This window comes from Bacillus sp. Marseille-Q3570, from assembly GCF_946151055.1.
In the GTDB taxonomy this organism is placed as follows: Bacteria; Bacillota; Bacilli; order Bacillales; family Fictibacillaceae; genus Pseudalkalibacillus.
This window is the reverse complement of sequence record NZ_CAMGYZ010000001.1, coordinates 173,015-230,120: the sequence shown is the minus strand read 5'-3', so window position 1 is coordinate 230,120 and position 57,106 is coordinate 173,015. Positions and strand designations below refer to the sequence as shown.

Here is a 57,106-nt window from a genome sequence, read left to right as displayed (position 1 = left end):
ATTATCTACGCTCCCTTATTCACTCTTCCGGGAAGACCCGAAATTATCAAAAGTTCTGAAGGATGGCGAAACAGTGATCGTTCAAGGCGATTTTCCAATACGGAACGGCAATCAGAAGGAACAAAACGAGTTGTTGATTGTCGGAAAGCCTGTCGAACTTTCTGAAAATGAACAGGGTGCGGTTTTCATCTACCAATCTCTTGAATTGATACAGGAAACCAATCAGCAAGCAAAGCAAATCATATTCTTATCTGCGGGAATCGCTATCATTCTTACCACGATTTTTGCCTTTTTCTTATCCACACGGATCACTTCCCCTCTCAGACGTATGAGGGAAGCGGCATTAGAAGTTGCACAAGGTAAGTTCGATACGAAGGTGCCGATCCTGACACATGATGAGATAGGTGAACTTGCCCTGTCATTCAATAGAATGGGCAGGAATTTGAAGAACAATATCAATGCATTAAGCCAAGAAAAAGAACAATTATCAAGCATTTTGAGCAGCATGGCTGATGGTGTCGTCACCTTTGATCGGAAAGGGAAGATTCTTGTTACCAATCCTCCTGCTGAACGCTTTATCCAGGCCTGGTACTATGAACAAGGTATGAAAGAGCGGAAGGGCGAGGAAGTACCTGAACAGATCAATGATTTATTCCGCAGTGTTGTCAATCTTGAACGCGAACAGATAACGGAAATCGAGCTTCAAGGAAGAAGTTGGGTCGTACTGATGACGCCGTTATACAATCAATCCAATGTTCGTGGTGCTGTTGCGGTCTTCCGGGACATGACAGAAGAACGTCAGCATGATAAATTGCGGAAAGACTTCATCGCTAACGTCTCACATGAGCTTAGAACACCGATTTCGATGCTTCAAGGATATAGTGAAGCGATCATTGATGATATTGCTGGTACTGAGCAAGAAAAGAAGGACATCGCACAAATCATCTATGATGAGTCGTTACGAATGGGGCGTTTGGTTAATGAGCTTCTCGATCTCGCACGAATGGAAGCTGGTCATGTTTCCCTTGAAGTGATGGAAATCGATAGCGGAGAATTCTTCAATAGGGTCGTGCATAAATTCCAGGGACTCGCAAGGGAAAGAGAGATCACCCTTGAGTTGAACCTGCCTGGTGAGAAGAGCATCATTGAGGCTGATGCAGATCGGTTGGAACAAGTGATGACGAATTTGATAGACAACGCCTTGAGGCATACGAAAGAAGGCGGGGAAGTATCTGTGGTTGTTACGGACCTTTCGGATGGAATTAATGTTGAGGTCAAAGATACTGGATCAGGAATTCCAAAAGAGGATCTGCCATTTGTGTTCGAACGATTTTATAAGGCAGATAAAGCTCGTACAAGAGGCCGTTCTGGGACAGGTCTAGGTCTTGCAATTGTAAAGAATATCGTTGATGCACATGGCGGAAAAATATCCGTTCACAGTAAGATGGGTGAAGGGACGGCATTTTCATTATTCATTCCTCGAAAATTCGAGAATGAGAGTGGAAACTGACGATAAATCTTGTTCCATGAGTAACAGGAATCAGGAAAGAGCCACTCCTGTGGTGATAGGAAGCAGAAAAGCTTCTGGATGTACCGGGAAAAAGATGCGGATTTCAAAAGGGTCAAACAATCGGATTAAATTGTTCCTGAATAGGTTATAAAAAACCACTTTCCTCCATACGATATTATCGTGCCTTGGCTTGTCCAACACTCAGGATAATAGACTGTGGAGGTTTTTTTATGAAAAAAGTACTATTATTGTCCGTGGGGGTATTTTTTGTTTGGTTTCTTATGCCGAATTCTGATAATGTATCAGCTAAGAGTTCCACGATTGAGGTGAAAATTGATGAAATTTGGGATTGGCCTGTCGATGGTGTTTTGACAGATCATTATGGTTCCCGACAAGGTACTCATTTCGGGATAGATATAGCTGCTGATGAAGGGACAGACATACGAGTTGTGGAAGATGGGACAATAGCGAAATCCTATTACTCAGATTCATATGGAAATGTCATTTTCGTAAAACACTCGAATGGTATGGAAACCGTTTATGCCCATATGAGTGAACGTTTTGTAGAAGATGATGAAAAGGTGAAAAAGGGTACTGTCATCGGCTTGATCGGCAATACTGGTAAATCTAGAGGCGATCATTTGCATTTTGAAGTGCATAAGGATGAATGGAATGTACATAAATCCAATGCAGTTGATCCACTTGCATTTCTTGATGATCGCCATTTGGCCATCAACGTTGATGCACCGCATCTCGATGATTCAGGGAAGCTCACGATTACCATTACTGAAGGTGACACTCTCTGGGCACTTTCACAAAAGTATGATATTCCGGTGATGGATTTGATGAAATGGAATAACCTTGATTCCGATTTGCTCGTCGCTGGACAAACAATCGTGATTAAGAAACAAACGAGTCAATAATTGCAACATACTAGCGGAGAGGGGAACGAAGAAAAAATGAGGACGGATTATCATAATCATCTGGAAAAAGGAACACTGACTCTTGATTATCTTTCTAAATTCACTGAAAAAGCGAAAAAGGAGGGGATCGATCATTTCGGCATCTCGGAACATGCCTATCACTTTTATCAGACTGCCGATATTTTATCTAATCCGTGGGTTGATGAGAGACGCTATTATGACATGGAGGATTATGTAGATCTGTTCCATCAGGCATGGAACAAGGATATAGACGTGAAAATGTCGATAGAAATGGATTATACCCCTGGTAAACACGAAGAAATGAAGCGATTCATCGATCAATATGATTTTGATTATGTCATTGGCTCGATTCACTGGATCGATGATTTCGGAATCGACCTCTCTGAGTATAAGGAAGAATGGGATCGAAGAGATTTATTCGATGTTTACAGACGATACTTTGACCAGGTTGTCACATTGGCTGAATCCAACATGTTCGATATCCTCGGACATATCGATCTCGTGAAGATCTTCAACTATGTACCTGAGGACAATAACTTCCTGCTAGAACAATATGAACGGGCAACGGACGCATTGAAAGAGTCAAAGACATGCATTGAGATCAGCACAGCCGGTCTACGGAAACCCGTAAAGCAAATGTATCCACATGAGGATCTTTTGATAATGTGTCAGCGTAAGGGGATTCAGATCGTTTTGTCTTCCGATGCCCATTACCCTGAACATGTCGGATTTGCCTACGAGCGTGCGGTCCAATTTGCAAAAGAAGCAGGTTATACACATTTGATGACATTTGAAAAAGGAAAGCGAAAAGAAGTTCCTTTGAAATAGGAGATATTTCGTCATATCATTTTTGCTGGATCTATAACTTACGGATTTCGGCCGATTTAACAAACTGATTCAACTTTCACATGCCTAAATTCGCTTATAGAAAAGGGGATGGCTCTATGGAAGAGTCACCCCTTTTTTATTTTTCACTTGAAGAAAGTATAAAATCTTTCTTCAGTATGAGTGCACAAGCTGGTGGCTTCGGAAGCAATACACCGCACGAAGGAAAAGCAATTGCTTTTTCGAGGAACTAATTGTTCAGCCTACGCCTAAGGCTTTTCTTAACCAAGTTTTCTTTATTCCAATGACATCGCCAGGAGAGTGGTGATGCCAGTATTTTCTTGAAGATCCTTTATCGTTTCATTGTTGAGTGGTTCATCAAAAGTCAGAACCATGGCCGCACCGCCGCTGACTTCTTTACGACCAACCTGCATCGTTGCGATATTCATCTGATGTCTTCCGAGTACTTCTCCGACTTTACCAATCACTCCGGGCTGATCATTATGCGTAATGAACAAAAGATGTCCTTTCGGAGTAAAATCGATATCGAATCCATTCAGATTGACAACTCTGCCACCGAGGCCTGGTAACAAGGTCCCTTGAATGGATACCATCTGATTTTCACCGACCACTTTTACATCGATCAAGCTGGAATAGCCGAAGGTTTCTGAAGCTTTCGTTTCTCCGTAACTAATTCCTCTTTGCTTTGCAATCAAGTTGGCATTGATAATATTGACAGGTTGATCGACTCTTGAATTGAGGAAACCTGACAACACGCTTCTTGTAATTGACAAGGTTTCATGGTCTGTAAGTTCCCCTGAATAGGTTAACTGTACTTCTTTAATCGGAGTTTTAATACATTGTGACAAAAAAGTTCCTAGCCGATTCCCCAATTCGATGAATGGGTGGATGAAATCATGGACATCACGGGATACGGCAGGATAATTCAATGCATTCCGAGCTGGATTTCCTTGTAATACATTGCATACATCCTCGCTGACTTGTTGAGCAACGTTGAACTGGGCTTCTGTGGTTGAAGCAGCAATATGAGGGGTTGCTACTACATTTGGATGTAAAAGCAAGGATTCATTGACACATGGCTCTTCTGAAAAAACATCGAGTGCCGCTCCAGCAATGTGTCCTTCTTCTAATCCATTGACAAGAGCTTCTTCATCGATGATTCCGCCACGTGCACAATTTAGGATATAAACACCTTTTTTCATTGTTTTAATCGACTCTTGGTTGATGAGGTTTTTCGTATCCTTATTTAATGGAGTATGGACTGTGATGATGTCAGCATTTTCAAGAAGCTGATCCAATGTAACAAGTTCGACCTGGAGTTTCTTTGCCCGGTCTTTTGTTAAGAAAGGATCGAATACATGAATATCCATACCGAAGGAAAGTGCTCTCTTAGCAAGTTCCGAACCGATTTTTCCCATACCGATGATTCCCAGGGTCTTACCATGTACTTCATGACCTGTAAAAGCAGAACGCTTCCACTCAAGATTTCTTAATGAACGGTTTGCCTGAGGGATGTTCCGCATTAAAGACAGCATCATCGCAAAGGTATGTTCAGCTGTCGAAATCGTGTTGCCATTTGGTGCGTTTACGACGACAATCCCTTGTTCTGTTGCTGCGTCTAGGTCGATGTTGTCAATACCAACTCCAGCTCGGGCAATGATTTTAAGATTGGGCATTTCGTTGATGAGTTCACGTGTGATTTTTGTAGCACTTCGTACAAGGATCGCGTCAATTTCCTTTTTCGAGGTAACTTCATTGATGTTCTTTTCAATAAGATTCATACCTGGCGTATTTACAAGCGGTTCCAACCCCGCTTTGCTTATTGGATCACTTATTACGATTTGAAACAAATTGTTCACCCCATCTACTATTATTAATTTCTGATTGTCCTATGGTTCACAATGTATGTCAACTGAAAGATTGTACAAACGTAAAGTCTATTAAATGAGGAACTAGGAGGAATAGAAGTTGGTTGCGCTTACACTGGAACAAAAATTATCTGTTAAATCGGGTATCCTCATGATGAATGGTATTCTCACAAGACATAAAAAAGACCCGTGGTAGACCACAAGTCTTTATAGTATAGTTATTATTTATTGTTCCTGATAACGCTTCAGGCATTCTTCAACTAATTCAGCAGCTTTTTCCGGTCCTTCCCATGATCCGATTTCTGTTTTCTTACCTTGAAGATCTTTATAACGTTCAAAGAAATGGGAGATTTCCTTCAGTGTGTGTTCAGATACATCTTCAAGTGATTGAACATGGTCAAAACGTGGATCCTCTACTGGCACTGCAAGAAGCTTTGAATCTTCTTCACCGCTGTCAATCATGTTCAGGTATCCGATTACACGGGATTCGATTACACAGCCTGGGAAAGTAGGGTTTGTCACTAATACGAGGATATCTAACGGATCTCCATCCAGAGCTAGCGTGTTTTCAAGATATCCGTATTCAGCCGGGTAAAACATCGGGGAGAAAAGGACACGATCCAGCTTGAATACACCTTTATCTTTATCGTATTCATATTTGTTTTGACTTCCAGTCGGAATTTCAATAAATGCGTCGACTACTTTTGCCATCCTATAGAACCTCCTTAGAATATGTACAACTTTACAATAACCTATTATAGCAATTAAGATTCCATTTGAAAACTGACGTATTTTAATTTCTTTCCGCGGGGCGTGTGGTGAGTTCACTCGTTCCTTGCGAAATGGAATAGCTCACCTGTCCTCAAGGTGGTTATTTTAAAATGACTCAAAAGCAACAATCATTTAGAAGAGAGCCATTCGTTTTTATGCCTCCTTTCCGGGAGCAATAAGCGAGCTTTTTTCACTCGCACGGGATGGATGGAAAGTCGTAATTGACAATGATTATCAATTATATTATGATGTTTATGGTATGAAAAAACGCCTTCCCTCTTGGAAGACGTTGTTTTATCCATTTATTATTCGAATTTTGTTGCATCTCCATCGAAAGGTTCATCCGCAATTTTGATTGAATCAGTCGGGCAACCTTCGAAGGCGTCCTGCATATCTTCATGAAGAATATCTGGAATTTCTACAATTCCCTCATTATCATCTAAGGTAACAAACGCAATACCTTCATCATCATAGTCATAAATGTCAGGTGCAGCAGCTCCACAAGCTCCGCAGGCGATACAAGTTTCTTTGTCAACAATCGTGTACTTTGGCATATCGAAATTACCCTCCTAGAAATTTATGAACCTGTTCTTCATTACCTATCTTATTATCAATTCAAAAAACAGTTCATATTCTCCAAATGAATCCATTTTTTCTATCCTTGTTACTATTGTAAAACTGTTAGGTAGAGATTTCAACAATTAAATTCATTGAGAATCCTTTTCAAACAAGGCTTTGTAAGTGTTTTGCAACTACATAAGCCAATTTTCCCAAAACGGCCAAAATTTAAACGCTCTTTGATACAATAGAGTATACAGGAATGGGAGGTGAGAGTGAACGTGAACTATAGGGATTCCATCATCCTATTGGGAATTGAACGATTGGACGGAGAAAGAACGACCTCTGGATTGTATCATTTACTCAATGGGAAAAAATCATCACAAACTGTACAAGATGGCAGGTTGTTCCGACTTTCTCACTTATTTGGAATTTTAAAAGGATACAGTTTCACAGATTTCGAAAGGAAATTGAACGATTTACATAATGACGGATTAATTGAAACTTATGATGGAAATCATGCACATATGACAAAATTTGGGCTGACACAACTTCGAAACCAATTGGAACAACATCGTATACCGGAATCATTAGATTGTTGGCGTTACGGAGATCTTAGTAGTGTTTTCTGGCGACGTATTACATTATTTATCCAAACCCTCTCACACATACTGAAAGGAGATCATCATTTCTATCCGATTCAGAATGATCCTGAAACGTTGCATTGGGTCAAGCGTTCATTTCCGAGGGATGAAGGGACACGATCAAAGCTTGCCTATCTGCTCTTTCAAGAACTCAAATCACTACTAAAACCGTTAGGTGATAGAAGCGCTGATAATGTCGTATTAAGACTGTCAAGAACAGGAAGGATCGGACAGACCACTGACCAGGTGGCAGAAAGATTGAATCTTGATCCGATGGAATGCCATGTCCATTTCCAAGCAACTTTACATCACATGATGAAAAGAATCGTTGAAGATCGAAAGGCATTTCCTGTTTTATCTTCATTCATAGCTGATATGGAACAGCGGTTTTCACTGACCGAATCTACACGTAGAACCTATCATCTGATCAAAAAGGGCCTAAGTTTAGAAGAAATAGCATCCGTCAGGAATTTGAAACCTAGTACGATTGAGGATCATATTGTCGAACTTGCAATTCATATTCCAGATATGGATATTGATGGATACATACCAGAAACGGATCAGATGCGGATCGTAGAGGCTTCTGGATTATTAGGAACGAAGAAACTGAAGGCTATCAAACAAGAACTGGGTGAAGACCTCAATTACTTTCAAATCCGATTGACACTCGCTAAAGAGTCATCTGCAAAAGTCGGAGACAGGGAGGGGGGATGATAAGTGTCGATTGATGACATTTTATATGAAAAATTCGGATATCGCTCCTTTCGCAATGGGCAAAGAGAAATAATTGAAGATGTACTGGATGGTAAAGATGTATTTGCAATGCTTCCTACAGGCTCGGGTAAGTCGATTTGTTATCAGCTCCCGGCTTATCTCTTGGACGGTACAGTCATCGTTGTATCCCCGCTAATTTCTTTGATGGAAGATCAAGTAGAACAATTAAGACGTAATGGCGAGAAAAGGGTATGTACGTTTCATAGTGGGATGCCATATGATCTCAGAAAAACGGTCCTTAGGAATCTATCAAGGTATAAGATCATTTATGTATCACCGGAGACACTGCAGTCAGATCTTTTTGCGAATGCCCTCTCTAAAAAGAAGGTATCCTTGTTTGTAGTTGATGAAGCTCATTGTATTTCCCAGTGGGGTCACGAATTCAGAACCGATTATCTGAAACTGGGTGATGCAGCTAAAAAGATGGGGCGCCCTCCTATTTTAGCTTTGACTGCAACAGCAACTATGAATGTCCGTGAAGATATCATCAAGTTGTTAACACTGGATGAACCGGAAATGCATATATACTCCGTTGATCGACCAAATATTGCTCTTCAAGCAGAAATCGTTGACAGTACAATCGAAAAAATGGACATCTTAATCCGGTATGCCCAAATGTTGAAAGGACCTGGCCTCATCTATACGTCAAGCCGAAATGCTGCTGAAACGATTACGGAGACTTTGAAGCGGAATGGAGTAGGACGGACAGCTTATTATCATGGGGGCATGGATAACGATGACAGACTGCTTATACAAAAACAATTCATTTATAACGAACTCGATGTGATATGCTGCACGAATGCATTTGGAATGGGGATCAATAAGTCTGATATCCGATTCGTCATCCATTTCCATTTTCCTTCTAACATAGAGTCCTATTTGCAAGAGATCGGAAGGGCAGGAAGAGACGGAGAACAAAGTTTGGCTTTGATACTTTACCATGAAGATGATGATTTCATTCCTGCACGCCTTATTACTTCAGAATTACCATCAGAACGTGATATCGATGACTTGATCAATTACGTAAACAAGGACGAACCAATACGAGGATCGTTCCAAGAGGGGATACGTCTCTTAGACCTTACGGAAACAGCTGAACGTTTTATCCAATATCATGTTGAATTGTTTTTTAGAGAAGACTATAAGGATCTTCTTGATTGGAGGAATAAATTAGTAGCTTTCATTGAGATGAGACTTAAAGAAAAGCAGGAGCGGATCCGATATATGAAGAAATGGATCCAGTCAAGGGATTGTAAAAGGGAATCCATTCTAAAGTCTTTTTCAGAGGAATTGACTGAAAGACCTTTGAATTGCTGTCATATTTGTGGAGTATCAATTGAACACTTCAAAGCCACAATTTCCAAAACGGCGCAAAGTGGTAAGTACAGTTGGGAAGAAGAATTGGCTCTAATCTTCCATCAGGAGAACATCCATGTTTAAACAATTGAATCAGAAAGAACTTATACAATCTTTATCCCAGCGTGAACTGTACTTGAATCTGTATTTCACACAGGGGATTTTTCTATTATTGACGGTGATCTTGTCCTTTTTCTTTAACCAGGGTTTTGCTGATTGGTTGGTTCTTTTCAGGATGGAATGGAGGACTATTTTCCTTTGGTCGGTTCCAGTTATCATCCTTGTTGTGCTGGTGGACGTTATGTTATGGAAAAAGGCACCGCGACGTTTGATCGATGATGGTGGAATCAATGAAAGAATATTTTCGACCATTACGTATTTCCATTTGTTCGTGATCACGCTTGTCATTGGAGTTTGTGAAGAATTGTTGTTCCGTGGCGTTTTACAGACGAATATCGGGTATGTACCGGCAAGTTTGTTGTTTACGCTCTTACACATCCGTTATATCACCAAACCAGTGTTATTGATATTTGCGTCAACGCTCAGTTTCTTGTTAGGTGGTATATTTATTATTACGGGGAATTTACTGATCCCTGTTTTTATCCATATTGCGATCGATTTCCTATTAGGACTGATTATCCGGAACAACCTTTTTTCGATACGTTCTAAGAATCAGGAATGGAACGATGAATCTTTCTGAAAGGGTAGCATGTTTGTGGTGGAATTAGTTTAATGCACGGAGCCTTTGAGAAAAGGAGGAGCATCTGCGTGGAGCCGCTAGATCAAGCATCGATTTTACGTAAAAAAGTCAATAATGATGAGATTGCTATGGATAAGGAAAAGGTAGATATTCTGAACCTTCCTCCAAGAAGCGAAAAACATTCACGGAGTAAAGGCCAAACGAAAGAGACGAAGTCACCAGAAAAAAGCTACTTATGGATTACCCGAGGGATCGCCATAGCCTTTATATGTATGATCGTTTTTATCGTGTATTACTTAACCTATGAAATGCCAATTCAAGAAATTAAAAAAGATGGTATTCATCCCGTCAATATCGTCAATTGAAAAACATATTGTGACGGATGTATACCTAATTCCCTCCTAGCATAGTTTTGAATAGGAGGGAATCTAAATGGATGGTTTACAGTATTGGAAGTTCAAACAGTATTCAGTTTCTGAAGTGACGTTAGAAGTAGTGAAAAACCTCATAGAACGCAGGACAAAAGAGAAACGATTTGAGCAATTGGTTTTGAAATGGTCTTTATCTTTGTTTGTCATGCTTTTTTTCAGCTTGATATACATCTATTTCTACAAGCTGCCTGCCTTTGGAACCATGTTTCTGATGAATCGAAATGTGATCGGATACCTTTCGCAGGATAAGCTGCTACTCACGCTCTTCATTATTGGAATTTTTAGTATTGTCCAAATGATCTATTACAAGAAAAAACATACCAAGGCTGAAAACGAGTACGAAGAATTAAGAATAGCAACCATTGAACGAGGAGAAGAACTGTGGGAAAAACCAGTTCCATGGAAACATAGACATGAGGTGTTTGATTGGCTGAAACAGGAACATGATGTCAACTTATACCACAAATAATACTACATGGGGCAAGGGCAGCCGAAAAAGGCATTCTCCCTTCTGCAAAATAGTTGGTCATTTATTTGCACATGATCTTTCGTAATCAATTGTATCCTGCCAAAAGCTACTGTTTCATACTCTTTCATACAAAATACTTCAACTGGGAGTCCGATCTTCTGGCTGTATTCCAAATCCTGATCTAGAACGAGAGATTTATTCGTAAACTTGGATATGGTCATGGTGTGTCCTCTCCTAACTTTAGATTTTATTTTTTTACTTGACTTTGTTTAATAATACTTAGGATTTCTATCTAAGTTTGATTTGAGACCTTCGTGACTAGACGGGTGCTTCCGCTTTTCACTTGCCCGCGGAAAAGGAGCGGATTCCGCAAAAATCAATAATTGAATTATTAGTTTAATCTTAATGGAAATTTACATATTTTTCAACCTATATTGTTGAAATATTCTGATAAAAAATAAAAATTTTGAACACTTAGTAGGAATTACCTATTATCTTAGCGAAAACAATAAGGTAGTCATTTTATTAGGGGGGATAATCATGTTTGTCAAAAGTATCATGATACCGAAAGCGAAAACATATGTCGTTCAAAATTCAGATACACTGGAAGATGTACTACATAAGTTGAATCAGTATCAAATCGATGGAATGCCTGTAGTCAATGGAAACCAATATGTTGGAATTGTCACATTGAACAAAATCTATAAGGCATACTTCGAATCCGGTTCAGATCGTCAGGATTTCCTCAAGTCCACTCTGGCTGGAGATGTAGCGGACCATAAAGATGATTTCATAGATGAAGAAGAAATATTTGAAAAAATCCTTTTGTCCGTCAAGGACCGCCCTTTGTTAGCAGTAGTAGACGAGGCTAAGGAATTGAAAGGAATCATTACACGATATGATGCACTCGAACAATTCCAAAGTGCTTTTGGAATGAACCGTAAAGGTGTCAGGATCTCATTTTCATCATCAGAAGCAGAGGGACGTATTGCCCGGCTTGCAGAAATTGCGAAACAATTCCATGAAAATATCATTTCACTTGCGACCTTTGACGAATCAGATAAGTTTGTAAGAAGAATCGTCATGAAAGTTGAAAAGCAGCAGAACATTGATAAATTCATAAAAAAGCTCGAGGCATCTGGATTCCGGATTCTTGATATCAAGGAAGATTGACAACATGAAATTCCTTCCCTTTTCATACGGTATAGGGGAGGGATTTTTGTGTTTAAACGGATAGTGGCATTATCTATCGGATATTTTTCTTTATATACCGTCGTGAATGACATACCGACTTCATCTTATGATCAATTCATGGGCTGGGTGGCGGAGTTGATTATGAACCCAATGCATTTCGTCTATTCAGCCTTTCTGATCCTCATTGGTGTTATAGCATATGGTATTGCCATTAAAACGGTCATCACCGATTTTAGAAACCGAGGTCTCCGTTCATTGATTGTTCCACTACTATACATTGTCCTTGTGATATGCAGTGTCTATCTCCTTTACCAGATGAATGAGCTTCTTATGTTGATATTCTTACCTTGTTCCGTTATTTATGGTATCATTTCGTTATCTCAATCTAATGTTCACGAACGGAGACAGGAAGGTGTAGAATGATCATTACTTTTTTTGTAGTGATGGGCATTGGTTTGCTGCTGCTTTTTTATATGTGGCACGAAGCCCATCAAATAGTTGTAAAAAAGCATGAGCTCTTTTTAGAAAATTTTCCTGAAAGCTTCAATGGCTTAAAGGTTTTTTTTATATCTGATATCCACACCCGAGTGATTGATGATAGACTGCTTGACCAAATAAAAGAGCCGATTGACATAGTAATCATTGGTGGAGATTTGATGGAAAAAGGGGTACCGTTCGAGCGTGTTTCCAAAAATTTGGACCAGCTTTCAAAGATTGCACCTAATTATTTCGTGTGGGGGAATAATGATTACGAGGTCGATTTTCGCAACTTGGATGTCCTCTTAAGGGAAAAAGGTGTGAAGATCCTTGATAATACATGTGCCAGGTTTGAATCTGGGGATGATACATTGACTCTTGTTGGAGTTGATGATCCGACCGTGGAAAGGGATGATCTGGATTTAGCAGTTTCCGATACAGATGATCGTAATCCAAACTTTAAAATCCTCATCAGCCATAATCCGTCGATCATCGAAAAGGTCAAAATCGAGCATAAAATCGGCTTCGTTTTAAGCGGACATACCCATGGGGGACAAATTCGCCTTTTCAAATGGGGTATAGCAGAAAGAGGAGGCTTTAAAGAATATCCACATACAAAACTTTTCACAAGCAATGGTTTTGGGTATACAAAACTTCCATTAAGACTTTGTGCACCATCAGAATCACATGTGTTCACTTTTTATAATGAAAACTTTGTTAAATGATACAGTGATTTTCTGAATTAGAGGCTAGCGGATCGCCAAGAACTAAAAAAGCAACAATTTATGTGAACGCAGCCATTGCTAAGAAGATTTTTGTTAATCACGGATACCGATCTTTTCAGAACTACCTGACCACGAAGAACCTTCTGTAAATCGCCATCATATAGTGTAGAGAAAGGGTGGAGTATTGCTGTTGAGGAGGACCATATATGCGACTGGAGCGTTTGACATATAACAAAATAAAAGTGTTTTTAACATTGGATGATTTAGATGAGCGCGGCATCTCAAAAGAAGAAATGTGGCAAGACTTACCAAAAGTGCATGAATTGTTCAGGGATATGATGTTAGAAGCAGATGATGAACTTGGATTTAAAGCAGATGGTCCGATAGCCGTCGAAGTTTTTTCGCTCCCTGCACAAGGGATGGTGGTCATTGTCACGAAAGGTCAACCTTCGAGTGAGGATGATGATTACGATGATGAATACCTGGAACTTCAAGTGACAATGGATATAAGTGATGACGTCATTTATGAATTCAAACATTTCGATGACATCATCGCACTATCTTCACGAGTGCACCAATTAGGAATCACTGGTGGGGAAATTACTTATTATAACGGACATTATTTCGTTTCGTTCGAGGAAGAGGAATATGACGTTTTGGATGTCGACATGTTCGTCGCACTTTTATCTGAATTCGGAAGTCCTTCCACCATTACAAAGTGGCGAGTGAGAGAGTATGGAAAGCTGATCATGGAAGAGAAAGCCATGGAACAAATCAATGAATTTTTTCTGAAAAACAATGGATGAAACCTTTGGGCTGGCCGATAGGAAATGTGCCTAGCCCTTTTGAATATATTTGCTATTCCTTCAAGTTAACTTGAAAATTGAGTTAAATTTTCATCTTTAAGGGTATTGATAATAAATAAGCAGAAAATATGGAAGAAAGCGGTTACAAAATATAAGCGGAAAACTTGCAGATATCACTTCTCAATACGACAAGTAGGGTGTATACTATGCATTGAGAAATTGAAATCATACTTATTTGGTATTATCACGGGAGGTAAACCATGTCTGCCAACAATACTTCAGATAATGAACAAGAAAAAAATGGACAAGACAATGTATTATTATCTACACAAACAGTAATTAATGATGCATTAGATAAGCTAGGTTATCCGGAAGAAGTATATGAGCTTCTAAAAGAACCAGTCCGCCTTATGACAGTCCGGATCCCAGTCCGGATGGATGATGGTTCTATAAAAATATTCACTGGATATCGTGCCCAGCACAATGATGCAGTCGGACCGACAAAAGGTGGAGTACGATTCCATCCAAATGTAACTGAAACGGAAGTTAAAGCTTTATCTATTTGGATGAGCTTGAAGGCAGGAATTGTCGACTTACCGTATGGTGGAGGGAAAGGCGGTATCATATGTGATCCACGCGATATGTCATTCCGCGAATTAGAACGTTTGAGCCGAGGATATGTGCGTGCAATCAGCCAGATCGTTGGTCCGACAAAGGATATACCAGCGCCAGATGTATTCACGAACTCTCAAATCATGGCATGGATGATGGATGAATACAGCCGTATCCGTGAATTCGATTCACCAGGGTTCATCACAGGAAAACCTTTGGTACTTGGTGGTTCTCACGGGCGCGAATCTGCAACCGCTAAAGGTGTTACAATTTGCATTCGGGAAGCCGCGAAGAAAAAAGGCATCAACCTTGAAGGTGCGAGAGTGGTCATTCAGGGATTCGGTAATGCGGGAAGTTTCCTGGCGAAGTTCATGTACGATGCCGGAGCGAAAGTGATCGGTATATCAGATGCTTATGGCGGATTGCATGATCCTGAAGGATTGGATATTGATTATCTGCTTGATCGTCGTGACAGTTTCGGGACTGTGACGAAATTGTTCAAAGATACAATCACAAATCAGGAATTACTCGAATTGGATTGTGATATCCTCGTTCCTGCAGCGATTGAGAACCAGATTACGAAACATAATGCACACGACATAAAAGCATCAATTGTTGTAGAAGCGGCAAATGGTCCGACGACTATTGAAGCGACAAACATCCTTACAGAACGTGACATCCTGCTCGTGCCGGATGTACTTGCAAGTGCAGGCGGTGTAACGGTATCCTATTTTGAATGGGTTCAAAATAACCAAGGGTACTACTGGACTGAAGAAGAAGTTGAAGAAAAGCTTGAGCAAGTGATGGTAAAAGCATTCAACAATATTTTAACGACAGCAACAAACCGTAAAGTCAACATGCGTCTCGCCGCTTATATGGTAGGTGTACGTAAAATGGCTGAAGCGTCTCGTTTCAGAGGATGGATCTAAAGCAATTCGGTTGAAACAAACGAAGAAATCCCCTATCATCATTATGTATGATATGGGGATTTTTGTTTGAGAAAACAACAATCTTTTTGCTTAACAGATCAAATAAGTTGAATAATATAGAATGTAGTAGCCATTAGGAGTGAAAGAAACCATGCAAGCTGACGCGATCATTGTCGGCGGTGGTCCCTGCGGTCTTTCTGCAGCGATTGCTTTAGAGGAAAAAGGTCTGAAACCAATCGTTATCGAAAAAGGGAACATTGTCAATTCAATTTATAATTATCCGACACATCAACAGTTTTTCAGCACGAGTGAAAAGCTTGAAATCGGAAATGTCCCATTTGTCATTGAACAAAGAAAACCTAAACGTAACCAGGCGCTTTCTTACTACCGTGAAGTCGTGAAAAGAAAAAAACTTATCGTTCATGCATTTGAAAAAGTTCTAGCTGTAGAGAAGCAAGAAGACGGCTTTTTTGTCGTCCGTTCAAAAAAACAGAATGATGAAGAACAAATATATGAAACACCTTACGTTATCATTGCCACCGGATATTATGACCATCCAAATTACATGGGTGTCCAAGGTGAAGAACTGGAGAAGGTATTTCACTATTTTAAAGAAGCACATCCATACTTTGATCGTGATATAGTCGTCATCGGAGGAAAAAACTCAGCAGTAGATGCAGCCCTTGAATTGGAAAAAGTAGGGGCGAGAGTTACTGTGTTATATAGAGGCTCTGAGTATTCAAGCAGCATAAAGCCATGGATCTTGCCGGAATTCGAAGCTTTAGTCCGCCATGAGAAGGTGAAGATGGAATTCAACGCAAAAGTAATCGAAATCAAAGAACAGACTTTGATTTATGAGGTGTATGGAGAACAGAAAGAAATCGCGAATGACTTTGTATTTGCTATGACTGGTTACCATCCTGACCATTCATTCTTGACAAAAATGGGTGTGGAAATCGAAGTTAAAACGGGAAGACCGTTGTTCAATCCTGAAACGATGGAAACGAACGTTGACGGTATCTTCATTTCAGGTGTGATTGCAGCCGGGAATAACGCTAATGAAATCTTCATCGAAAATGGCCGTTTTCATGGTGGTTTGATTGCAGATGAAATAATGAATAGGAATAAAAAGGGGGACTGACCAATTTGGTTCAGTCCCTTTCTGCACTTAAAGCAAGTATAAAATATTTTCTTCAGTATAAGAGCTGGTGGCTTCGGAAGCGATACACTGCATGAAGGAAAAGCAAATGCTTTTTCGAGGAACTCAGTTTCAGCCTCCTCCAAGCTTGGCTTTTCCAAGTTTACTTTATCAATTTGATGAAAAGGTTTGTGATAACTGTTCCATGCTAAAGCCCATTTCAAGAGTGACCATCAACTTCAGTCTGGCTTTTGGACCATTCAATCCGTTCGTCAAGATGACCCCAGATTCTTTAAGTTTACGACCTCCACCATCATAACTGTAAATGTCCTGGACAATTCCGTTGAAACAGCGTGAAACCATAACAATCGGAATTTGGTTTTGTATAAAATGATCGATTTCCTCCATTAAAGCAGGCGGTAGATTTCCTTGACCAAGTGCTTCAATGACAAGTCCATCCAACTTTATGGTACGGACAGCTTGAAGAAGATCTTTTTGCATCCCTGCATAAGCTTTTAAAAGAACAACGTTTTTTGAAAGCCCTCCTGTTTCATAGTGTTCCCGGTGTGCGAGATTGTGATGAAAAAAGACACCACGTTTTGTGACAATCCCGATAGGACCTGATTGTGGGCTTTGAAATGTTGCAATATTACTTGTGTGAGTTTTTGTCGCATTTCTTGCAGCATGGATCTCGTCATTGAATACGACTAACACACCTTTTCCTTTTGCTTCATCACTAGCTGCTGTTCTTACAGATGTTATGAGATTATGAGGTCCGTCTGAACCGAGCTCATTACTCGAACGCATTGCTCCTGTTACGATGATAGGTATTTCATCACCATGTAGAAGATCGAGCAAATAGGCGGTTTCCTCCAATGTATCTGTACCGTGAGTGATGACAACGCCATCAAAGGAATTCTCCTTGATTTTCCTGTGTACATAATTTGAAAGACGTATCATGTGTTCCGGGGTGATATGAGGTGAAGGAAGGTTCAGAAAATCATCCATCGTTACCTTGGCAATTTGCGAAAGCAGGGCATATGTTTCGTGAAGGGGATTGACATCACCCGGAATGACTTTACCTGTTTCTTTATCTTCACTCATTGCTATTGTTCCGCCAGTATGTATGACTAGAATTTCTTTCATTGGTCTACACCTCATTCCAAAAAGTTTATTCAAGATTTAAGATACCATGTTTTGCGCAAGTGAGTCTAAAATTGGCTTGCAATTTATTTAACAAAATCATCGTTGTTCGTGATACGATAGTAAAAAATGGATGGAAACGGGACGATGTAAATGTTTACGGTCATATCGGCAGGGATCGCTCCAGGTCTCGCCTTGCTGTCATTTTTCTATTTGAAAGAAAAATATAAACCTGAGCCGATTTTAATGGTGTTGCGAACCTTCATAATTGGAATTCTTCTTGTATTCCCTGTAATGGTTTTGCAGTTCGGCATTTATGAAGAAATGCAAGTTGCTGAATGGGCTGATGCTTTCATCGTTTCAGGCTTCCTTGAGGAGTTTTTCAAATGGTTCCTGCTTTATTTTACAGCGTATCAACATATTGAATTCAATGAGCCATATGATGGGATCATTTATGGTGTGTCGCTTTCATTGGGATTCGCAACAGCTGAAAATGTTCTCTATTTGTTTACCAATGGAGTTGAAACAGCGTTAATGAGAGCATTGTTACCAGTTCCAAGCCATGCGTTGTTCGGGGTGATCATGGGATATTATCTTTCCCGCGGTAAATCATCTGACACCAATCGTATAAAACAATTGTTCATATTAGCTTCATTAATAGTTCCGATATTCTTTCACGGTTTTTATGACTATATTATTTTATCCTTGATGCAAAAATGGATGATTTTCATGCTCCCTTTCATGATATTTTTATGGTGGTTAGGCCTTAGGAAAATCAAATACGCGCAAGTCATGTCACAGGAAAATTATCAACAACAAAAACATGCACCATAAATCAATATGTCTTTTATCGTAACTGGTTGTCCGTCGGATGATCAGTTTTTTTATGCATTCTTATCTTTTCATTAAGATTGTTGCTTTTGAGTCATTTTAAAAAAACACCTTATGAAAGTTGATTGGAGAGCAAGGTGCAAGACTCCAGCGGGATCAGCGTGCCTACTACCTGAAAAATCTCCTCGCAAAAGCGACAATGTTTGCGAAAACAGCCTTTCATTAAAGTATAACAAAGCCTTTGAATAAAATCCCTTCAATGACAGAAACTACGAACATTGAAAAGTTATACAGGATGCAACAGGAGGCTGTAATGATGAAAAGTGGAAAATTGTGCGTGAAAGTATGCTTATCATTGATACTATTGGTCATTCCGTTGTTAAGTGCTGTGAATGTTGATGATACCAACGCGTTTACCGCTCAAGTGATTCAGCATGGCGCAACGGGAGAAGATGTAATTGAACTCCAATCGAGACTACAATATTTGGGCTTTTATAATGGGAAAATCGATGGTGTTTTCGGTTGGGGGACCTATTGGGCTCTAAGAAACTTCCAGTATGAATTCGGGTTGAAGGTAGACGGACTTGCGGGTGCCACTACTAAGTTGAAATTGGCTAACGCTTCACAGTATCATGAAGGATTCGTCAAAAAGAATATTCAAAAAGGCAAGAAATTCACACATTACGGTGGAACGCCTCTTGAAAAACAGACTCAGAAAGGGAAGGCGCCTGCTAAGAAGCCATCTGGCCAAGGCGGAAAAGCACAACCGAAACAACAAAAGCCAAAACAAGGTAAGAATGTGCCAAGCGGTTATTCAGAGAACGATATTCAACTGATGGCGAATGCAGTCTATGGCGAAGCCCGTGGTGAGCCTTATGTTGGGCAGGTCGCTGTTGCAGCAGTCATTCTCAACCGTATTGAAAGCACTTCTTTCCCAAATACCATTTCAGGCGTCATTTTCGAACCAAGGGCGTTCACTGCGGTAGCAGACGGTCAGATTTGGCTTACACCAAATGAGCAAGCCAAAAAAGCTGTCCATGACGCAATCAATGGATGGGACCCTTCGGACGGATGTATTTATTATTTCAACCCTGATACTGCAACATCCGGATGGATTTGGTCGCGTCAACAAGTTACCCAAATCGGAAAACATATATTTGCTAAATAATGGAGGTGAAGAGACATGATCAGAACAATATTAATAACAATATTGGCCATTGCCGTAATTGGGACAGGGTATTGGGGATACAAGGAACATCAAGAAAAAAATGCGATCCTTATCAACGCTGAAAACAACTACCAACGAGCGTTCCATGATTTGAATTTTCATTTCGATGCGTTAGAAGAAAAGATCGGAACTACGTTAGCTATGAATTCACGACAACAGATCTCTCCTTCACTTGCAGAGGTATGGCGTTTGACTTCGGAAGCTCATAACGATGTGGGACAACTTCCGTTAGCACTGCTTCCATTTAATAAAACGGAAGAATTCTTGACGAAGATCGGTGAGTTCAGTTATCGGATCGCAATCAGGGATTTGGAAAAGAAACCCCTTTCGGATGAAGAGTATGCTACACTTCAAAGTTTGCATAAGAACGCTACAGAAATCAAAAATGAATTAAGAGATGTGCAAGGAACTGTCATGAAGGAAAATCTAAGATGGATGGATGTCGAATTGGCACTTGCAACTGAAAATGATCCGAATGACAACACCGTCATCAACGGGCTGAAGACTGTCGATAAATCTGTCGAAGGATATTCAGAAGTGAACTGGGGTCCGGAAATGACGAAGATCAGCGAATTTGAGGATAATAAATATAAGGCCTTGAGTGGAAAGCAGATCACAAAACAAGAAGCTAAAAATCTTGCTATCAAGTTCCTGAAGCTGGATAAGAACAGTAAAGTGATTGTGGAGGAAAACGGAAAAGGATCTCCATATGAAGCATACCGGGTATCTGTCAACGAGCCGAAGAGTGATTCCAATATCTATATGGAAATGACCAAAAAAGGTGGTCACCCTACTTGGATACTAGAAGATCGAAACGTTCAAAAGGCTAAGATCAGTTTATATCAGGGAAGTGAAAAAGCATTAGAGTTCTTGAACAAGCATGCAATGGATAAGATGGAGATGACCACAAGTAACCAATATGAAAACATCGGAATCTACACCTATGTGAAAATGCAGGACGATGTACGCATTTATCCACAGACAGTGACGATCAAAGTAGCCCTGGATAATGGTGATATCATCGGATACGAAGGCATGAACTATCTGATTGGTGAAAAAGATCGGAAAATCACATCTCCTGCTATTTCCCAAAAAGAAGCACAAGGAAAGTTGAATCCAAAGCTGAAAATCATGGAAACACACCAGGGAATCATCATTAATGATCTCGGAGAAGAGGTTCATTGCTATGAGTTCCTGGCAACAATGGAAAACGAGACATTCCGGATCTTCATCAACGCCAGCACAGGTGCAGAAGAAAAAGTGAAGAAACTCGATGACCCGAATACTCCGGTCAACAGTATGTAAAACTCAAGTAAAAGGAGAAGCAAAAATTGCTTTTCCTTTTCTTGTTAAAATGAGATAATAGACCTAAATAAAAGGCTCATAAATGAAAGGTTGAATTGTGTCCAGATCCATTGATTTTCACAAATCGACAATACAGTCTAACTGAGCCAATTAATATGGGTGAGGGGGATTTTTTATGATAAAAATTGGTGAAACCCTTTTTCTTGATATCCGGAAAGCTGGACAAGAACCACAAAAGTTTCAATGTAAAGTAGAAGATATAAGAGAAGATCATCTGCTTGTTACCTATCCATCCAATCTCCGTACGAATAAATCGGAATTTTTCATGGTAGGGACAAAGTTCTATGCACATTTCACGACAAAAGATAAAATTACATACAAGTTTCACACTGAAATGACCGATCGAAAAAAAGAACACATACCTTTACTGATTTTATCATTTCCTGGAGAAAACAATTTAGAAAAAATTCAAAGGCGTGAATTTGTCCGGGTCGATACAGCGATTGATATTGCGATTCATCCTGCAGATTATCAGTTCCAGCCATTTGCAGCGATAACATCAGATGTAAGTGCAGGTGGATGTGCAATTATTTTACCTGAGCAACACAGACTGAAGGAAGGCATGGAAGTGAACTGCTGGATGGTATTGCCCTTAAAAGACCAACACAGATATGTAAAGCAAAAGGCGAAAGTCATCCGTATCATTAAAGGTGAGAATGGTAAAAGGGATAAAGCACCTCTGCAGTTCATGAAAATCACAGAGAGGGACAAACAACATATGCTGCGGTTCTGTTTTGAAGAACAACTGATGCTTAAGAAGAGAGGGTTGTTATAATCAGGTGCTTTAAACGTTGGCTTTGTTAAATAATGTTGTTTATATTTGGCTATATGCGACAATCCTGTGGGAAAACCGAGCCACGTAGACCCCACAGTCTTTATAAGGTTCTTCGTGACCTTCGACTATAAAAAGGACCTTAATAACGAAAATGATTAGGTTAGAACCTGTCACCATTATTTTTTTATCTGTATAACAGCAGCCTTGTTTTGGTAACGATAGAGAAAAGACCATTATGAGGATGCGATTTGATTCATGAGATTATTGGAACGTATTTTGATCAAATTGATTGTGTGCCAGATCATTTTTCTCTTTGTCGCCCAATATCTTATATTTCATTGGGACATTGGTACCTATTTCAATCGATTGTATGAATATGAAGGTATTACAAATGGAAGCACTGGTGAGACAGTCGAAACGATAGACCGCTCAAATTTCCTATGGTATGATGAAAGGGTTAAAAATTGACCCGGTGTTAATGATTATGAGGAATAATGTCACCAATGAACTTGGCACTTGGAGCCTTCTGGTTTCCTCAAAAGGGCCAAGTTTCTCTATGAGTTGGGTAGAAAAATGCGTGATAGACTCGAATTAATAAGTAAAACAGATGTGTTGACAGAAGCAGGAGGAACTATGAGTAACTTGATGAGAATTGCAATTGATGGACCTGCAGGGGCAGGGAAGAGTACTGTCGCCAAGAGAGTGGCAGACATATTATCGTTTGTTTATATTGATACAGGTGCAATGTATCGATCCATAACTTTGAAAGCACTTCGAAACGACATCGATGTTCGAGACGAAAATGCGCTAAAAGACGTTTTAGAGAACACAAAAATCGATCTGCAAAAACAGTCAGATAAACAGTTCGTCGTTTTGGATGGAGTGGATGTAACCGAAGAGATCAGAACGTCTGAAGTGACAAACAATGTTTCTGAAGTTGCAAAACATCCTGCCGTACGTGTGGAAATGGTGAAACGTCAACAAGAATTAAGCCAAGAGCATTCTGTTGTCATGGATGGGCGTGATATCGGTACTCATGTCATACCAGATGCACAAGTCAAAATTTTTCTGATCGCCTCCGTGGACGAACGAGCGAAAAGGAGACACGAAGAAAACCTATTAAAAGGACTTCCCTCTGATTTAGAGCAAATAAAGCGGGAAATCGAACAACGAGATGAATTAGATTCTAAACGGGAAGCATCCCCGTTGATGAAAGCAGAAGATGCAATTGAACTTGATACGACGACCATGTCGATTGATGAGGTTGTTTCATCGATCCTTCAGATCGTTCGAGAAAGAGAAAGGGTTTGATGGCGGGTGGATCTCTATAATCTAGGGCGTAATTTATTTAGTGGAATCTTCGCAGCGGGATATAAATTGAAAGTGATCGGCCTTGAAAATGTTCCTAAAGAGGATGGAGTCCTGATTTGTTCGAATCACATCAGCTATTTAGATCCCCCGCTCGTAGGTAGTTCATCAGGCCGAACTGTTCACTTCATGGCAAAGGCTGAACTTTTTAACATGCCAGTATTGAAAGGCATACTTCCGAAAATTCACGCATTCCCTGTTCGAAGAGGTATGAGTGATAAACAAGCTTTAAGAAAAGGGTTGGAATTATTACGTAACGGGAAAGCCGTGGGACTGTTTCCTGAAGGAACAAGGAGCAAGACTGGATCGATCGCAGATGGGCTAGCAGGAGCAGGTTTCTTTGCATTGAAAACAGATGCGAAAGTCGTACCTTGTGCAATCATCGGTCCTTTCAAAATGTTCAAACCTGTGAAAATCGTATATGGAACACCGATTGATTTTTCTGAATTGAAAGAACAAAAGGCTTCAGCTAGAGAAGCAACAGTAAAAATCATGGAAGAAATCCGGGAATTATACGAAGCGAATAAGTAATAATATCGGAGTTTAGTTACTTGACAAAAACCGCTATTTATAAGAAGTTAGAGAAAAGGGAAATGAACCTTATACATACTCTTTCACATACGTGGAGGGTCTAATAAATGTTTTTCTCTTCGTTTAGACACTTAAGGAGGTAAAGCCAATGACTGATGAAATGAATCAAGAACTTTCAGAAATTAAACCTTTGGATGTCGGTGATATTGTAGAAGGCACCGTTACAAAGGTTGAGGAAAAACATGCATTGATCGATGCGGGATATAAGATGGATGGAATCTTGCCGATCAGTGAGCTTTCAAGCTTGCATGTCGAAAAAGTTAGTGATGTCTTATCTGATGGAGATACATTGACTCTAAAGGTGATCAAACTAACAGAAGAAGAGCTCGTTCTTTCAAAGCGTGCAATTTCTGCGGAAAAAGCATGGTCAGAATTGAAAGAAGCGAAGGATAAAAACGAGACCTTAGAGGTCGAAATCGCTGACGTCGTCAAAGGCGGACTTGTGGTCGATCTAGGCGTACGCGGGTTCATCCCAGCATCTCTGGTTGAAAAACACTTTGTAGAAGATTTTTCTTCATATAAAGGAAAGACATTAGATGTCAAAATTGTGGAACTTGAGGAAGAAAACAATAAACTTATCTTGTCTCATCGAGCTGTATTAGAAGAGCAAGAAGAATCCCAAAAACAGGATGTTCTCCAATCACTTGAGGCAGGGCAAGTTTTAGAAGGTACAGTACAACGCCTTACCGACTTCGGTGCATTCGTCGACATTGGTGGGATTGATGGGCTCGTCCATATTTCACAACTTGCACATCACCGAGTGGAAACACCATCTGAAGTCGTTAATGAAGGTGACACAGTGAAAGTCAAGGTACTTTCTGTCGATCGTGACAACGAACGTATCTCACTTTCCATCAAAGAAACACTGCCTGGACCATGGGACAATGTCAGAGAAGTCCTTGAAAAAGGTCAAGTCGTAGATGGAACAGTCAAACGTCTCGTTTCATTCGGTGCATTCGTTGAAGTAGCACCTGGTGTAGAAGGGCTTGTGCATATTTCAGAAATTGCCAACAAGCATATTGGAACACCTAGTGAAGTTCTTGATCAAGGGGATAAAGTCAAAGTGAAAGTATTGGACATCAACCCGGATGAGAAAAGAGTTTCTTTGAGTATCCGTGCTACATTGGAGGAAGAAAACCGCCCTTCAAAAATCGATCCGGAATACAATAAAGAAACCGATGGTAACACAGGTTTCTCACTTGGAGATATGATTGGTGACCAACTGAAAAAGTATAAATAAGTGAAATGAACTGGCTGATCCTCCTTCCTATGCGAAGCGGGATCAGCTTTTTGTTTTTACGGTTTTTCTAACGCGTCAATTTAATAACAAAGGTGCTTTATGAAAGGCACTTTTCTAAAAGATTGTTGCTTTTGAGCTATTTTTAAAAAATCACATTGTGCAAGTTGATTAGAGAGCAAGATGCGAGGCTCCTCGAAAATGAAAATCGCATTTTCTTCGTACGATGTAACGCTGCTGAAGCTTTCCTTGTCCTGCGGATAAGCGTGCCTACTACCTGAATAATCTCCTCTCAAGGCATGCGACGTGGAAGCCCGCTTCGAAAGGACTTTCTTGTAGACGCAGGAGCACAAATGCTTCCTTGAAAAGGAGACTTCTGAGGGTCGCAAGGCGACGTGTGGGCTCACCGAACGCCCCGCGGAAAGCGATCACCCTGGAGCGTTAATCAACGACTTTTAAAGAAAACTTGGCGAGACCAAGCCTTTTGTAGGTCGAGCCTTAGTTACCCTTATACTGAAGAAAGTATTTTATACTTTCTTTAAGTGCAAGTGCAACAACGTTTGCGAAAATAACCCAATGAAAAAACTCCCGTTTAGGAGTTTTTTTATCTTTAGTGTGTTCATCCTGCAACTTCCGTAACGTCATTCAAATATTTAGAGGACACCAGAAACCTTATATGCTCAAATATAGCTCCATCTAGAAAATTAGTGGACACCAGAGAATTTATTTACTGTAAATCCATCGAAATCAGTCGTATATTACCCAAATACCGGAACATTTGTCTTCTAATTTTTCAAAACAATCCAATTTGTCACAAATAACGGAACAGATGTCCTCTAATTTTTCTAATACCTGGTATGCCTTATCCAATCATTATCTCCTGTTATCTTCTCTTGCTTCTTCAGGTGTATCTAGTCTTGCTGCCCCATCATGGTGCAGTGCTTGATCTCGATCCGATTCAACACGTTTGCTTTGCTTCAACTTTCTCTCTTGTCGATCTTTTCCCACTTATATCACTCCTTTAGTGAAAGTTTTGCGGAAATTCCTTTATCCTATTCACGAAGAGGAAGGGTTTAGAAACACCAGCTTTTTTCCATACTTTGAATAGATATGAATTGAATGTCAGGTGGGGATCTTTGTATGGAAGGCACATTATTTTACTGGTTTGTGTGGATCGGCTGGACAATCAGCACATTTTTTCTCGCAAAAACGAAACAAAGGGTCGTGTCATCGGCATTGCTTTTAACCTTGATCTATTGCTCAGCTATTACGCTCAACCTTGACGGACATTTTGTCAATTTATCACTATTTTTCATTATCCTGATCAGCTATGCTTACATGGGATTGCAAAAGTTCCGTGACTTATGGTATTCCATTTTCATTAGTCTGATCATTTCTATATCTTATGTTGGAATGCACTTTATCGTCGTTTATGATCCAGTTTGGATTTTCATCGATTTGAACTTTTTCATTGCCATTCCGCTTTCATTGATCGTCTTAATAATGGCAAAAGACTTTCACGTCAGGTTGCCAATACTTTTGTCGGGATATGCTCATGGTGAAATCGCCTATATAACATTATTCAAGGATCTCGCACCGGATTATGTGATCGGTTCTTTCTTATTCCTTGATATTATCAGCCTGTCGTGCATGATTGTATATCTATGGTCGATGTATGAGTTATTTGCAACTACGTTGAGAGTCAAGATTGACAAGCCTGTCAAGCACGTGAAACAAAATATCCAATAAGACTATCCAAATTTCTTCATGTTGTGGCTCTATCGGTTTTTTGCTAAAATAAATGAGTTCTGATTTTGTCGAAAAGCTAAAATTAAGTAAATTGTATATATACCAAGCATACATACAAAACCGGAATATACATGCAGCTGCATAGCGGCTGCATTTCAGAAAAGGAAGTGATTATATGCGAAAACCGGTCGCAGCTGTTGTAGGAAGACCTAATGTAGGGAAGTCTACGATATTCAATCGTATTATAGGAGATCGTTTAGCTATCGTTGAAGATAAACCTGGTGTGACACGAGATCGTATTTACAGCTCTGCAGAATGGTTGAATACTGAGTTCAACCTTATTGATACCGGGGGAATCGATCTTGGTGATGAACCATTATTGAAACAAATGAGACAGCAAGCGGAAATAGCAATTGATGAAGCAGATGTCATCATTTTCATGGTCAATGGTCGTGAAGGGATAACCGCTGCTGACGAAGAAGTGGCACAAATATTATTCCGTTCAAAAAAACCTGTCGTCCTTGCAGTAAACAAAATCGATAACCCAGAACGTATGAGTGAAGTGTATGAATTCTACTCACTTGGTTTCGGTGAACCAGTTCCGATCTCTGGTGCACATGGTCTAGGTTTAGGGGATATGCTTGATGAAGTCATCAAACATTTTCCGAAAGATGAAAGTGATGATTATGATGAATCTACTATTAAATTTTCATTGATCGGCCGCCCGAATGTGGGGAAATCATCTTTAGTGAATGCAATTGTTGGGAAAGAACGTGCAATTGTCAGTGATATAGCAGGAACGACAAGGGACGCTATCGATGCAAAGTTCACTCGTGACGGTCAAGAATATGTGATCATCGATACTGCAGGAATGCGAAAAAAAGGAAAAGTATATGAGTCTACCGAAAAGTATAGTGTATTAAGGGCTTTAAAAGCGATCGACCGTTCAGATGTCGTGCTGGTCGTTTTGAATGCAGAAGAAGGAATCATCGAACAAGACAAGAAAATTGCTGGCTATGCTCATGAAGCTGGACGTGCAGTCGTGATCGTCGTCAATAAATGGGATGCAATTGAAAAAGATGATAAGACACTGCGGGAATTCGAACAGAAAATCAGGGATCATTTCTTGTTCCTTGATTATGCACCGATCGTATTCGTTTCTGCACAGACGAAACAACGTCTTCATACACTCATGCCGATGATCAATACCGTTGCAGAAAACCATGCAATGCGAGTAAAGACGAACGTCTTGAACGATGTTGTGATGGATGCGGTCATGATGAATCCGACTCCTACAGACAAAGGAAGACGTCTTAAAATCAATTATGTGACCCAGGTTGCTACAAAGCCGCCTACCTTCGTTTTGTTTGTCAATGATCCGGAACTGCTTCATTTTTCTTATAAACGATTCATAGAAAATCGTATCCGTGAAGCATTTGGATTCAAAGGAACTCCAATTCGTATCATTGCCCGTAGAAAAAATGAATAGGAGGAACTCATGGAATTCGTCAACATTATCGTAGTCAGTATAATTGGATATTTGATAGGCTCGATCAGTTTCAGCTATCTGATTGCAAAGAAAATCAAGAAAATCGACATCCGTACCCAGGGGAGCGGGAATGCTGGTGCTACCAATACATTAAGATTATTAGGTTGGGGTCCTGCCATTACTGTACTTCTTCTGGATGCTTCAAAAGGAATCATCGCAGTTTTATTAAGTTATCTTGTCGGTGTCGAAGGATGGATTGCCTTTATTGCTGGTTTATTCGCCATCATTGGGCATAATTGGCCGATCTACTATGGTTTCAGGGGCGGTAAAGGTGTCGCGACGACAATCGGTGTGTGTGCGATCCTCGTATTCATACCAGCATTAATTTCTGGAATTGTTGCTATCCTGACGATCGCCATCACAAGATATGTTTCATTAGGTTCACTTATTTTCATGTTTTTAACACCTGTCCTTACCTTGATAATCGGGGACTATGATACGAACTATATAATATTGGCGACCATAATCGGATTATTGTCATTATGGCGTCATAGACAAAACATCCAACGTCTCGTAAAAGGAACAGAAAGTAAACTTGGACAAAAGAAGGAAGTGACCAGTTGATGAAGAAAGTTGCTGTTATTGGAGCGGGGAGCTGGGGGACAGCCCTTGCGTTGGTACTTGCTGATAATGATCATGATGTTCGGATTTGGGCGCGTAGATCTGAACAAGTGGAAGAAATCAATGAAAAGCATACGAACAGCAAGTACCTTCCGGACATAAAGCTCCCTGAAAATTTAGTGGCGACAAACGATCTAGAGGATGCTGTTAAGGATACCGACACAGTACTGCTTGTTACACCGACTAGTGCAATCCGGGAAGTTCTCGGTCAATTGAAGGAAATCTTCACGAAGCCAGTTACACTTGTACATGCTAGTAAAGGAATTGAACCTGATACATTATTCAGAGTGTCTGAGGTGATTGAGGACGAAATTCCAGAAATGCTCAGAAAATCGGTTGTCGTCCTTTCTGGCCCGAGTCACGCTGAAGAGGTCAGCTTGAGACAACCGACCACGGTCACAGTTTCTTCAAAGGACCAGGAAGCTGCAGAAGAAGTCCAAGATTTGTTCATCAATCCTAATTTCCGTGTCTACACGAATCCAGATATCGTAGGTGTCGAACTTGGTGGTTCATTGAAGAACATCATCGCACTGGGTGCAGGTCTTTCTGATGGTCTAGGATATGGAGATAATGCCAAAGCTGCTTTGTTGACTAGAGGTTTAGCGGAAATTGCAAGATTGGGTACATTCATGGGTGCAAAGCCTTTGACTTTTGCTGGACTTTCCGGCATCGGAGATCTTGTCGTTACATGTACCAGTGTACACAGCCGTAACTGGCGGGCAGGAAATCTGCTGGGGAAAGGCAACTCGCTTGAGGAAGTTCTTGAAAATATGGGAATGGTCGTCGAGGGTGTCAGAACGACGAAAGCGGCTTATCAGCTTGCGCAAAAGGAAGGCGTTGAATTGCCGATTACAAATGAGCTGTACCAGGTCTTGTTCGATTCCAAGACTCCTAAGGAAGCAGTAGATTCATTGATGAGACGAAGCCGTACCCATGAAGTCGAGGATCTCAGCTCTATGATTTCAGATCGATATACACTCGATGAAAATTAAATCCTGAATAGAACTCACGAAGTCTCCCATCTCGCATAGGATATTGTGAATGTTACGTGTGAGGAGGACTTCGATGGACAGAAATTTCATGGATGACATTGAGAAAAAGACGGGTGTAAAAAAAGAAGATATTTTCAAATTAGCTGACTCTGTACAAAGTGCCAATTTACGTGATGAGAAAACCATCAGACAATTGATTTCACAAGTTTCTCGTATGGCTGGTGTCCCAGTTTCTAAGGAAAAAGAAGATCAGATTGTGAAAGCGATCATAAATAATAATATCCCTCTGGACATGACCTCGATCGCGAAAATGTTCAACAAAAAATAATTATCAGGAAAATAGGCGATTGAGCGATACAGTATCCATAAATCTTGCATAAACTAGCATGGAATGGACAGTTTGAGCTGCAGTGGGAAATAGTTATTTAGTCATTGCTGAAGAAAGGGGCGCCCTTTTCTTCAGCTTTTAATTTGTGCTTTTATTACATGTGGATTAATACGACATTATTTCCCTTTCCGCTGACACACGAAAAGAGGAAGCGACCCGGTTCCTTTGTATGTTCATCAGATTTACATTTGGACAAAGATGAGATTGTGCTATAATTATACCGGTATCAAGGAGGTATGGATATGTCTGATGGTTTATTGAAAATGTGGATTGCACTTGGCGCGATTGGTTTGATGTTCTTCGCGGTCATTTCGATAACATGGAGTCGTACGAAGCTAAATGGAATATTTAAATTCATCGTCACGTTATTCGCGTATGTTTGCATGGTCACGGCTGGCATTCTGATCCTGCTGGTAGTCTTCAGTGGTCCAGTACCCGGTATGATCATAAATTGATCTTGGACTAGCTTACATACTACAGCACAGTGAAATAGGTGATACAATGAAACTTTTAATCCGATTGATGTCAGTGATTCTAGTGTTCACTCTCCTTGCCGGATGTCTTTATCCTGAAGAGAGGCTGGGACAAAATCAAGTTCCTTATGAAGATCAATTGAACAATGTCCAAAATGCGGTCATCGAATACCGTAAAGATAATGGCGTCTTGCCCATCGTAAACCGTGATCAAGGCACACCTATATATGTTAAATATCCTATTGATTTTGGAAAACTAGTTCCTCGTTACATGCAGGAGCCTCCAGGTAATTCTTATGAAAATGGAGGAGTCTATCAATATGTCCTATTTGATGTTGAAAAGGATCCGAAGGTCAAACTTGTAGACCTTGAAACAATTGAACAAGTGAAGGACTATAAGACGAAGTTGAGACTATACATCCAAAAACATAAATATCCACCATATGATAAAGTCCTTGCAAACGAAAGATATACTTTGAAACATAAAAAATTAGGTTATAAAGAACAACCGACAGTCAAAAGTCCATTTACAGGAAACCACCTTCCATTGATTGTCGATAATAAGAATAATGTCTATATTGACTATTCGATGGATCTCTATCAGGCTCTTGAAAAGAAGGATCATGACTATAAGAAGGGTGATGACATCAGAGATATCCTTGTTGAAGATTCTCCATTCGTCCCTGCCTTTTCAGTTCCTTATACTGTTGAAGATGATGAACCTGTTTTTTTACTAAAATAGGTATGTTCCCTCCTACCTACCAATAAAGTGTAGAAAGGGAGGGATTTTTTTGTGCGTCAAAAATATCAAATGGTTCAACAGGAAGGATCATCGAGAACGGAAAGCAACTACTGGCGAAAATGTATTCCTGAATGATCTTCCTTTAGGACTTTGTAAGAGATAAATTTTGATCTTTTGCAATGATATTTTTGAAAATAATGCAGAATCAGTCATATTCATTGGACAACATCATAGACATATATTGTCTATAACTACCCAAACACTACTCTGGAATGGGGAGGGGAACTAATGGAAAAAGTAGATATCTTCAAAGATATCGCAGAACGGACTGGCGGCGATATTTATTTGGGTGTAGTGGGGGCTGTTCGAACCGGTAAATCGACTTTCATCAAAAAGTTCATGGAACTCGTCGTCCTGCCGAACATTGAGAGCGAATCAGATAAAGCACGTGCACAGGATGAACTGCCTCAAAGTGCAGCAGGTAAAACGATCATGACGACAGAGCCGAAATTCGTCCCGAACAATGCAGTGAAAATTGAAGTGGATGAAGGCTTGGAAGTGAACATACGATTAGTTGATAGCGTTGGTTATGCAGTTCCTAGCGCAAAAGGTTACGAGGATGAAAATGGACCTAGAATGATCCATACTCCGTGGTATGAAGAGCCGATACCGTTCCATGAAGCAGCTGAGATCGGCACGAGGAAAGTCATCCAGGAACACTCGACACTCGGTGTGGTTGTAACGACGGACGGATCCATTGGTGAGATTCCACGCTATGATTACGTTGAATCCGAGCAACGAATCGTCGAAGAGCTGAAAGAAGTCGGAAAGCCATTCATCATGGTTATCAATTCGGTTCATCCACATCATCCTGAAACGGAAAAGTTGAGAAGGCAATTAGCTGAAGAACATGATATTCCAGTACTTTCACTAAGTGTCGAGAGTATGACCGAACATGATATAAACAACGTATTAAGAGAAGTCCTTTATGAATTTCCGGTACTCGAGGTCAATGTCAACCTTCCTAGCTGGGTTATGGTGTTGAACAATGAGCACTGGCTAAGACACAGCTATGAAGAGTCTGTACGCGAAACAGTAAAAGATATCAAACGATTACGTGATGTCGATCGGGTTGTGGGTAATTTCACTGATTTTGAATTCATTGATGAAGCCCGGCTGGCAGGTATCGAGATGGGGCAAGGGATTGCTGAAATCGATCTATATGCTCCAGATGACTTGTACGATCAAATCTTGAAAGACGTCGTAGGGGTCGAGATCAGAGGTAAGGATCATCTCCTCCAACTGATGCAGGAATTCGCCCATGCGAAGTCTGAATACGATCAAATTTCAGATGCCTTACGTATGGTGAAACAGACTGGGTATGGCATTGCAGCACCGGCATTGTCTGATATGAGTTTAGATGAACCAGAAATCATCCGCCAGGGCTCAAGGTTCGGTGTCCGATTGAAAGCAGTCGCACCATCGATCCATATGATCAAAGTCGATGTAGAATCAGAATTCGCACCGATCATCGGAACAGAAAAACAAAGTGAAGAACTGGTTCGGTACTTGATGCAAGATTTTGAAGATGATCCATTATCAATCTGGAACTCAGATATATTCGGCCGATCACTTAATTCGATCGTAAGGGAAGGTATTCAGGCTAAAATCTCGTTAATGCCAGAAAACGCAAGATACAAATTGAAAGAAACATTAGAAAGAATCATTAACGAAGGTTCAGGCGGTCTGATTGCGATCATCCTATAATAAAAAAGACTCCAATAAGAGGAGTCTTTTTCATTTGTTCTGGATTATGCTAAATATCTGGAAAAGCGAACCAAACGAGATCTTACTTTTTAAAAGGATATCCGAGTATAATAATGAACTTCGACTGAATATCACCACTGGTTCGAGCCGCCTTGTCAGCTTTCCAGTGACCTGAGTGATTAACCGGGCCGCTTCCGCTTTAACCCACAAGAAATGGATCGGGAATCAACAATAACAACTAACCCACTGTCTGTAAAATGGTTGGTATCGCAAAAAAATGAACCCTATCACAATGAAAATCTTTGTACAACTACCAGATGTAATGTTATGATTTTATAACACGTTGATATGGAGCGTTTTAAGCCCTCTCCGTTGCCTTTTTCACGAAAATGATCACATGAACATGTAATAATGTTTGAAATTTACAGACATTTATACAAATATCTAGAAAAAACATTGAATTCCTAAACATTTTCGTTTAATATAAGGCATGTCAACGTATTCACGCTGTTAGTTCTTTGAATAATTGGTTATAATGACTAAAAATCGATCAACGAAAAATCAATAACCATTTGAGAGGAGGTGAGTCGTGTGAACAAGACAGATCTTATCAATTCAGTATCTGAGCAAACCCAACTTTCTAAGAAAGACGTTTCTAAAACAGTTGATGCTGTATTTGGAGCGATTGAAGAATCACTAAAGGGTGGGGACAAGGTTCAACTCATCGGTTTCGGTAACTTCGAAGTACGTGAGCGTGCTGCTCGTAAAGGCCGTAACCCGCAAACAGGAGATGAAATTGAAATCCCTGCTAGCAAGGTACCTGCATTCAAACCAGGTAAAGCCCTTAAAGACGCTGTAAAGTAATCGTACATAGGGCGTGAAAGGAGAGTCGATTCCATCGGCTCTTCTTTTTTGCTTATTAAGAGGCTATTATGCTATTATCTGTTTGATACTGTATTGAATGAAGGAGATTAGAAATGGATCACGTAAAAATAGAAACTGCTGTTAAAATGATACTTGAAGCGATAGGTGAAGACCCTGAACGCGAGGGCCTGTTAGATACACCTAAACGGGTTGCACGAATGTATGAAGAAGTTTTTCAGGGATTGAATCAAGATCCTGCTGAACATTTCAAAACTGTTTTTGGGGAAGACCATGAGGAATTGGTATTGGTGAAGGACATTCCTTTTTACTCGATGTGTGAACATCATCTCGTACCTTTCTTTGGTAAAGCGCATGTCGCCTATATTCCGAAGGGTGGAAAAGTGACTGGGCTCAGTAAATTGGCAAGAGCAGTCGAAGCGGTAACAAGACGTCCACAGCTTCAAGAAAGAATCACCTCTACGATTGCAGATTCTTTGTTGAATTCACTTCAACCATATGGAGTGATGGTTGTGATTGAAGCGGAACATATGTGCATGACAATGCGAGGTGTTAAAAAGCCAGGTTCGCAAACGATTACTTCCGCAGTACGAGGGATTTTTGAAAAAGACCAAGCTGCCCGTGCTGAAGTGATGGGATTGATCAAGTCATAAACGAGGAGGAAGGCTTATGGCCACATCAGAAAACGAATTTTTCGTGATAAAGGCAAAAGAAAACGGTGTTAACGTAATTGGTTTGACGAGAGGTTCGGATACACGTTTCCACCATTCAGAAAAACTCGATAAGAATGAAGTGATGATTGCACAATTTACTGAGCATACTTCAGCCGTAAAAGTAAGAGGGAAAGCTGTCATTCAGACAAGACATGGCGAGATGCATACAGATCAAGACTGATTATCGGCCGTTTACAATAACGTTGAGTGTCAGTGTCCATTTTTTAAAAACACCGACACTCACTCAGCCATTGGTAACACATTTTTCAGTACCCCTTAACCATCACATCTGAAAAGACAACCGCATGTTACGTGGGGTTTTATGATATAATAAGCAGTACCAAGTGTTGGTTGATTTCATACATACTGTAAATACAAGACGATTTCTTGAATCCAATTTTGTTCTTCATAGATTCATGAAATGGTGGGGGCAAAAAATCAATGAATAACAACGACATAGGTCGGAAGATTTCGGATCTGCTACTACAAATTAACCAAAAACTACAACATCCTTATCTTATGCGTTTCATCGAGCAACCTGTTATTGATGAAGACAAGCTTCTCCTTACATATATCATGCTCAAGGAAAAAGAGTTGAGTGATGTAGAACTGGAGTACTATGCCGTGTCAACCATGCTTGTCCAGGTCGCATTGGATACACACGAGAAGATTTCCTCACATGATTTGACTGAGGATCACGATAGGAAAAACCGGCAACTGACGGTTTTAGCAGGGGATTACTATAGTAGTCTGTATTATTATCTATTATCTGAAATAAAAGATTTGCCGATGATCCGGACCCTTGCTCAAGCGATTCAAGAAATCAATGAAAATAAAATGCAATACTATAAAAACGAGAATCAATCTATCGAAAATTCAATGGAAAACATCCATCGGATCGAATCCTCGCTTTTGTTGAAAACTGCAGATCACTTCCATCTTCCGTTGTGGAAAGGTATTGCTGACGAATTTACGTTCATGAAACGGATGCTAGTGGAAAGAAAAAGCATACAGAACAACACTTATACTCCATTGGTCGCGAAAATCATGAATCAATTGAACCGATCAAAAGGCGGCTGGCTATCTTTGAAGAATCAAATCCTCGAAGTGGTTGATGCTTATATCCTTCATTCAAAGATTCGACTGGAAAAATTGTGGGCTGAAGAACCTGTCATGAGTTCGATGTTAGAAAAACGGATCGAACAATACATCAGGCAATCAGGTTTCAGGATGAAGAAATATGCAGAAGAAGGGTGATCATGTGCAGCAAGAAACGAAAGAACAGCGTGTGCACCAAGTGTTTGAATCCATTTCGAATCATTACGATAAAATGAACTCGATCATCAGTTTCCAGCGACATGTCGCATGGCGTCGGGATACCATGAAGCGAATGGATGTACAAAAGGGTTCAACTACATTGGACGTCTGCTGTGGAACAGGTGATTGGACGATTGCCATGGCGAAGGCGATCGGTCCGGAAGGGCAAGCTTACGGATTGGATTTCAGTCAAAATATGTTGTCTGTGGGTGAAGAGAAGGTAAAGGATGAAGGATTAGGCAATATTCAGCTGCAACATGGCAATGCCATGGAACTGCCTTACGCAGATAACGGATTTGACTATGTGACGATCGGTTTCGGGTTGAGGAATGTACCTGATCTTAAACAGGTGTTGAAAGAAATGCACCGCGTCGTCAAACCTGGAGGTAAAGTTGTTTGCCTTGAGACTTCTCAACCGACTATACCCGTTTTTCGACAGCTCTATTATGGCTATTTCCGTTACCTTATGCCAGCTTTGGGGCGTATTTTTGCGAAAAGCTATCAAGAATATTCTTGGCTTCAAGAATCAGCTAAAGACTTTCCCGGGAGAAAGAAACTAGCTGCACTCTTCGAAGAGGCTGGTTTCGAAAACGTGGAAGTCATTCCATATTCCGGTGGCGTAGCAGCAACTCATATTGGATATAAACCCGTTGGTCCACCAGAACGTCAGGATTAAGGTGAAGTTATGAAATTAACAACGATCTATTCTCATTTACGTAACGATCTCTCAACAATTGAAAATGATCTGGAAAAGACCATTGAAGCACAGCATTCGATTCTTCAAGATGCATCGATTCAATTATTGAAAGCAGGGGGAAAAAGGATCCGCCCTGTTTTTGTGTTGTTGTCTGCGCAGTTTGGTAAATACGATGTGGACCGGGTCAAAAAAGCGGCTGTTGCATTAGAACTCATCCATATGGCTTCGCTTGTCCATGATGATGTCATTGATGATGCATCCTTACGACGTGGAAAATCCACTATCAAAGCCCAATATGATAATCGTGTAGCGATGTATACAGGTGATTATATTTTTGCCAGGTCACTGGAGTATATCACTTACTTGAATAACCTGGAGGCTCATAAGGTCTTATCTGGAGCGATCATGGAAATGTGCCTGGGGGAGATTGAACAAATCAAGGAACAATATGACCTCAATCAGAATTTACGGGATTATTTCAGAAGGATCAAACGTAAGACAGCTTTATTGATCTCTGTCAGTTGTGAATTGGGGGCTCTTGCAGGAGATGCCGATCAACATGTCCAGAGACAGCTTAAACAGTTTGGTTATTATGTAGGGATGGCCTTCCAGATCACGGATGATATCTTGGATTTCACATCTACTGAAAAACAACTCGGGAAACCTGCAGGCGGTGATCTGCAACAAGGAAACATCACCTTGCCTGTATTTTTTGCAATGAAAGATCCTGCTTTCAAACAGAGACTAGAAAGCGTATTTGAAAACCAACCAATACCACAAAGTGTAATGGACGAATTGATCAGGGAAATTAAGGATATGGGGGCAATTGCAGAATCCAAGGAAATTTCCGATCGCTATTTGAAAAAAGCCTTCCATGCCCTAGAAGAGCTTCCAGATAACCGTGCCAAGCGGTCTTTGAAACAAATCGCTGAATATATCGGCCGTAGAAACTATTAAAAGTTGTGAAAACGCTTAAAATTTGATAAAATCATTTCGGACAACAAAGGAAGTCCGAAATCATACATAAGTAAGGGGTAAATGATAATGGAAAAGACTTTTTTGATGGTAAAGCCTGACGGCGTTCAACGTAATCTTATTGGAGAAATCGTAAACCGATTCGAGAGAAAAGGATTTAAATTGGCTGGTGCAAAGCTAATGCAGATTTCTGATGAATTAGCTCAGAACCACTACGGTGAGCATAAAGAACGTCCATTTTTCGGTGAGCTTGTAGATTTCATTACATCTGGACCAGTTTTTGCGATGGTATGGGAAGGTGAAAATGTTATTGCGACAGCTCGTAATATGATGGGAAAAACAAATCCATCTGATGCGGCTCCTGGAACGATCCGTGGTGACTATGCTGTCCAAGTGGGACAGAATATCATTCACGGTTCTGACTCTCCTGAAAGTGCCGAAAGAGAAATCAACTTGTTCTTCAATGAAGCAGAATTAGTGAACTACGACAAGTCAATTGCAAAGTGGGTATAAGCAACACTATGGAACCAGTCGAATTCAATCGGCTGGTTTTTTACTTAGGCTTCATTTAATGTAAAGCAAACTTTGTTAGGTTGACCAATCTGAACTATTAGAGGACACCAGAGACGCTAATTCCCCTAAAATGCCATGTTTGAAAGAAATAGAGGACACCAATGACCTTATTTGCTTGATGACGATAAAGAAGCACTTCCTAATTCCCAGATAACGGAACAGATGTCCTCTAATTTTCCGGAATACCACTTTTTGTAGCCGATAACGGAACAGTTGTCTTCTATTCATTAAATACTCTCCATTTCTATTTTCCTTAAACTCAAATTTTTTTGTTCGAATCTTTCATAAATAATCAGCTTGTTTACCGATATATATAGTAGAAAACACAAATAAGGAGAAGAAAAGATGGATCAGGATTATTCACAGTTTTCTACACAAATCAAACAAGTGACTGGCATAGATTTAACCCTTTATAAAGAGGCGCAAATGAAACGCCGTCTTATCGCTCTAAGGGAAAAGAAGGGATTTGACACATTCTCTGATTTTTATTTTGCCATGGAAAAGGATAACATACTGCTCAAGGAGTTCCTTGATAGGATGACAATCAACGTTTCGGAGTTTTTCAGAAATCCATCAAGATGGAATGTGCTTCAAAAAGAATGGATTCCTGCATTGAAAAATGGAAGAGATTCCTTGAATGTGTGGAGCGCAGCATGTTCTACTGGAGAAGAACCCTATACTCTTGCTATGATATTAAGAGAGAGCATTTCTTCTGAGAAATTTTCAATCCTCGCTACCGATATCGATGAATTAGCAATCAAGCGGGCAAAGCTTGGTTATTATCTCGAAAAAAGCTTGAAGGATGTACCTGAAAAAATGAAGAAGGAATATTTCGAAAAAGATGGAATTGGTTTTAAGGTAAGTGATGTACTGAAAGAAAATATTCGTTACGAAAAACATAACATGCTTGCCGATTCCTTCAAGTCGAATTTCGACCTTATCGTTTGCAGGAATGTGATGATTTATTTTACTGAGGATGCAAAAAAGCAGCTCTACGAAAAGTTCAGTCAAGCTTTACGTCCTGGAGGTATTTTGTTTGTTGGAAGCACCGAACAGATTTTCAATCCGAATCAATATGGACTTGAATCCGTTGCAACATTTTTTTATCGGAAAAAGTGAGGGGCTAGCTTAAATGGAATACTTGGACTATTTCGATTCAATCAGAGGAGTTTTAAATTGGAAACCATTGAAGTAAGAACGGATAATGAACAATACCCTGTTTATATCGGACAAGGGATGATATCAAATTTAAATGATATTATAAAGGAAACTGTTCCAGAGTGCAGCAGCATTTTGATCATTTCTGATAGTAATGTTGCACCACTTTATCTCAATCTAGTCAAGAAGAAACTCGAAGGCCATCAGGTGAATGAATGGATCATCCCTGCAGGAGAATCAAGTAAATCCTTGCGAGAATATGAAAAAGGCATTACCTACGCCTTGCGTTGTCAATTGGATCGTAAATCCCTGATCATAGCTCTTGGAGGCGGAGTTGTCGGCGACCTTGCTGGTTTCATAGCTGCGACATACCTTCGTGGCATCAGGTTCATCCAAATCCCGACAACACTGTTAGCTCATGACAGCAGTGTAGGAGGAAAGGTGGGAATCAATCATTCATTAGGTAAAAACCTGATCGGAGCCTTCCACCAACCAGAAGCGGTCCTGTTCGACGTCGATTTCCTTAAAACATTGCCTGCCAGGGAATGGCGGTCCGGATTTGCCGAGATTGTAAAGATGGGGCTTATTAGAGATGCAGAATTCTATGACTATCTATCTTCTAATGTTGAGTCTCTACCTGTGAAAGAAAACATACTGGAAAAAGTCATCAAGCGCGCTATAGAACTAAAGGCAGAAATCGTAAGTTTGGACGAGCGAGAAGCTGGAATCCGGGCATATCTCAACCTCGGGCATACACTTGGGCATGCGATCGAAGCTGAAAGCAGGTATCAAAGCATTTCACATGGAGAAGCTGTCATGATAGGGATGCTGTATGCAATCAAATTGAGTGAAGAACGATTGGAGCGTCCGATCGTATCCGGAAAATTTTATGACTGGATCAGCCGATTAGGGTATGCGAATTGGCATCCTACCTTGAACCGGCCGGGATTATTACTTGAGAGAATGAAGCAGGACAAGAAAAATAGTAGACGACAAATATGGATGGTTTTACTTGATGAATGTGGTGAAGCGACCCTCGAAAAGGTAGAGGATCAAGTCATACTTGAACATTTGGATTCTTTCAAGTCTTGGGTTAAATCAAACGGCACGAGTTGATGGTTTACACAACACAAGGCACAAGAAAATAATTGAAGCAATCTACATAATATGATTTTGGACAGGGGTGTTTGTATGAAAGCGAAACAGCAGATTTTATCATTGAAAGCCTATCAGCCAGGTAAACCTATTGAAGAGGTCAAAAGGGAACTCGGATTGACATCAGTGACGAAACTCGCATCGAATGAAAATCCGTTTGGCTGTGCAGCAGCAGTAAAGGATGCCGTAATGGATGAGTTGAACAGTGTATCGATCTATCCGGATGGATATGCAGCAGAGACAAGGTACAAGCTAGCTGATCACTTGAATGTAAAACCGCAACAAATTCTTTTCGGTAATGGTTCAGATGAGGTGGTAGAGATGTTCTGCCGTACATATTTGTCGCCTGAATCGAACACCGTAATGGCTTCGCCGACCTTTCCGCAATACAAACATAATTCGGTGATTGAAGGTGCTGAAATCATTGAAATACCTCTTACGAATGATGGAAAGCATGATCTTGATAAAATGTATGAAGCCATCGATAGGAACACGAAGATCGTCTGGATTTGCAGTCCAAATAATCCCACAGGGACATATGTCACAGAAAAAGAACTCGTATCATTCCTTGAAAAGGTACCGCCGGATGTCATTGTAGCTTGTGATGAAGCTTACCAGGAATATGTTGTCTCAGACGACTATCCAGATACATTGAAGCTACAACGTGATTATCCTAACTTGATCATATTCCGTACATTTTCCAAAGCATTCGGATTAGCCTCTTTACGTATCGGATATGGTGTTGCCCATGAGAATCTGATTAAAGTGGTTGATCCAGTCCGTGAACCCTTCAATACTTCTCGCGTTGCGCAAAGAGCAGCAATCACAGCGCTGGATAATTTGGATTTTATTGAGATGTGCCGCGAACGGAACCGTGAAGGAATGAAGATGTATGAAGATTTTTGTGATAAATATCATTTGGAATATTTCCCATCACAAGGGAACTTCATCCTGATCGACTTCAAAACGAAACAGGGAGATGAAGTGTTCAATTATTTGTTGAAAAACGGTTACATCGTCCGTTCAGGAAATGCTTTAGGTTTTCCTACAAGTGTACGTATTACGGTGGGAAGTACTGAGCAAAACGAAGGAATCATACAATGTCTATCCAATTGGCTGGAAAACGAGGCAGACGGTTGATTTTATCAGAAAAGATACAATTATATAAATTTTCAAAAAATATATTGATTTTTCAGTATAGCTTGTTATAATAATTGTAGTATGGTTTCTCTCCACTCCTATCCATATAAAAATGGACTATTGATCCAGTTATCTTGCAGGACTCCTGCATGTTAACTGGGCTTTTTTTTATTTATTGTAATAAAACTGTCATACGGTTAGCTTTGAAGCAAAAAAGTTCTGAAATCTGCTCTCTCCTCATAGCCTGTCTATAACACCGTTTTCTATTTTGAGGAGGGGACCGCAGGTAATGGAATATATTTTAGAAAATGTCTGGACGACTGATAAAGTTCCTCGGCAAAAACATGTGCATATCAAAAATAATGTTGTGTGTTATGTTTCTGAAAGACCTCTTAGAATGAAGTGTTTTTCTGTAAATTCTACTGGATTGAATGTGGTCCCAGGTCATATTCTTAGACATTTTGAAATCAGTGAAATTAATGAGGAATCATTGCTGAAACATTGTGAAGAACTCGTAGTCCAGGGATGTACCGCTATCGTCACGGCTTTTACATTGAAATACACAAAGGAATTCATCACACGTCTTGAAGATTTCAGGAAACAGCTCGCTATCTTCCCGATCGACTACGTAATTGGTCTGCAGATGCCTATGACTCGTATTTCCCCTTCACTGATTCGAACCTGCCAGAAGCATAAAATTCCTTTCATCAATGCAATTGTAGAACAAGAAGAAGATTTGGATACTGTCATTTGGGAATGGATCAGGAACGTGAATTTCCCATACACAATCCCAATCGTTGCTGATTGGTCGCAACTTCCAGTGCATGAAAAAAGATTAATTCAATTGAAAGAGAAGTGGAACAGAATCTGTAAAGAGAAATCGATCTGTACAATCGATTCATTCCCAGATGAAGGAAAACGATTTACAAAAGAACAACTACAAAGTCTTGGGATCTATCCTAAAAAGGGTTCATGGGTGTCCGGCTGTGATGTGGATTATTTGATTTATAAAGAAAACATTTCGGTTGATGAGGAACAAATACTCAAGTATGATGGAAGTAATAATCCAGATATTGTTGTACAAAATGGAAAGGTCATCAAAGCGGGAGAGGAAATTCACCTTGAACCAGGTGCTGGGAGAGAGTTGAGAATCATAAGGCCAGGTATTTTCCGTGCGATGTCCAACGACTTGTTATAGAAAGAAAGGATGTCCATCATGCCCAGTGTGCAGGAAGCTATTGAGAGTATAGACCGGGGAGAGATCGAAAAGGGACTCGGTTTATTGAAAAACGTAAGAGAAAGCGCTGATCATGATACTTTGTTAGAGATCGCACAACTTTACAATGAACTTGGATTCATGGACGAAGCGATTGATGTCACAGAAGAATTGATTGCGTTTTATCCGGATGTAGATGAGTTGAAATTGTTTGCAGCCGAACTATATATGGAGATAGAACGAGAAGAAGAAGCACTTCAGCAGCTTTCAACCATCACACCTGATCATGAAGGATATCTTGAAGCTCTCATGCTTTCAGCTGATTTATATGAAAGACAAGGACTTACTGAAGTAGCAGAACAGAAATTGTTGAGTGCCAAACGTATTGCTCCGAATGAACCGGTTATTACATTCGGACTTGGGGAATTTTATTTGCATCAAGGTAATTTTAAAAGAAGCAGAATTTATTATGAAGAATTGCTCAAATCCGGCCATGAACATTTCAATCAGACTCCTATCTTCTTACGCATGGCAGAATCTTTGACAGGATCCGGTCAATTTGAGGAAGCCTTGAAATATTACGAAAAAGGGCTTCATGACGAGTCCAACCCGGATGATTGGTTTGGATATGCTTTGACAGCAAGCGGGATCGGTGAATACCAGAAGACGATACAAGCCCTCACTCACTTGAAGGAATTGGATCCGCAATATACGACATTATACCCGGTATTGGCACAAGCGTATGAAGAAGAGGGGGCTTTGAAGGAAGCGATGGATGTCAGCCTGGAAGGGATTCGTTGGGATGAATTCAATGAGGAATTATACCTTCAGGCTGGAAAACTAGCCTTCCGCATGAATAATCAGGAAAAAGGGTTTGAGTTATTGAAGAACACGTTAAGTCTGAATCCTTCTAATATGAAGGCGACAACTGTTCTGATGGAACAATACTTGCAAGGTGAAATGTTCGAATCTCTTATAGACCTGGCAGTCGAGATTGAACGTTACGGTGATCTTTCATCTGATGCGAACTGGAAAACAGCTGTTGCTTATAGGGAACTGGAAGATGATGAACACGCATTGGAAAAGTATGAAGAAGCATATACTGAGCTAAAAGAACAGTCTGAATTTCTAGAGGATTATGGATGGTATTCCCTAGAGATCGGTCACCGGGATAAGGCAAAGACCTTATTCAAAAAAGCGATGGAATTCGATCCAGACCGTTTTCACCTTGAGGAAGAGGTCAACAGACTGCAGGATTTGTGAATGATTTAGATTCTATTTCCAAAACTGGAATTTATTAAAAATACACAAAAATTTCACAATAAAGAAGGAATTGAATGTTTGGTGATAGAACATAGTAAGTAATCATCAAATGAATCATGTAAATTTGTTGAGCTGTAGGAAATTGTAAGATCTCGAATGACATGGGAATGATGGAGGGATTGCAATGAGCAGCACCGTTACCGTCCTAGAGAAAAAGGATTTTCTAAAATGGTTTCTAAACCACTATCAATTGAAAAAGCGTGAATGTGTATGGTTGCTGAACTATTTGGTAAGTGATGAAGCGCTGATGGAAAATGTCCATTTTGTGGAGAATGCAGAATACTGTCCGAAGGCGATCATCATGTCCACTAACTGTGTAGACGGTGTACCATTCAGGTTCTATAAACAGAATATCCTGACGACGGACGCAGAAAAATCGTTTCATGACATCCGCTTGAATCAGGACGAGGACGTTTATATCGAATTGAAGTTCAAAGGGGCATACCGTACACCTCAATACGTAGCTGTACTTGAGGAAAACCCTCATATTCCAGAGAACATGGTTCCAGATAAGAAGTATGGATTATGGGCAGAAATGATCCTTGATCAATCATTCAGCCATTTCCGTAAGAAATCTCTGCAAACGCAAATCGATGAGGCGCTTGATCGGAAGGATTACGATTCCTTCGAACGGTTGACTAAAGAACTTAATAAGCTATGATGATCAGAATTTTGAGATTATGTAGCTGCTCGCCATAACGAACAAACCCTTTCAAAGATAGAAAGAGGGTTTGTTCTTTTTTTGAGTTTTAGGGCGATCTGGCATAGGTTCTTTTAGATGGCAAATCAGTACTCAAACGGAGTGTTCTAGATTTAACACAGTCAGCTCTATCTTTTGGATGAATTGTTCTTAATCTTTTCCTAACCCGATTGGTAATGGTAAACTGAGGAGGAATGCACTTGAAGAAGGATGTGAACGATGATGAAATGGCGCTCTAAAGATTTGGACATGTACATTCAAGCTTCTGAATACGTAGACACAGCAATCGTCCCATTGATTCCGATTACATGGGGATCACAGATGAAGAATCATATACTCAAAGGTGAATTTCCTTTGATCTTGACCGAGGAAATTGAGCGACAATTGAAGGGGCGGGTTTTCCTTTTTCCGGCTGTTACATATTTGGTTAGTGAGTCTGATGAAGATGTTCTAAAACGGATTACCGTACTTACTGATGAACTTGAAAACGGAGGAATGCCATACCCGGTTTTCATCACTTCAGACGCAAGGTGGACAGGAATGGAAGAGTTCGGAGATCGTCTGGTCAATATACCACCCGTACCGTTAGAGCATATGGATGAAGAATATCAGAGAGAAATCGTATCTGAACAAGTCAAGCATATTCTACAAATTGTCACAAAAAAGTGGCAAAACGCATTTTAAAGCGAATAGATTGATTGAAATGGACAATCATATTATTGACGATGGTGTTAAGTTACGCTATCATGTTAATGTCCTAGTAATATATGTGTAATATAATGAATTGTCCGGTTGGACTTAGTCTACTGCGTAAGGGGGGAAACCAATGGCCAACAAAGATGAGGTCTCCAGACGACAATTTTTGAACTATACCTTAACCGGTGTCGGTGGATTCATGGCTGCGGGCATGCTCCTGCCGATGGTACGTTTTGCGATCGATCCTGTCTTGAAACAGGGTGCAGGTCAAGATATGGTAGCAGTTGTCGAAGAGAGTGATATCACAGAAGAACCGCAAAGATTTACGTTTAAAGTCAACCAAAAAGATGGCTGGTATGAATCAGAAGTCACACAAGCTGCGTGGGTGTTTAAAGACAAGAATGGTGACATCGTCGCACTATCACCAATCTGTAAGCACTTAGGTTGTACAGTAGACTGGGGAACAGACCCTTCTCATCCAAACCAATTCTATTGTCCATGTCATGGTGGACGATATACCAAGGATGGGACAAATGTAAAGGGCACGCCTCCACTAGCACCACTTGATGTTTATCAGAAAGAGGTCAAGGATGGCAAACTTTATTTAGGTCAAGCAGAACCACAGTAGAAAGGGGCGTAATCGATGTTACAAAAAATGTATGACTGGGTAGATGAACGTCTTGATATTACGCCTATGTGGCGAGATATTGCAGACCATGAAGTGCCTGAGCATGTCAACCCTGCTCACCATTTCTCAGCGTTCGTTTACTGTTTCGGCGGATTGACGTTTTTCATTACGGTAATCCAAATTCTATCTGGAATGTTTTTGACGATGTATTATGTACCGGACATAATCAATGCCTATGAATCCGTTCATTATCTGCAAAATGAAGTCGCTTTCGGTGTTATTGTCCGTGGGATGCACCACTGGGGTGCTAGTCTAGTAATCGTAATGATGTTTCTACATACTTTACGTGTTTTCTTCCAGGGTGCGTACAAAAAACCTCGTGAATTGAACTGGGTAGTCGGAGTATTGATTTTCGGAGTCATGCTTGGACTCGGCTTCACAGGTTATCTGTTGCCTTGGGATATGAAAGCGCTATTCGCAACGAAGGTTGGACTTGAGATCGCGGTGACCGTTCCTGTAATTGGACCGGCATTGAAAACACTGTTAGCAGGTGATGCTACGATCATCGGAGCACAGACATTGACGCGATTCTTCGCAATCCATGTATTTTTCTTGCCAGGTGCTCTTCTTGGCCTGATGGGAGCGCACTTTATCATGATTCGAAAGCAAGGAATTTCTGGACCACTGTAAAAGATGCGATAGGATAAGGAGGGAGAAAGATGCATCGTGGCAAAGGTATGAAGTTTGTCGGGGATTCCCGTATCCCTGCAGAACGTAAGCCTAACATTCCTAAGGATTACTCAGAGTATCCTGGGAAAACGGAAGCGTTCTGGCCAAACTTCCTTTTAAAAGAATGGATGGTCGGATCCGTATTCTTGATTGGCTATCTCATCCTGACAGTCGTTCACGAATCACCGCTTGAGCGTAAAGCGGATCCAACGGACGCTAGTTACATTCCGTTACCAGACTGGTATTTCTTATTTTTATACCAATTATTGAAATATAAATATGCAGCAGGGGATTACACACTGATCGGAACGGTCATCATGCCAGGTTTGGCATTTGGTGCCCTTTTGTTGGCACCATGGTTGGACCGTGGACCGGAGCGTCGTCCGAAGAAACGCCCTGTAGCAACCACTATGATGCTATTGGCATTGATTTCAATCGTCTTTCTGACTTGGGAATCAGTTGTCAACCATGACTGGGAAAAAGCTGAAGAACAGGGTAAACCGGTCGAAGTGGAAATCGATAAGGAAGCTGAAGGTTATAAAATATATCAGGAACAAACCTGTATAGGTTGTCATGGTAATAATCTTCAAGGTGGAAGCGGACCGTCTCTGATCGGAACTGGAATGAAACCCGAACAAATTGCTGACATCGCGAAAAACGGTGTAGGAAGCATGCCGGCTGATCAATTCCAGGGTTCGGATAAAGAGCTGCAAGAACTAGCAAAGTTTATTTCTGAACTTGAAAACGAATAACAACCAACACTAAGCTGACTTGAAAAAGTCAGCTTTTTTAACACATATTCAAGATACTGATGTTAAGGAGATCGACCATGAACACTATCTTAATACTATTGCGTCATCGTTCCGTCCTATGGATGCTGCTTATCATCAATATTTTAGGGACGATTTACGGATATATCTGGTATGCCGGACAGTTGAAAACGACCCCATGGTACTTTTTGCCGTTCGTACCGGATAGTCCGACCGCAAGCCTTTTCTTCGTATTTGTATTGATTGCATTTTTGCTAGGGCGCAATTGGCCGTTATTAGAATCACTAGCTGCAATTACTCTGTTCAAGTATGGCATTTGGGCTGTTGCGATGAATTTACTCGGAGGATATGTCAGCGGGTCGTTGACATGGGTAAATTATATGCTGATTTTTTCACATTTGGGAATGGCGATCGAAGGTCTTTTATATGCACCGCTTTACCGTATCAAAAGGTGGCATATTTATGTTGCCGGAGTATGGGTCATACATAATGAAATGATAGATTATCTCTTTGATATGGAACCTACTTATTCGGTTCTTGATATGTATACGACACAGATCGGCTACTATACCTTCTGGTTGAGCATCGTCTCTATCATGATTGTCTATCAATTGACGATCCGATCCAGATCTGCTACTCATTTTAAATAGAATAGCGTTCTACACTTGTCCTATCCTTCATAAGATGAACTATAGATATGGTTCAACGTCATTGTGACTTGTGAAAATACAAGGAGCTAGTTTCTTTAGAGGAGGGACAAGTTTTATGAGAGGAGTATTGTTTGCACTGCTGATCATGTTACTCATCCAATTACCTGCATCGATAAGCGCCGCTGAAGATGGAAGTGATCATTGGAAAAAGCTGAGCGATTTATCGTATAAAGCGCTTCAATTAACTAAAGCGGAAAAATATGCAGATGCTAAAGATGTATTACGTTATTTTGAAGATGAATATCTCAGTTTAACGGATGAGCAAAAGAAATTATCGATGCATAATCTCAGGGTTTTTACAACGAGCTATGAGGAATCACTAAAAGTATTGACGAATATATCAGCCACACATGAAGAACGTGTCGATGCTTTAGTCGAATTGCACTTGGTGGTTGATGCTGTAAACTCAACCCACCAGCCACTTTGGAAATCTACTAAGAATGAATTGATGCATTCATTGGAACAAATGAAGGATGCAGCTGCAAACCAGGAGCTCCAAAGTTTTTATGCACATTTCAATCAATTTTTATCCGAATACGATAAGATCCATGCTGCTTTAAGTGTCGATCTACCACCAGAGTTATTAACCCGTATAGACTCCTACATCACCTATCTGGATGAAAACCGATCCTTGATCGTTACGACTGATCACCAGCTCCAACAGATCAATGTTATTGAAGCGGGATTGATCAATGCATTTGAAACGACGCAAGAGGACGGCGCCGATCCATCGATCCTTTGGCTCATCTTTACCGTCGGAGGCGGAATTATTTCTACATTATTTTATGTAGGATGGAGAAAATATTCGGGAGAAAAGAAAGAATACCAAACGTTTTCAAAAGAGAAAGAATATAACCGCTTCCGTTAAGTGTTTTTCTAAATCGCACTGAAGGTAGGTAAACCTAAAATGTTTCTAATTTATTTTCTGCTATTGCTGGCGATTCCATTATGGGCCCAATTCAGAGTGAAAAAAGTATACAGCAAATATTCGCAGCTACCGTCTGAATATGGAATGTCTGGAGCTGAGGTCGCTCGGAAAATCCTCAATGACAACGGTCTTTTTGATGTAGAAGTGGAACCTGTAAGAGGGAAGTTGTCTGACCATTATGATCCCAGGTCAAAAGTGGTCCGGCTTTCAGAGGATAATTATTATGGCCACTCTATCGCAGGAACAGCAGTTGCAGCTCATGAGGTTGGACATGCCATCCAGCATGCCAACCATTATACACCTTTAAGAGTCCGCCATGCTTTAGTACCTGTTGCAGCGATCGGATCAAATCTATCTTATTTTCTGATCCTGATCGGTATTTTAATGAATGCTGCAAACTTGATACTCCCAGGAATTTTACTGATGGCAGGAGCTGTCCTCTTCCAACTCGTGACGTTACCGGTTGAATTCAATGCAAGCAATCGTGCTATGGACCAGATTGTACAATTAGGAGTAATCCGTAATGATGAAGAACGGCAAGCCAAGAAGGTTCTGAACGCAGCAGCATTGACTTATGTTGCATCAGCGTTAGTCGCTTTATTAGAACTCGCGCGATTTGTATTCATCTTTTTAGGGATGAACCAATCTGACTGAACATAAATGAATTCGTTTGATGGACATCGTCTGCAAGCGAATTTTTTTGCGCATTTTTATTAATCTTTGCTAAATACTAAAGGCTCTTTTCTAGAAGATTGTTGCTTTGGTGTCATTAAAAAACACCTTGTGTAAGTTGATTGGAGAGCAACGTGCGAGACTCCTCGAAAATGAAAATCGTATGTTCTTCGTGCGATGTAATGCTGCCGAAGCTTTCCTTGTCCTGCGTGGTCAGCGTGCCTACTACCTGAATAATCTCTTCGCAAGGCATGCGACGAGGTAGCTCGCTTCGACAGGACTTTCTTGTAGACGCAGGAGCACAAATGTTTACTTGAAAAGGACTCCTGAGGTCGCAAGGCGACGGTGGGCTCACCGCACGCCCTGCGGAACCGAGCATCCAGGAGCGGAAATCAACGACTTTTAAAAAAAACTTGGCGAGACCAAGCCTTTTGTAGGTCGAGCCTTAGTTGCCCTTATACCGAGGAAAGTATTTTATACTTTCTTTAAGTGCAAGAGCAACAAAGTTTGCGAAAACAAGCCATACTAAAAAAGGATTGCGCCTCTGCGCAATCCTTTCACTATTCAATCATGTAGGGGATTTTTGTTTTCATCCAATGTGAATCCTTCGCCCAGTACATCATGGACATCATTTACTGCAACAAATGCATGTGGATCGATTTGTTGGATGAGGTTGCGTAATCTGAAAATTTCGTTACGCGCTATGACGCAATATAGGACTTCTTTCTGTTGTCCGGTAAATGTCCCTTTTCCATTTAAAACTGTCGCTCCCCGATCCAGTTCTTGAATGATACGGTTGGCGATTTCCGCATTCTTTTCTGAAATGATCATGGCAGCTTTTGCAGCATACGCTCCCTCTTGGATGAAATCGATGACTCTTGCACCTACGAATACAGCCACAAGTGTGTACATCGCTTCCTTATAATTTAAATAGGTAATGGTTGCGGATATGATGACGAGAGCGTCAAATAGGAACATCGTCTTTCCGAAACTCCATCCAATGTATTTATTGACGAGTCGTGCGATGATGTCTACTCCACCAGTGGTACCCCCATACCTGAAAATGATACCTAATCCAACTCCGATGAACACACCTGCAAACAGGGCAGCCAATGTCAGATCCTCATGCAATGGAAACGATAACCTGAAATGATATTGGAAAATCCATAAAAACAATGAAACGGCCACTGTCCCGATGATCGTATAAAGGAATGAATTTCTACCAAGTAACCTCCAGCCGATCAAGAATAATGGAATGTTCAATACGAGGTTTGAAATTGCGGGATCGATGGCAAATAGGTTGTAAAGGATAAGTGTAATCCCTGTAAATCCACCTTCTGCAAGGTTGTTCTCAATATTAAAATGAATGATGCCAAAACTGAAAATTGCTGAACCAAGCAAGATGAATAGTACGTTTTTGATCTTGATCTTCAGCATAGGCAGCCTCCTTTCGCAATTCATGTTGTTTGATGACTGGGTTGGAAATACTAACCATGATTCGGTTTTTTCATATAGATTGAAAAAACAGCAATTTGAACTTTAATGATTGTTCCTTAATCAATCTATCCATGTCTTAATCATTTGTCAAACGGTTTCGATTTAGCTAACATGAAGAGTAGTATGAAATGAGGTGTAGATATGGATGAACGTACGATGAGAGAGATGCAGAAGGAAGTGGATGCCTATATAGGTCAATTTAAAGAAGGCTACTTCAGCCCGTTAGCGATGTTAGCAAGGATGACTGAGGAATTAGGTGAACTTTCACGCGAAGTTAATCATCATTATGGTGAAAAGCCGAAGAAATCCACTGAACGCGAACAAACGATTGAAGAAGAACTAGGAGACCTTTTATTTGTCATCATTTGCTTTGCAAACTCGTTACATATTGATTTAGATGAAGCACTCCATATCGTGATGGAAAAATTCAATACAAGAGATAAAGATCGTTGGACAAGAATCGAGGAGGCAGGAGAATGAGTCAGGAAAATATCCGTATCATCATTGCAGGACCAAGAGGTAAAATGGGAAAAGAAGCTGTGAAAATGGTGAATGGAACAACCCATTTTACATTAGCAGCAGTAGTCGATACCAAAAATGCAGGAACGAAACTAAGTGATTTGGAAGATCAACCTGATCTGGACATTCCAGTCTACGATGATTTTTTAACATGTATCAATGAAATCGAAGCAGATGTACTGATCGATCTGACGAAACCTGAATCCGGGAAAAAACACTTGGAAGCGGCCCTTGAGAATGGAATACGTCCAGTTATCGGGACGACAGGATTTACTGATGAAGAAATCCAAAAGTTCACCAAAGTGGCAGAAGAGAAGGAGTTAGGGGCAGTCATTGCGCCAAACTTTGCTATAGGAGCGATTTTGATGATGAAATTCGCCCAAATGGCTGCTAAATACATGCCGGATATTGAAATTATAGAAAAACATCATGATCAAAAGCTCGATGCACCATCTGGTACAGCAGTGAAAACGGCACAAATGATCAAGGAAGTAAGGGAACCGAAAGTGCAAGGGCATCCAGATGAAAAAGAAGATATGGAAGGTGCTAGAGGTGCGGAAGATGATGGTTTAAGAATCCATAGCGTACGTTTGCCAGGTTTAGTTGCCCATCAAGAAGTATTATTAGGCACAACTGGACAAACGCTATCCATCAAACATGATACGATCGACAGAAGCGCATTCATGCCTGGTGTGAAAATGGCGGTTGAAACGGTGATGAAACTTGACGTTCTCGTATATGGCCTTGAAAATTTGATGGAATAGAGGAAGATTATGAATATTGCACTGATTGCTCATGATGAAAAGAAGCAGGATATGGTCAATTTTGCAGTTGCTTATCAGCCTGTTTTGAAAAAACATAACCTTTTTGCTACTGGCACAACTGGGATGAAAATCGCCGAAGCTACTGGATTGGATGTACTCCGTTTCAGATCCGGTCCTCTAGGTGGTGATCAACAGATCGGAGCGATGATTGCAGATGATAAAATGGATCTTATCATCTTCTTCAAGGATCCTTTGACAGCTCAGCCGCATGAACCAGATATAGCTGCGCTCATACGGCTTTGTGATGTTTATCAGATTCCATTGGCTTCGAATATGGCTAGTGCTGAATTGTTCATCCATGCACTAAGACGTGGTGATTTTGATTGGCGGAAAGTGATTCATGAACGGGGGGAGAGAGGATGATAGGAGACCTTGATATCCTGGCGTTTGGTGCACACCCCGATGATGTTGAAATTGGTATGGCAGGCACAATGATTCTCCATGCGCAAAAAGGATATAAGACGGGTATTTGCGATTTGACGCTGGCGGAACTTTCATCGAATGGTAATGTGGAGATGCGTCAGAGAGAAGCTGCGCAGGCGGCTAAAGTGTTGGGACTTCAAGAACGTATCAACCTGGAGCTTCCGGACCGGGGCTTACGATTGACGGAATCGTACCTCCAAAAGGTTGCACAAGTTATCAGGAAGTATAAACCTAGTATCGTTTTTATACCTCATCCTGAGGACCGTCATCCTGATCACGGGAATTGCAGCCGATTAGTCGAAGAAGCGGTTTTTTCAGCTGGAATACGCAAGTATCAGGTTGAGGGAGAGTTGCCTGCACACCGAGTTGATAAAGTGTATTATTATTTCATCAACGGTTATGAGCGACCACATTTTTCTGTCGATATCTCGGAAGTATCTGTTGAGAAAAAGGAAAGTTTGAAAGCGTACAAAAGTCAATTCATTGCAAGTGATGAAGGTGTAGAAACCCCGTTGAACAATGGCTACATCGAAGCTGTGGAAGCACGCGATACACTTTTCGGCAAAGAAGCGGGTTTAAAGTGCGCCGAAGGATTTTTTTCACGGCGTCCGCTTGTGATCAATGATTTGTTAGGAGATTGAATATGAAAAAACTGAAAATCGGCATCACTTGTTATCCGACAATCGGAGGGTCGGGGGTTGTCGCAACAGAGCTTGGAAAAATGCTTGCAAATGAAGGACATGATGTCCATTTCATCACTTCTAGCATTCCTTTCCGGCTTGAAAAATTCTATCATAATATCCACTTTCATGAAGTTGAAGTCAACCAATATTCGGTATTCCGATATCCACCGTACGATTTGACACTTGCAAGTAAAATGGCTGAAATAGCTGAACGTGAAAAGCTTGACCTGCTGCATGTCCATTATGCTGTCCCTCATGCGATCTGCGCTTACCTTGCCAAGCAAATGGTTGGTGAGAATCTTAAAATCGTTACGACATTACATGGTACAGACATAACAGTATTAGGTTATGATCCAAGTCTAAGTGAGCTGATCCGATTCGGAATTGAAAAATCAGATTCAGTAACAGCGGTATCCAGAAGCCTCATCGAACAAACAAAAGTACTTTTCGGTACAGAAAAAGAAATCGATTGTGTGTACAATTTCATTGATGAAGAAGTTTATCAACGTAAGCATGATCCTGAGCTGCGCAGCAAATACGGAATCCAACAAGATGAAAAGGTGCTGATCCACGTTTCGAATTTCAGATCTGTCAAACGAGTTCCAGATGTTGTGAGAACTTTTCATAAGGTTCGGCAAAAGCTCCCTGCCAAACTAATGTTGATCGGGGATGGACCGGAATTGACAGTTGCATGCAGATTGTCGAAAGATCTAGGCATTCAAGAAGATGTCCTCATTTTGGGGAAACAGGAAAACATTGCAGAATTGTTCTCAATCAGTGATGTCAAACTCCTCTTGTCGGAAAAAGAAAGCTTTGGTTTGGTTCTCCTGGAAGCGATGGCTTGTGGCGTTCCGGTAATCGGGACGAAAATCGGCGGGATACCTGAAGTGATCGATGAAGGCAAGACTGGTTACATATGTGAAGTAGGAAATATCGATCAGATAGCTGCAAGGACATTGGATATCCTTCAGGATGAAAACCTTCATCAAGAACTGTCCGAAAACGCAGTAGAGCATGTTCAAAATCACTTCCATTCGAAAATGATTTTGAATGATTATCTGGAAGTCTATGCAAAAACACTCGGCCTTAAGTCTGTCCGGGTATAGGAGATGTTCTGCATGTCCTTTACACTTGCACATGAAATAATTGAGGAACTGGAGTATCATGGGTTCGAAGCCTATATCGTCGGTGGGATCGTACGAGACCGACTGTTAGGGCGCCGAACAGGTGACATTGATATAGCGACTTCAGCACTGCCTGAAGAAGTACAAAGTATATTCCCGAAAACGATTCCTGTGGGAATTGAACATGGTACGGTGATTGTCCGGCATGGGAAACAATCCTTTGAGGTCACAACTTTCCGTACAGAAGGCCGTTATGAAGACTTTCGTAGACCAACGAAAGTCCATTTCCATCAATCGATCGAAGCAGATCTCTCAAGACGGGATTTTACAATCAATGCCCTGGCTCTCGATCGTGATGGGGGAATCATCGATCCATTCGGTGCTCAAGATGATATTGAACATAAGCTCTTGAAGGCAGTAGGTTTACCAGCAGATAGGTTCAAAGAAGATCCATTAAGGATGATGAGAGGGATCCGATTCGTTTCGGTGCTTGGTTTTGAATTTGAAGCGGAAACCTATTCCGCATTAGTGGAGAATGCTTTTCTTCTTGAAAAGATATCAATCGAACGCCTGCGGGATGAATTTGAAAAGATGCTGTTCGGGGAGTATTGTGAGCACGCACTGGACTTGCTTGAGAAGTCTAAAGTGAATCAACATTTGCCAGGGGGACCGTTTGATCTACAAATCAACCTCAGTAAATACCGATGGGATAAACTGAAGTCCATCGAAGAGCGTTGGGCTGCTTTTCTTATCCGTAATAATGTAGAGGATGCAAATGAATGGTTGCGAGTATGGAAGCTTCCGAATCAATTGAAAGCAAAAACGGTTCTGATTGTTTCTCTTATTCATGATTCAGTAGACTGTGCCTCTATGTTTACAATCTATAAGTATGGTTTGGACATTATAAAAGCAGTACTACGAGTGAAACGGTTCCTTGGAGACCAGCTGGAAATGGAAGAGGAGAATCTAGAAACTTTACATGCGCAACTCCCAATCAAAAAACGATCAGAACTGGCAATCGATGGGAATGATCTGCAACGATTTTTAAAACGGAAACCAGGTCCATGGATTGCTGTGTATATCGAACAAATTGAGCGAGGTGTCATTGAGGGGAAGATTGAGAACACCCCCTCAGGAATAAAGGAGTGCATTCAGGAATGGCAACCACCACAAGAGAAAGATTGATCAGTCTCCTGTCCGATACAGAAGATTATAAGTCTGGGCAGAAACTAAGTGAAGTGTTGGGTTGTTCAAGGACAGCCGTGTGGAAGCATATCGAGGAACTGAGAAAAGAAGGGTATGTAGTTGAAGCTGTACAAAAAAAAGGATATCGGATTACCACAAGGCCCAACAACCTTATACCAGGAGAAATCAAACATCAACTTGACACAGAAAAACTTGGTCATGAGATCTATTATGAAGAAAGTGTTGCCTCAACCCAGGAGATTGCCCATCAGCATGCATTGAAAGGGACACCGGAAGG

General features: G+C 40.6%; 65 protein-coding genes (2 of these 65 cut by a window edge). 58 read left to right on the top strand and 7 right to left on the bottom strand.

Annotated elements, in window-relative coordinates:
* The 4 genes from N8M93_RS01190 to N8M93_RS01175 form a co-directional block, all read left to right on the top strand.
* A protein-coding gene (locus N8M93_RS01190) for a cell wall metabolism sensor histidine kinase WalK (protein ID WP_261129184.1) crosses the window boundary here: on the top strand, positions 1-1,510 show its 3' portion. Its footprint begins 290 nt before the window's first position; 1,510 of the gene's 1,800 nt are visible here — the last part of the coding sequence; its start codon lies off the left edge, out of view; the stop codon is at positions 1,508-1,510.
* Between the two features lie 230 nt (positions 1,511-1,740).
* Complete coding sequence (locus N8M93_RS01185) at positions 1,741-2,433, top strand: peptidoglycan DD-metalloendopeptidase family protein (protein WP_261129183.1); 693 nt, start codon at positions 1,741-1,743, stop codon at positions 2,431-2,433.
* 36 nt (positions 2,434-2,469) lie between these two features.
* Complete coding sequence (locus N8M93_RS01180) at positions 2,470-3,282, top strand: histidinol-phosphatase (protein ID WP_261129182.1); 813 nt, start codon at positions 2,470-2,472, stop codon at positions 3,280-3,282.
* Positions 3,283-3,398: 116 nt separating this feature from the next.
* Positions 3,399-3,533: a hypothetical protein gene (locus tag N8M93_RS01175; protein WP_261129181.1), complete on the top strand. Its 135-nt coding sequence runs from the start codon at positions 3,399-3,401 to the stop codon at positions 3,531-3,533.
* Between the two features lie 42 nt (positions 3,534-3,575).
* On the opposite strand, the gene serA is transcribed toward N8M93_RS01175, so the two are convergent.
* The 3 genes from serA to N8M93_RS01160 all read right to left on the bottom strand — a co-directional run bounded on the left by serA (position 3,576) and on the right by N8M93_RS01160 (position 6,493).
* Complete coding sequence (gene serA / locus N8M93_RS01170; RefSeq protein WP_261129180.1) at positions 3,576-5,150, bottom strand: phosphoglycerate dehydrogenase; 1,575 nt, start codon at positions 5,148-5,150, stop codon at positions 3,576-3,578.
* Positions 5,151-5,393: 243 nt separating this feature from the next.
* On the bottom strand, positions 5,394-5,879 hold the full coding sequence (locus tag N8M93_RS01165; protein WP_261129179.1) for an inorganic diphosphatase: 486 nt from the start codon (positions 5,877-5,879) through the stop codon (positions 5,394-5,396).
* A 365-nt stretch (positions 5,880-6,244) separates the two neighbouring features.
* Positions 6,245-6,493: a ferredoxin gene (locus tag N8M93_RS01160; protein WP_221565253.1), complete on the bottom strand. Its 249-nt coding sequence runs from the start codon at positions 6,491-6,493 to the stop codon at positions 6,245-6,247.
* Between the two features lie 279 nt (positions 6,494-6,772).
* Here N8M93_RS01160 and N8M93_RS01155 point away from each other — a divergent pair, with 279 nt between their 5' ends.
* The 5 genes from N8M93_RS01155 (at position 6,773) to N8M93_RS01135 (ending at position 10,871) form a co-directional block, all read left to right on the top strand.
* The gene (locus N8M93_RS01155; RefSeq protein WP_261129177.1) at positions 6,773-7,855 is read left to right on the top strand and encodes a helix-turn-helix domain-containing protein; all 1,083 of its coding nucleotides are present in this window, start codon (positions 6,773-6,775) and stop codon (positions 7,853-7,855) included.
* 3 nt (positions 7,856-7,858) lie between these two features.
* Positions 7,859-9,355: an ATP-dependent DNA helicase RecQ gene (locus tag N8M93_RS01150; RefSeq protein ID WP_261129175.1), complete on the top strand. Its 1,497-nt coding sequence runs from the start codon at positions 7,859-7,861 to the stop codon at positions 9,353-9,355.
* On the top strand, positions 9,348-9,971 hold the full coding sequence (locus N8M93_RS01145) for a CPBP family intramembrane glutamic endopeptidase (RefSeq protein ID WP_261129173.1): 624 nt from the start codon (positions 9,348-9,350) through the stop codon (positions 9,969-9,971). The genes N8M93_RS01150 and N8M93_RS01145 overlap by 8 nt, the downstream gene beginning before the upstream one ends.
* A 68-nt stretch (positions 9,972-10,039) precedes the next feature.
* Positions 10,040-10,336 (top strand): hypothetical protein, encoded by a 297-nt coding sequence (locus N8M93_RS01140; RefSeq protein ID WP_261129171.1) that lies wholly within the window; start codon positions 10,040-10,042, stop codon positions 10,334-10,336.
* Between the two features lie 67 nt (positions 10,337-10,403).
* A complete protein-coding gene (locus tag N8M93_RS01135; RefSeq protein ID WP_261129169.1) occupies positions 10,404-10,871 on the top strand; it encodes a YpbF family protein in 468 nt (155 codons plus the stop codon).
* Between the two features lie 2 nt (positions 10,872-10,873).
* Here the strand turns inward: N8M93_RS01135 and N8M93_RS01130 are convergent, their stop codons facing one another.
* Positions 10,874-11,092, bottom strand: a complete 219-nt coding sequence (locus N8M93_RS01130; RefSeq protein ID WP_261129168.1) for a hypothetical protein — start codon at positions 11,090-11,092, stop codon at positions 10,874-10,876.
* Positions 11,093-11,411: 319 nt separating this feature from the next.
* Here N8M93_RS01130 and N8M93_RS01125 point away from each other — a divergent pair, with 319 nt between their 5' ends.
* The 6 genes from N8M93_RS01125 to N8M93_RS01100 all read left to right on the top strand — a co-directional run bounded on the left by N8M93_RS01125 (position 11,412) and on the right by N8M93_RS01100 (position 16,755).
* A complete protein-coding gene (locus N8M93_RS01125; protein WP_261129166.1) occupies positions 11,412-12,044 on the top strand; it encodes a CBS domain-containing protein in 633 nt (210 codons plus the stop codon).
* A gap of 48 nt (positions 12,045-12,092) precedes the next feature.
* Positions 12,093-12,488, top strand: coding sequence for a hypothetical protein (locus N8M93_RS01120; RefSeq protein WP_261129165.1), 396 nt, complete (start codon positions 12,093-12,095; stop codon positions 12,486-12,488).
* Positions 12,485-13,267 (top strand): metallophosphoesterase, encoded by a 783-nt coding sequence (locus N8M93_RS01115; protein ID WP_261129164.1) that lies wholly within the window; start codon positions 12,485-12,487, stop codon positions 13,265-13,267. The genes N8M93_RS01120 and N8M93_RS01115 overlap by 4 nt, the downstream gene beginning before the upstream one ends.
* Positions 13,268-13,473: 206 nt before the next feature.
* Positions 13,474-14,073: a genetic competence negative regulator gene (locus N8M93_RS01110; RefSeq protein ID WP_261129163.1), complete on the top strand. Its 600-nt coding sequence runs from the start codon at positions 13,474-13,476 to the stop codon at positions 14,071-14,073.
* 260 nt (positions 14,074-14,333) lie between these two features.
* On the top strand, positions 14,334-15,614 hold the full coding sequence (locus tag N8M93_RS01105) for a Glu/Leu/Phe/Val dehydrogenase (protein ID WP_261129161.1): 1,281 nt from the start codon (positions 14,334-14,336) through the stop codon (positions 15,612-15,614).
* Between the two features lie 151 nt (positions 15,615-15,765).
* On the top strand, positions 15,766-16,755 hold the full coding sequence (locus tag N8M93_RS01100; protein WP_261129159.1) for a YpdA family putative bacillithiol disulfide reductase: 990 nt from the start codon (positions 15,766-15,768) through the stop codon (positions 16,753-16,755).
* A 168-nt stretch (positions 16,756-16,923) separates the two neighbouring features.
* Here N8M93_RS01100 and N8M93_RS01095 read toward each other — a convergent pair whose 3' ends face one another.
* Positions 16,924-17,898: an asparaginase gene (locus tag N8M93_RS01095; protein WP_261129158.1), complete on the bottom strand. Its 975-nt coding sequence runs from the start codon at positions 17,896-17,898 to the stop codon at positions 16,924-16,926.
* 150 nt (positions 17,899-18,048) lie between these two features.
* Here N8M93_RS01095 and prsW point away from each other — a divergent pair, with 150 nt between their 5' ends.
* From prsW to rpsA, 8 genes are all read left to right on the top strand, one after another.
* Positions 18,049-18,729: a glutamic-type intramembrane protease PrsW gene (gene prsW, locus N8M93_RS01090; protein WP_261129157.1), complete on the top strand. Its 681-nt coding sequence runs from the start codon at positions 18,049-18,051 to the stop codon at positions 18,727-18,729.
* Positions 18,730-19,042: 313 nt separating this feature from the next.
* Entirely contained in the window at positions 19,043-19,894 is an 852-nt protein-coding gene (sleB, locus tag N8M93_RS01085) for a spore cortex-lytic enzyme (protein ID WP_261129155.1), read from the top strand.
* 15 nt (positions 19,895-19,909) lie between these two features.
* A complete protein-coding gene (gene ypeB, locus N8M93_RS01080) occupies positions 19,910-21,259 on the top strand; it encodes a germination protein YpeB (RefSeq protein WP_261129154.1) in 1,350 nt (449 codons plus the stop codon).
* 175 nt (positions 21,260-21,434) lie between these two features.
* Positions 21,435-22,094 (top strand): flagellar brake protein, encoded by a 660-nt coding sequence (locus N8M93_RS01075; RefSeq protein WP_261129153.1) that lies wholly within the window; start codon positions 21,435-21,437, stop codon positions 22,092-22,094.
* 255 nt (positions 22,095-22,349) lie between these two features.
* The gene (locus N8M93_RS01070; RefSeq protein ID WP_261129152.1) at positions 22,350-22,562 is read left to right on the top strand and encodes a YpfB family protein; all 213 of its coding nucleotides are present in this window, start codon (positions 22,350-22,352) and stop codon (positions 22,560-22,562) included.
* A 165-nt stretch (positions 22,563-22,727) separates the two neighbouring features.
* Positions 22,728-23,405 (top strand): (d)CMP kinase, encoded by a 678-nt coding sequence (cmk, locus tag N8M93_RS01065; RefSeq protein ID WP_261129149.1) that lies wholly within the window; start codon positions 22,728-22,730, stop codon positions 23,403-23,405.
* A 6-nt stretch (positions 23,406-23,411) separates the two neighbouring features.
* Positions 23,412-23,993 carry a 1-acyl-sn-glycerol-3-phosphate acyltransferase gene (locus N8M93_RS01060; protein WP_261129148.1) on the top strand — a complete coding sequence of 194 codons (582 nt, stop codon included), beginning with the start codon at positions 23,412-23,414 and terminating at the stop codon, positions 23,991-23,993.
* Positions 23,994-24,141: 148 nt separating this feature from the next.
* Positions 24,142-25,293, top strand: a complete 1,152-nt coding sequence (gene rpsA, locus N8M93_RS01055) for a 30S ribosomal protein S1 (RefSeq protein WP_261129147.1) — start codon at positions 24,142-24,144, stop codon at positions 25,291-25,293.
* 870 nt (positions 25,294-26,163) lie between these two features.
* Here the strand turns inward: rpsA and N8M93_RS01050 are convergent.
* Complete coding sequence (locus tag N8M93_RS01050) at positions 26,164-26,298, bottom strand: YpzI family protein (RefSeq protein ID WP_261129146.1); 135 nt, start codon at positions 26,296-26,298, stop codon at positions 26,164-26,166.
* A gap of 132 nt (positions 26,299-26,430) precedes the next feature.
* Between N8M93_RS01050 and N8M93_RS01045 the strand changes: the two genes are divergently transcribed.
* From N8M93_RS01045 to N8M93_RS00910, 28 genes are all read left to right on the top strand, one after another.
* A complete protein-coding gene (locus N8M93_RS01045) occupies positions 26,431-27,039 on the top strand; it encodes a hypothetical protein (RefSeq protein WP_261129145.1) in 609 nt (202 codons plus the stop codon).
* A gap of 175 nt (positions 27,040-27,214) precedes the next feature.
* On the top strand, positions 27,215-28,528 hold the full coding sequence (der, locus tag N8M93_RS01040; protein ID WP_261129144.1) for a ribosome biogenesis GTPase Der: 1,314 nt from the start codon (positions 27,215-27,217) through the stop codon (positions 28,526-28,528).
* A 9-nt stretch (positions 28,529-28,537) separates the two neighbouring features.
* Positions 28,538-29,152 (top strand): glycerol-3-phosphate 1-O-acyltransferase PlsY, encoded by a 615-nt coding sequence (gene plsY / locus N8M93_RS01035; protein WP_261129143.1) that lies wholly within the window; start codon positions 28,538-28,540, stop codon positions 29,150-29,152.
* Positions 29,152-30,201 (top strand): NAD(P)H-dependent glycerol-3-phosphate dehydrogenase, encoded by a 1,050-nt coding sequence (locus N8M93_RS01030; RefSeq protein WP_261129665.1) that lies wholly within the window; start codon positions 29,152-29,154, stop codon positions 30,199-30,201. The genes plsY and N8M93_RS01030 overlap by 1 nt, the downstream gene beginning before the upstream one ends.
* A gap of 73 nt (positions 30,202-30,274) precedes the next feature.
* The gene (locus tag N8M93_RS01025; RefSeq protein WP_261129142.1) at positions 30,275-30,529 is read left to right on the top strand and encodes a stage VI sporulation protein F; all 255 of its coding nucleotides are present in this window, start codon (positions 30,275-30,277) and stop codon (positions 30,527-30,529) included.
* Positions 30,530-30,831: 302 nt separating this feature from the next.
* Positions 30,832-31,044 carry a DUF2768 domain-containing protein gene (locus tag N8M93_RS01020; protein ID WP_261129141.1) on the top strand — a complete coding sequence of 71 codons (213 nt, stop codon included), beginning with the start codon at positions 30,832-30,834 and terminating at the stop codon, positions 31,042-31,044.
* 58 nt (positions 31,045-31,102) lie between these two features.
* Positions 31,103-31,804: a hypothetical protein gene (locus N8M93_RS01015; RefSeq protein WP_261129664.1), complete on the top strand. Its 702-nt coding sequence runs from the start codon at positions 31,103-31,105 to the stop codon at positions 31,802-31,804.
* A 288-nt stretch (positions 31,805-32,092) separates the two neighbouring features.
* Positions 32,093-33,571 (top strand): stage IV sporulation protein A, encoded by a 1,479-nt coding sequence (gene spoIVA, locus N8M93_RS01010; protein ID WP_261129139.1) that lies wholly within the window; start codon positions 32,093-32,095, stop codon positions 33,569-33,571.
* 591 nt (positions 33,572-34,162) lie between these two features.
* Complete coding sequence (locus N8M93_RS01005) at positions 34,163-34,435, top strand: HU family DNA-binding protein (RefSeq protein WP_221565211.1); 273 nt, start codon at positions 34,163-34,165, stop codon at positions 34,433-34,435.
* 113 nt (positions 34,436-34,548) lie between these two features.
* A complete protein-coding gene (gene folE, locus N8M93_RS01000; RefSeq protein ID WP_261129138.1) occupies positions 34,549-35,106 on the top strand; it encodes a GTP cyclohydrolase I FolE in 558 nt (185 codons plus the stop codon).
* 16 nt (positions 35,107-35,122) lie between these two features.
* Complete coding sequence (mtrB, locus tag N8M93_RS00995; protein WP_226549510.1) at positions 35,123-35,347, top strand: trp RNA-binding attenuation protein MtrB; 225 nt, start codon at positions 35,123-35,125, stop codon at positions 35,345-35,347.
* A gap of 260 nt (positions 35,348-35,607) precedes the next feature.
* Positions 35,608-36,423: a heptaprenyl diphosphate synthase component 1 gene (locus tag N8M93_RS00990; protein WP_261129135.1), complete on the top strand. Its 816-nt coding sequence runs from the start codon at positions 35,608-35,610 to the stop codon at positions 36,421-36,423.
* Complete coding sequence (menG, locus tag N8M93_RS00985) at positions 36,407-37,159, top strand: demethylmenaquinone methyltransferase (RefSeq protein ID WP_261129134.1); 753 nt, start codon at positions 36,407-36,409, stop codon at positions 37,157-37,159. Before N8M93_RS00990 ends, menG begins: the two co-directional genes overlap by 17 nt.
* A 9-nt stretch (positions 37,160-37,168) precedes the next feature.
* Positions 37,169-38,137 (top strand): heptaprenyl diphosphate synthase component II, encoded by a 969-nt coding sequence (gene hepT / locus N8M93_RS00980; RefSeq protein WP_261129133.1) that lies wholly within the window; start codon positions 37,169-37,171, stop codon positions 38,135-38,137.
* An 87-nt stretch (positions 38,138-38,224) separates the two neighbouring features.
* Positions 38,225-38,668 carry a nucleoside-diphosphate kinase gene (gene ndk, locus N8M93_RS00975; protein WP_261129132.1) on the top strand — a complete coding sequence of 148 codons (444 nt, stop codon included), beginning with the start codon at positions 38,225-38,227 and terminating at the stop codon, positions 38,666-38,668.
* 405 nt (positions 38,669-39,073) lie between these two features.
* Entirely contained in the window at positions 39,074-39,847 is a 774-nt protein-coding gene (locus tag N8M93_RS00970; protein WP_261129131.1) for a protein-glutamate O-methyltransferase CheR, read from the top strand.
* A 57-nt stretch (positions 39,848-39,904) separates the two neighbouring features.
* Positions 39,905-41,002, top strand: a complete 1,098-nt coding sequence (gene aroB, locus N8M93_RS00965) for a 3-dehydroquinate synthase (RefSeq protein WP_261129130.1) — start codon at positions 39,905-39,907, stop codon at positions 41,000-41,002.
* A 75-nt stretch (positions 41,003-41,077) separates the two neighbouring features.
* Complete coding sequence (gene hisC, locus N8M93_RS00960) at positions 41,078-42,181, top strand: histidinol-phosphate transaminase (RefSeq protein ID WP_261129129.1); 1,104 nt, start codon at positions 41,078-41,080, stop codon at positions 42,179-42,181.
* Between the two features lie 289 nt (positions 42,182-42,470).
* Complete coding sequence (locus N8M93_RS00955; protein WP_261129128.1) at positions 42,471-43,379, top strand: hypothetical protein; 909 nt, start codon at positions 42,471-42,473, stop codon at positions 43,377-43,379.
* Positions 43,380-43,397: 18 nt separating this feature from the next.
* Positions 43,398-44,660, top strand: coding sequence for a tetratricopeptide repeat protein (locus N8M93_RS00950; protein WP_261129127.1), 1,263 nt, complete (start codon positions 43,398-43,400; stop codon positions 44,658-44,660).
* Between the two features lie 184 nt (positions 44,661-44,844).
* A complete protein-coding gene (locus N8M93_RS00945) occupies positions 44,845-45,381 on the top strand; it encodes a ReoY family proteolytic degradation factor (RefSeq protein ID WP_261129126.1) in 537 nt (178 codons plus the stop codon).
* Between the two features lie 258 nt (positions 45,382-45,639).
* On the top strand, positions 45,640-46,104 hold the full coding sequence (locus N8M93_RS00940) for a YpiF family protein (RefSeq protein ID WP_261129124.1): 465 nt from the start codon (positions 45,640-45,642) through the stop codon (positions 46,102-46,104).
* Positions 46,105-46,246: 142 nt separating this feature from the next.
* Positions 46,247-46,744 (top strand): ubiquinol-cytochrome c reductase iron-sulfur subunit, encoded by a 498-nt coding sequence (locus N8M93_RS00935; protein WP_261129122.1) that lies wholly within the window; start codon positions 46,247-46,249, stop codon positions 46,742-46,744.
* A 15-nt stretch (positions 46,745-46,759) separates the two neighbouring features.
* Complete coding sequence (gene qcrB, locus N8M93_RS00930; RefSeq protein WP_221565180.1) at positions 46,760-47,434, top strand: menaquinol-cytochrome c reductase cytochrome b subunit; 675 nt, start codon at positions 46,760-46,762, stop codon at positions 47,432-47,434.
* Positions 47,435-47,463: 29 nt separating this feature from the next.
* Entirely contained in the window at positions 47,464-48,225 is a 762-nt protein-coding gene (locus tag N8M93_RS00925; RefSeq protein ID WP_221565179.1) for a menaquinol-cytochrome c reductase cytochrome b/c subunit, read from the top strand.
* A gap of 77 nt (positions 48,226-48,302) precedes the next feature.
* Positions 48,303-48,893, top strand: coding sequence for a DUF1405 domain-containing protein (locus N8M93_RS00920; RefSeq protein ID WP_261129117.1), 591 nt, complete (start codon positions 48,303-48,305; stop codon positions 48,891-48,893).
* A gap of 115 nt (positions 48,894-49,008) precedes the next feature.
* Positions 49,009-49,821 carry a sporulation protein YpjB gene (ypjB, locus tag N8M93_RS00915; protein WP_261129116.1) on the top strand — a complete coding sequence of 271 codons (813 nt, stop codon included), beginning with the start codon at positions 49,009-49,011 and terminating at the stop codon, positions 49,819-49,821.
* 39 nt (positions 49,822-49,860) lie between these two features.
* Positions 49,861-50,535 carry a zinc metallopeptidase gene (locus tag N8M93_RS00910; RefSeq protein ID WP_261129114.1) on the top strand — a complete coding sequence of 225 codons (675 nt, stop codon included), beginning with the start codon at positions 49,861-49,863 and terminating at the stop codon, positions 50,533-50,535.
* 582 nt (positions 50,536-51,117) lie between these two features.
* Here the strand turns inward: N8M93_RS00910 and N8M93_RS00905 are convergent.
* The gene (locus tag N8M93_RS00905) at positions 51,118-51,990 is read right to left on the bottom strand and encodes a YitT family protein (RefSeq protein WP_261129112.1); all 873 of its coding nucleotides are present in this window, start codon (positions 51,988-51,990) and stop codon (positions 51,118-51,120) included.
* Positions 51,991-52,191: 201 nt separating this feature from the next.
* On the opposite strand from N8M93_RS00905, the gene N8M93_RS00900 reads away from it, so the two are divergent.
* The 7 genes in view from N8M93_RS00900 to N8M93_RS00870 are tightly spaced (at most 12 nt apart) and all read left to right on the top strand, a layout consistent with a single transcriptional unit that may run on beyond the window.
* Positions 52,192-52,530, top strand: coding sequence for a nucleotide pyrophosphohydrolase (locus N8M93_RS00900; RefSeq protein WP_261129110.1), 339 nt, complete (start codon positions 52,192-52,194; stop codon positions 52,528-52,530).
* Positions 52,527-53,333 carry a 4-hydroxy-tetrahydrodipicolinate reductase gene (dapB, locus tag N8M93_RS00895; protein ID WP_261129109.1) on the top strand — a complete coding sequence of 269 codons (807 nt, stop codon included), beginning with the start codon at positions 52,527-52,529 and terminating at the stop codon, positions 53,331-53,333. The genes N8M93_RS00900 and dapB overlap by 4 nt, the downstream gene beginning before the upstream one ends.
* Before the next feature lie 9 nt (positions 53,334-53,342).
* On the top strand, positions 53,343-53,756 hold the full coding sequence (gene mgsA, locus N8M93_RS00890) for a methylglyoxal synthase (RefSeq protein ID WP_261129107.1): 414 nt from the start codon (positions 53,343-53,345) through the stop codon (positions 53,754-53,756).
* Complete coding sequence (bshB1, locus tag N8M93_RS00885) at positions 53,753-54,457, top strand: bacillithiol biosynthesis deacetylase BshB1 (protein WP_261129105.1); 705 nt, start codon at positions 53,753-53,755, stop codon at positions 54,455-54,457. Before mgsA ends, bshB1 begins: the two co-directional genes overlap by 4 nt.
* Before the next feature lie 2 nt (positions 54,458-54,459).
* Positions 54,460-55,605: an N-acetyl-alpha-D-glucosaminyl L-malate synthase BshA gene (gene bshA / locus N8M93_RS00880; protein WP_261129103.1), complete on the top strand. Its 1,146-nt coding sequence runs from the start codon at positions 54,460-54,462 to the stop codon at positions 55,603-55,605.
* 12 nt (positions 55,606-55,617) lie between these two features.
* A complete protein-coding gene (locus N8M93_RS00875; protein ID WP_261129102.1) occupies positions 55,618-56,808 on the top strand; it encodes a CCA tRNA nucleotidyltransferase in 1,191 nt (396 codons plus the stop codon).
* A protein-coding gene (locus tag N8M93_RS00870) for a biotin--[acetyl-CoA-carboxylase] ligase (RefSeq protein ID WP_261129097.1) crosses the window boundary here: on the top strand, positions 56,781-57,106 show its start. It continues 661 nt past the right edge of the window; 326 of the gene's 987 nt are visible here — the first part of the coding sequence; the start codon lies at positions 56,781-56,783; the stop codon falls past the right edge of the window. The genes N8M93_RS00875 and N8M93_RS00870 overlap by 28 nt, the downstream gene beginning before the upstream one ends.

Bases quoted from the DNA above. Each gene is read 5' to 3' on its own strand.
- N8M93_RS01185 (WP_261129183.1), top strand. From the start codon at position 1,741: ATGAAAAAAGTACTATTATTGTCCGTGGGGGTATTTTTTGTTTGGTTT.
- N8M93_RS01180 (WP_261129182.1), top strand. From the start codon at position 2,470: ATGAGGACGGATTATCATAATCATCTGGAAAAAGGAACACTGACTCTT.
- N8M93_RS01175 (WP_261129181.1), top strand. From the start codon at position 3,399: ATGGAAGAGTCACCCCTTTTTTATTTTTCACTTGAAGAAAGTATAAAA.
- N8M93_RS01165 (WP_261129179.1), bottom strand. From the start codon at position 5,879: ATGGCAAAAGTAGTCGACGCATTTATTGAAATTCCGACTGGAAGTCAA.
- N8M93_RS01160 (WP_221565253.1), bottom strand. From the start codon at position 6,493: ATGCCAAAGTACACGATTGTTGACAAAGAAACTTGTATCGCCTGCGGA.
- N8M93_RS01145 (WP_261129173.1), top strand. From the start codon at position 9,348: ATGTTTAAACAATTGAATCAGAAAGAACTTATACAATCTTTATCCCAG.
- N8M93_RS01135 (WP_261129169.1), top strand. From the start codon at position 10,404: ATGGATGGTTTACAGTATTGGAAGTTCAAACAGTATTCAGTTTCTGAA.
- N8M93_RS01130 (WP_261129168.1), bottom strand. From the start codon at position 11,092: ATGACCATATCCAAGTTTACGAATAAATCTCTCGTTCTAGATCAGGAT.
- N8M93_RS01125 (WP_261129166.1), top strand. From the start codon at position 11,412: ATGTTTGTCAAAAGTATCATGATACCGAAAGCGAAAACATATGTCGTT.
- N8M93_RS01115 (WP_261129164.1), top strand. From the start codon at position 12,485: ATGATCATTACTTTTTTTGTAGTGATGGGCATTGGTTTGCTGCTGCTT.
- N8M93_RS01110 (WP_261129163.1), top strand. From the start codon at position 13,474: ATGCGACTGGAGCGTTTGACATATAACAAAATAAAAGTGTTTTTAACA.
- N8M93_RS01105 (WP_261129161.1), top strand. From the start codon at position 14,334: ATGTCTGCCAACAATACTTCAGATAATGAACAAGAAAAAAATGGACAA.
- N8M93_RS01100 (WP_261129159.1), top strand. From the start codon at position 15,766: ATGCAAGCTGACGCGATCATTGTCGGCGGTGGTCCCTGCGGTCTTTCT.
- N8M93_RS01095 (WP_261129158.1), bottom strand. From the start codon at position 17,898: ATGAAAGAAATTCTAGTCATACATACTGGCGGAACAATAGCAATGAGT.
- prsW (WP_261129157.1), top strand. From the start codon at position 18,049: ATGTTTACGGTCATATCGGCAGGGATCGCTCCAGGTCTCGCCTTGCTG.
- sleB (WP_261129155.1), top strand. From the start codon at position 19,043: ATGAAAAGTGGAAAATTGTGCGTGAAAGTATGCTTATCATTGATACTA.
- ypeB (WP_261129154.1), top strand. From the start codon at position 19,910: ATGATCAGAACAATATTAATAACAATATTGGCCATTGCCGTAATTGGG.
- N8M93_RS01075 (WP_261129153.1), top strand. From the start codon at position 21,435: ATGATAAAAATTGGTGAAACCCTTTTTCTTGATATCCGGAAAGCTGGA.
- N8M93_RS01070 (WP_261129152.1), top strand. From the start codon at position 22,350: ATGAGATTATTGGAACGTATTTTGATCAAATTGATTGTGTGCCAGATC.
- cmk (WP_261129149.1), top strand. From the start codon at position 22,728: ATGAGTAACTTGATGAGAATTGCAATTGATGGACCTGCAGGGGCAGGG.
- rpsA (WP_261129147.1), top strand. From the start codon at position 24,142: ATGACTGATGAAATGAATCAAGAACTTTCAGAAATTAAACCTTTGGAT.
- N8M93_RS01045 (WP_261129145.1), top strand. From the start codon at position 26,431: ATGGAAGGCACATTATTTTACTGGTTTGTGTGGATCGGCTGGACAATC.
- der (WP_261129144.1), top strand. From the start codon at position 27,215: ATGCGAAAACCGGTCGCAGCTGTTGTAGGAAGACCTAATGTAGGGAAG.
- plsY (WP_261129143.1), top strand. From the start codon at position 28,538: ATGGAATTCGTCAACATTATCGTAGTCAGTATAATTGGATATTTGATA.
- N8M93_RS01030 (WP_261129665.1), top strand. From the start codon at position 29,152: ATGAAGAAAGTTGCTGTTATTGGAGCGGGGAGCTGGGGGACAGCCCTT.
- N8M93_RS01025 (WP_261129142.1), top strand. From the start codon at position 30,275: ATGGACAGAAATTTCATGGATGACATTGAGAAAAAGACGGGTGTAAAA.
- N8M93_RS01020 (WP_261129141.1), top strand. From the start codon at position 30,832: ATGTCTGATGGTTTATTGAAAATGTGGATTGCACTTGGCGCGATTGGT.
- spoIVA (WP_261129139.1), top strand. From the start codon at position 32,093: ATGGAAAAAGTAGATATCTTCAAAGATATCGCAGAACGGACTGGCGGC.
- folE (WP_261129138.1), top strand. From the start codon at position 34,549: ATGGATCACGTAAAAATAGAAACTGCTGTTAAAATGATACTTGAAGCG.
- mtrB (WP_226549510.1), top strand. From the start codon at position 35,123: ATGGCCACATCAGAAAACGAATTTTTCGTGATAAAGGCAAAAGAAAAC.
- N8M93_RS00990 (WP_261129135.1), top strand. From the start codon at position 35,608: ATGAATAACAACGACATAGGTCGGAAGATTTCGGATCTGCTACTACAA.
- menG (WP_261129134.1), top strand. From the start codon at position 36,407: ATGCAGAAGAAGGGTGATCATGTGCAGCAAGAAACGAAAGAACAGCGT.
- hepT (WP_261129133.1), top strand. From the start codon at position 37,169: ATGAAATTAACAACGATCTATTCTCATTTACGTAACGATCTCTCAACA.
- ndk (WP_261129132.1), top strand. From the start codon at position 38,225: ATGGAAAAGACTTTTTTGATGGTAAAGCCTGACGGCGTTCAACGTAAT.
- N8M93_RS00970 (WP_261129131.1), top strand. From the start codon at position 39,074: ATGGATCAGGATTATTCACAGTTTTCTACACAAATCAAACAAGTGACT.
- hisC (WP_261129129.1), top strand. From the start codon at position 41,078: ATGAAAGCGAAACAGCAGATTTTATCATTGAAAGCCTATCAGCCAGGT.
- N8M93_RS00955 (WP_261129128.1), top strand. From the start codon at position 42,471: ATGGAATATATTTTAGAAAATGTCTGGACGACTGATAAAGTTCCTCGG.
- N8M93_RS00950 (WP_261129127.1), top strand. From the start codon at position 43,398: ATGCCCAGTGTGCAGGAAGCTATTGAGAGTATAGACCGGGGAGAGATC.
- N8M93_RS00945 (WP_261129126.1), top strand. From the start codon at position 44,845: ATGAGCAGCACCGTTACCGTCCTAGAGAAAAAGGATTTTCTAAAATGG.
- N8M93_RS00940 (WP_261129124.1), top strand. From the start codon at position 45,640: ATGATGAAATGGCGCTCTAAAGATTTGGACATGTACATTCAAGCTTCT.
- N8M93_RS00935 (WP_261129122.1), top strand. From the start codon at position 46,247: ATGGCCAACAAAGATGAGGTCTCCAGACGACAATTTTTGAACTATACC.
- qcrB (WP_221565180.1), top strand. From the start codon at position 46,760: ATGTTACAAAAAATGTATGACTGGGTAGATGAACGTCTTGATATTACG.
- N8M93_RS00925 (WP_221565179.1), top strand. From the start codon at position 47,464: ATGCATCGTGGCAAAGGTATGAAGTTTGTCGGGGATTCCCGTATCCCT.
- N8M93_RS00920 (WP_261129117.1), top strand. From the start codon at position 48,303: ATGAACACTATCTTAATACTATTGCGTCATCGTTCCGTCCTATGGATG.
- ypjB (WP_261129116.1), top strand. From the start codon at position 49,009: ATGAGAGGAGTATTGTTTGCACTGCTGATCATGTTACTCATCCAATTA.
- N8M93_RS00910 (WP_261129114.1), top strand. From the start codon at position 49,861: ATGTTTCTAATTTATTTTCTGCTATTGCTGGCGATTCCATTATGGGCC.
- N8M93_RS00905 (WP_261129112.1), bottom strand. From the start codon at position 51,990: ATGCTGAAGATCAAGATCAAAAACGTACTATTCATCTTGCTTGGTTCA.
- N8M93_RS00900 (WP_261129110.1), top strand. From the start codon at position 52,192: ATGGATGAACGTACGATGAGAGAGATGCAGAAGGAAGTGGATGCCTAT.
- dapB (WP_261129109.1), top strand. From the start codon at position 52,527: ATGAGTCAGGAAAATATCCGTATCATCATTGCAGGACCAAGAGGTAAA.
- mgsA (WP_261129107.1), top strand. From the start codon at position 53,343: ATGAATATTGCACTGATTGCTCATGATGAAAAGAAGCAGGATATGGTC.
- bshB1 (WP_261129105.1), top strand. From the start codon at position 53,753: ATGATAGGAGACCTTGATATCCTGGCGTTTGGTGCACACCCCGATGAT.
- bshA (WP_261129103.1), top strand. From the start codon at position 54,460: ATGAAAAAACTGAAAATCGGCATCACTTGTTATCCGACAATCGGAGGG.
- N8M93_RS00875 (WP_261129102.1), top strand. From the start codon at position 55,618: ATGTCCTTTACACTTGCACATGAAATAATTGAGGAACTGGAGTATCAT.